The sequence below is a fragment of the Nostoc sp. DedQUE09 genome, assembly GCF_034530915.1.
Classification (GTDB): Bacteria; Cyanobacteriota; Cyanobacteriia; order Cyanobacteriales; family Nostocaceae; genus Nostoc.
The window spans coordinates 1-57,671 of sequence record NZ_JAVRCE010000036.1 but is presented as its reverse complement, the minus strand read 5'-3'; the positions used below and the strand labels follow the sequence as shown (position 1 = coordinate 57,671).

Below are 57,671 nucleotides of genomic sequence, written 5' to 3'. Positions count from 1 at the left end.
TTGAAGGCGATCGCTGCCCTCAATGATTATGAATCAGAAGTTGCAGTTCCTCTCTTAACAAGTAAACTTCGTGACTCAGAATTTCTAGTGCGTTCTTTTGTGGCTAGGGGTTTGGGTAATCAACAATCAGCGGAATCTTTTGCAGCTTTGATGCAAATTATGAAATTTGATGATACTCCCAACGTGCGGGCGGAGGCGGCAAATTCGTTATCGCTATTTGGAAGAGTCGCAGTTTCTCATCTAGTTTTGGCATATTATCAAGATGACCACTGGCTAGTTAGGCGGAGCATTTTAGCTGCGATCGCTGAAATGGATTGCCCTGAAGAACTATTTGATATATGCGTTCAGGGTTTAAAAGATGAAGATTTCACTGTTCAGGAATCTTCTGTTGATGCACTTGGCTTACTGGCTCATTCTAGTCAACATGCTGCGGCATTATCCCAAATACTAACGTTGGTGAATGATGAATCTTGGCGGATGCGCGTGCGAGTTAGCTATGCTCTGAAACGATTTGATGAACCGGAAGCCAAAGCAGCCCTGAATCAACTCAGACAGGATGAAGATCACCGAGTTGTCGGCGCTGCTTTAGAAGACCTGTTGCCACAATAGCAGTGTGGGTTTGTCTGCAATGCAATAATGCAATATTGTGAGAAAACTTATCAGATAAATAGTAAATATTTTATTTTACCTTAAATTTGACCAAAATATCCGGTTAATCTGCCAAAATCTGGAATAAAAGATCAACTTTTTCGAGATGAGGAGGCATTTGTGACTGATATACAAACGGGTCAAATGACTTGGCGATTACCAGGTTCCTCAGAATCTGCCTTACATTTGCGGCATAATGCTTCGGAACCTTGGCGATCATATAAAGAATTTCCCCAATATGTTCTACCCGATCCACCCGGTTTTTCTGAAGGATACGCGACATTTTTAGCACTCCTGAAAAAGAACTGGCAATCATTATGAAGAGTGCAGAGTTAAAAGTGATGAGTGCCTATAAATTACTTTTTAATTCCTACTCACAACTCAGCACTCGTTACTCAGCACTGTATTGGTCAAGCACTTAAACTTTCACGAGTTGTTGTGCGGGTATAGGCATTCCAAACATCGAGTTCTGAATGTGGACGACTGGAAAGCATGGCTTTAGTTGCTTCTGTGAGTCCTTGAGCAAGAGTAAAATCTGCCCCAGCAATACTTTGAAGATGCTCCATCTCTGCATCACTGAGATCGGTTGCTCGCAGGTCTGTATCCCGCAAATCGGCTCCTGTCAATCGAGCATTCCGTAAGCAAGCCCCTGTCAAATAAGCTTTTGTTAGATCGGCACCACTCAAAGAAGCACCTTGCAAATTGGCTCCTGTTAAGTCAGCGCCACTCAGATAGGCTCCACGCAGATTAGTACCTTGTAAATCTGCATTTCGTAAAGAAGCTGTATTCAGAAAAGCACCATTAAGATTAGCGCCCGGCCCTACCGCTCCCGAAGCTTTGTAGTTATATGCCTCGGGCCATTTCGTTTGTGAATCATAACGCGCTACTTGGAGTTTGGCTCCCTCCAAATTTGCACCACTGAGATTTGCTTGTTGGAGGTCAGCACGGTTTAAATAGGCTCCGTGCAAATTAGCCCCACTCAAATCGGCTCCTCGCAGATTAGCGCCTCGCAAATCTGCTCCACTCAAATCGAGGTTACTTAATACCACCTTGCTCAGGTCGGCTCCTAATAGCTTGGCTTTACTCAAGTTAGCTTGTCGGAAATCGACTTCCTTTAGATTGAATTGGTACAAATCTATCGAATCTACAGGGATTCCGGCTTTCAGGGCTGTTAAAATTTCTGGAGTTGGACTAGGGCGTTCGGCAAAGCCGTTGCCGTAGGCATCGCTAGTAATAAGTTGAATTTCACTATTTGTCATCAGCTGATTAAAATATCACTTTTGGAGTTATTCTACACTTTAGCTAAATCGGGACTTCATCTCATCACTCAGTATTAATAACGCCAAAATTTGATAAAACGAGGTTTCAAAACAGATGCATATAATACCACCTTTGACAATGATCGACTTCTTCCGTAAAAGTGAAGGTACATGGTTTACAGAACGTGCCGTTCATCATTTTGACTCGGCGGCCGATGAGTCGGGGGAGTCAAATTTGATTATAAAAGTCATGGAAAAGGACGATCCAAAAGTCCAAGAAGTTTGTAAAGCCCAAGGGATAGATCCTAGTAAAGCAACAAGCGGTGCTAGCTTTGCATGGCAAGCTAACCTAGATACCAGGCTACCAAATACCGATAATGCTGCGATTTTGGTTGATGTTCCCGACGAAACGAGGCGTTCTGGAAAACTGATTCGCAGCCAAGGCTATGTTGAGAGTATTCCAGTTGTGAGCCGATATCGGTTTGCTGATGATGGAGTGCTGACGATTGATACTGACTATGACAACAATCAAGGTCAGGAACGTTGTTGGTTTGTTACGGATGATTTTCGTGTCAGAGTCAGTACAGTGCGAATGATGAACGGAATCAACTTGATGACTTATTGTTCCGAGCGTCGCTGTGTTTCCCAAGAAGTCTTGCAGCAAATGATCAGTCTCAATCATGCTAGGCGTTAGTGCGGAGCAGGGGAGCAGGGGAGCAGGGGAGCAGGGGAGCAGTTGTAGTAAGTTTTTCCCCTCTGCCCCTTTGCCTCTTTCTCATACCCAATTCCCCATTAAGGAATGTTGCTTTGTTTCTCATAAATGAGACGTGCATGATTGCCATAACTTATTTTCATGCAAGGGTTAACAAATCATGCTCCATGTATAAACCTTTCCTGGAATTTTTAGAAAAAGAGCTATTTCAGCGGTTTGATTTACAAAGTAGGGTCATTCCCCCTGGTTTGGAATTCAAAGTTAGCGATCGCGGCAGAAACCCAGCAACTATTCGCAGTTGGTGTTACCAATCTCAAGAGTTGCGGAAAATTCGCTATACCTACATTGATGCTGGGGAAAGCGCTCAAATTTTTAACAGCGTGATTTATCCCAGTCATCACTACGATTTACCTCTGTTAGGGATTGATTTTTTATCCTTTGGGAAAGTCAAAAACCTGATTGTGCTTGATTTCCAGCCTTTGTTTCAGGATGAAGATTATCAAAAAAAATATATATTTCCGCTGAAATCTCTGCATGATCAATACCCGGATTTGGCGCAAAACTTAGAAATGAAGTTTTACGATGCCAACCAGTATTTTTCTAAATACCTATTGTTTGCCAAAACCGACCCTGAAACAGTGGCAACGCGAGTTTTTGAAGCTTTTCAGGATTATTTAAACTTGTATTGGCAAATGTTAGCAGATGTCAAACCGCTCCAAGACCCTGAAGATATCCAACGGATTGTCAAAGCCCAAAAAGACTATGACCAATATAGTGCAGACCGCGATCCAGCATCTGGTTTGTTTAGCAGTTACTTTGGTCATGAATGGGCAGAACGCTTTCTCCATGAATTCTTATTTGAAGATGCTGTTCCCCTAGCAGTCGGTGCCGGCAAAAGATGACCGAAGTGACGCTTTATCAACCATTTCTCGATTATGCGATCGCCTATATGCGATCGCGTTTGGATTTACAGCCCTATCCTATCCCCACTGGGTTTGAGTCCAAGAGTGCTGTTGTGGGCAAGGGAAAGAATCAAGAAGAGGTTGTCACCACGAGTTATGCCTTTCAAACTTCAAAATTACGGCAAATTCGGGCAGCTCACGTGCAAGGTGGCAATTCGCTGCAAGTGCTGAATTTTGTGATTTTCCCGCGTCTCAACTACGATTTACCATTTTTTGGGGCAGATTTAGTGACATTGCCAGGAGGACATCTAATTGCTTTGGATATGCAGCCCCTATTTCGGGATGATTCAGCATACCAGGCAAAATATACTGAACCAATTTTGCCCATTTTCCACGCCCATCAACAACATTTGTCTTGGGGAGGAGATTTTCCCGAAGAAGCACAGCCTTTTTTCTCTCCCGCTTTTTTGTGGACTCGTCCTCAAGAAACGTCTGTAGTAGAGACTCAGGTCTTTGCCGCTTTCAAAGACTATTTGAAAGCTTATCTCGATTTCGTAGAACAGGCAGAACCTGTAACAGATTCACAAAATTTAGTAGCCATTGAGCAAGCCCAACTACGATACCTGCGATATCGGGCTGAAAAAGACCCAGCGCGAGGAATGTTTAAACGCTTCTATGGTGCCGAATGGACTGAGGAGTATATCCACGGCTTTTTATTTGACCTAGAGAGAAAATTAACAACTATATAATTAGAGGCTCTTTGACTGCACTCAGTGCTGAGTACCTCGTTACTGAAGACTCATCCAAGTCACGTTAAACTAGGAAAATAATCTCAGTTATACCAATTCAAAAAATTTTTGCGACATGATCCGCTGACGCGCACCTTTCCCGATGCCTTAGAACGGATTGGGGAGGGATATTATCTATATGTTATGTGTTGCATTCGTTTTCAAATTGGTATTAGCTGTACTTAAACTAGTTTGGCTTCATAATGGTTTCCACCTTTCCCAATCCCTCTTCTGTTGATCTATCTCGCATCCGACTTTCGATCCGCTCATTGCAACCGCAATTAGTAGAGTGGCGGCGACGATTGCATCAACAACCAGAGTTGGGTTTTCAAGAAAAACTGACTGCTGAGTTTGTATCAAAAAAGCTGCAAGAATGGGGAATTGAGCATCAAACTGGCATTGCCCACACTGGCATTGTGGCCACCATCAAAGGTGATAAACTCAGCACTCAGCACTCAGCACTCAGCACTGACAAAGTTTTAGCGATTCGTGCGGATATGGATGCTTTGCCAATCCAAGAACTCAACGAAGTGCCGTATAAATCGCAGCATGATGGAGTGATGCACGCTTGTGGACATGATGGTCATACAGCGATCGCTTTAGGTACAGCTTATTATCTCCAACAGCATCGCCAAGACTTCTCTGGGATCGTAAAAATTATTTTTCAGCCAGCGGAAGAATCACCAGGAGGTGCAAAGCCGATGATTGAAGCTGGAGTTTTGAAAAACCCAGATGTTGAAGCCATTATTGGTTTGCACTTGTGGAATAATTTGCCTTTAGGAACAGTGGGTGTGCGCGCTGGTGCATTGATGGCAGCTGTGGAATGCTTTAACTGCACAATTTTGGGTAAAGGTGGACACGGCGCGCTACCACATCAAACTGTTGACTCCGTTGTTGTTGCTGCCCAAATCGTCAATGCCTTGCAAACCATTGTTGCTCGGAATGTTAATCCCATTGATTCAGCAGTAGTCACAGTAGGCGAACTTCATGCTGGAACCAAACGTAATGTGATTGCTGATACAGCGAGAATGAGTGCTACCGTCAGGTATTTTAATCCTAGTTTGAAAGGCTTTTTTAAGCAGCGTGTCGAGCAGATTATTGCTGGAATTTGTCAGAGTCATGGTGCAAATTATGACTTAGAATATTGGTCACTTTATCCACCAGTAATTAATGATATTAAAATAGCAGAACTAGTGCGATCTGTAGCAGAAGAAGTGGTAGAAACTCCTGTGGGTATTGTGCCAGAATGCCAAACTATGGCTGCTGAAGATATGTCCTTTTTCTTAGAAGAAGTTCCTGGTTGTTATTTCTTTCTCGGTTCTGCTAATCCCGCGAAAGACTTAGCATATCCTCATCATCATCCCCGGTTTGATTTTGACGAAACCGCCTTGGCAATGGGTGTGGAAATATTTGTTAGATGCGTGGAAAAGTACTTTGTTTCATCTCATTAGTCATTAGTCATTTGTCCGTTGTAGTCACAAATGACAAAGGACAAATGACCAACGACGACCATAACAAAAATTTTTACAACCTCATTTAGGATGGCTATATCTCTAATTCGTGACTATCGGTTTCTGTTTATTGCTAACTTCTAAAGGCAGGAAAATCGTCATCACTTCCCCATAGTGTGGACGCTGGCGCACAATTAGTTTGCCACCGATCGCCTGAAACAAGTGCTTGGTTGCAGCGATATTCAAACTAATCGTACCTGTTTCTGGTTGGAACATCAGCAGTTGGCCTAGAGCCTTGCGAATTGGTGGTGTTGCAGGTATGGCGGCTTTATTTGAATCTTTGCATCGGAATTGCGGCGATAATTGTAACTTCAGTTGATCTCCTGCGGGGATAACTTGTACTTGAATATGGCTGCCAGCCGGTAAGCTGCGAGTAAAATTTTCCATCAAACCAGTGAGAACCTGATCCAACATGGTGGGATTGCTCACTACTGTTGGTAATTGCTGGGGTAAAATAACATTTAAAGTTAAGTTCCGCCGATGCGCTGCTTGTTCCCAACGGGGAATGCTCTGCTGCAACACTTGATCTAAAGACATCGGCGTGAGTTGAGTTTTTGACGATTTTGTTGAGGCAGTAGTTTCCAGTTCTGCGGCCTTAAACAGCAATTCCATGCGGTCAATTTGCTCGGTACACTCGTGATCGATAATTTTTAAGCGATTGATCGCGCTAGCATCTAAGTCTCGCCGCTTTAACAGCAGACGAGTCATGGTGCGAATAGTTGTTAAAGGTGTACGGACTTCGTGAGCGAAGGCTTGGAGCAATTCTACATCAGGATTTGGGGATTGGGCACTTGTACTGAGCGACTCGTGCCGACTTGTGCCGAGCGAAGTCGAGGTAGCAGAGCCGAGGTAAGTCGTTGGCGCAGTCTCTCCAAGAGTTGTATTGGGCATTGGGGACTGGGCATTGGAGAAAAGTCTTCTCCCCTGCTCCTCTGCTCCTCTGCTTTTCTGCTTTTCTGCTTCGTCCCCAGTCCCTAATAAAGAGTCTCTATTCTCTTCTGGTTCTGTTAATTCCTGAAGCAATAACTGACTAAAGTGAATCATCATACGGTAGTCTGGTGCTACCGGAGAATACTGTTCTACTAATGCGTCCAAGCGCGCGAAAAATTCTGGATTAGCCAGCATTACCCGTGCCCCTAGCGATCGCCAAGCCTGCTGCACTATCTCTGGCTCAAAAGAAAATGAAAAGGTTTTTTTACCGTCTTTGTGAGTTGCTAAAATTAGTACTAATCTGAATTTATCTGTAAAAACCAAGCAAAACTGTTCTGCTCCGAGCGGATCGGCAGGTAGTAAAGGAAGTACCGATTCATTGGGAGCAACATCTTCATTGACAGACGCAATTGCACCTGGCATCTGAAATGGCATCAGCGCCAAAGGGTTAAATGGTTTTGCTGTAAAAGTTACTGTTTGTAAACTTTGAGTTAATTTTGGTTGACTAAACAAAGGTGCTGGTGCGGATAAAACTAATCCTTGGGTTGTGTCAACTGAAGGGTCTGCTAAAGTATTTAATAGCAAATGTTCTGTCGCTGCGAGGCTGATACGCCACTGCTGCTCTGCTTTAGCAGGTGAACATTCTGCCACACTTGATTGATTTTGGGCCAAGATTTCGCTCAGGCTTGGCAATATCCATTGGTACACAGGCTTTCACCCCTTAATTCAAGAGCGACTAACAGCGTCTAGGTTAGACATTTCACTACTATCTAAGAGGTTATAGCTATTTGTATACTGATGACAGTGGTAGAACCGAACAATTCAGGGGCAATTACCCTCTAACTGCGATGTCTACGATGGGCTACACCTACGCACTTAAGGGTTGAAAAACATTGGCACTGACTTTTACCGATAGGTATTGCGATCGCCAACTGATGAATGTGCTGGTTTCGCTACTCGAATTGGGATTGTAATTACAAACTCTGCACCTTGTCCCGGTGATGAAATACATTGCAAAGATCCACCATGCTTGTCAGTAATTATCTGGTAACTTATTGATAGACCCATACCAGTTCCCTTCCCAACTGGTTTCGTGGTGAAAAAAGGGTCAAATAAACGCGACTGGATTTCTTCTGGAATTCCTACCCCATTATCAACAATCCGAATAATTACATTTTCATTTACCTGAAGAGAAGAAATGCGAATCAAGGGATTTGGACAAAGTTCTTTTTGGAAACAATCTTCTAAAGCATTGATCGCATTTGCTAAGATGTTCATAAATACCTGATTCATTTGCCCTGCAAAACACTGGATTTGAGGTATTTCACCATATTCTTTAATCACTTTAATTTCAGGGCGATTATTTTGTAGTTTCAGACGGTGTTGCAAAATTAATAGAGTACTGTCGATTCCTTCATGGAGATCAGCCGTTTTGAACTCAGCTTCATCCAAACGAGAGAAAATTCGGAGACTGAGAACAATTTCCCGAATGCGTTTAGCCCCCATCTTCATTGAGGTTAACATCTTAGGCAAATCTTCTGTTAGGTACTCAATATCTGCTTCTTCGTGAGCATTTTTAATTTCTGGCTCTGGGTTGGGATAATGATTTTGATAAAGCTTAATTAACAGCAGCAGTTGTTGAGTGTAATCATCAGTGTGTTGCAGATTGCCGTAGATAAAATTAACTGGATTGTTGATTTCATGGGCAACTCCTGCTACTAGTTGACCCAGACTCGACATTTTTTCAGATTGAATTAATTGGATTTGGGTTTTTTGCAGGTCTTTCAGAGCTTGCTGAAGTTCTGCTTCTGTCTGCTGACGCTCAACAATCTCGTCTCGTAATTGTTCGTTGGCATTGACCAATTCATCTCTGGAATGTTGCAGATCGTCCGCCATTTTGTTGAACGAGGTAGCTAACTCGCCAATCTCATCCTGGGAGCAAATATTAACTCTGGTATCCAGCTTACCTTCAGTCAGATTTACCACTGCTTGCTGGAGTTGTTTAATCGGTTTTGAAATGCTTCTAGAGATCAAATAGCCTAGTAATAGTGCCAGGATGCCACATACCAAACTGATAACTGACGTAGCAACAATATTTTTTTTGGCTGTTGCTAGGGCAACTTCATAAAGCGGTGTATATTCTAAAATTACTGCACCAACTGTTTCACCCTTGGCTGTCTTAAAAGGAACAGCAATCAATCGAATCCCATTTGGGTACTCAGGACTGAACTCAATATATGTTCTTGGTATACCATCTTGAATAGTTTTCCCAACTTCATTATTGCGATCGCGATCTAATCGCGTACCAATGTCTTCTGGAACTACATCTGCCAGAATGATTTTATTGCGGTCTACAATCTCCAGAGTGCGCTGACGTTTCTTGTGTAACGAGATAACATGGTCTTGCAATTCCGCTAACATCTTATCTCGCGATCCGATTTCGTAGTATTCATCAAGTTCATGACTTACGAAATATGCCACTAGTCCAGCAACTTCTTCAGCCTTTTGTTGAGCAATATACTTAGCTATTTTCAATTGTTGATGGGCATTAATCGCACCAGTAATTACTGAGAGAGTCGCTATTCCTAGAATTCCCGAAATTAATTTCTGACTAATTTTCATCCCTTGCTCGAAACCTCAAGTACTGGCTACTGCGCTAATTCAGTTCTAGGGAATTTGCGCTTTTCCTAAAATTCCCAGATGTGTGCCTGAAAGCTACAGAGTCAACAGCCATTAGCCAAATCTTTAATCTGGTTCCTTTTTGATGATGTGGATTACCGATAGCGTACCCCTGCGGCGAAACGACGCGTAGCGTCTTTGACAGGAGAAGCGGGAACGCACTAAAGGTAGTCTTATCCAGTACAATCTTGTCACCTTCAGAACTATTGAAGTCAGTAATAGTATCAACACCAACAACAGTAGACATATCCGCAAATTAGCAAATGTATGCTAGGAATAGGTTTTAACCATTATTTGGGGCTGGCGATCGCTGACAATAGTTTGAGGATAGAATCAGGGTTTCAAGGCGAAGAGTCACATTTTTCTCAAAATTTTTATCCCAAATACAATTAAATATATTTTTTAAATAGCTCTTTTTAACTATTAAAACATAATAAAAATACCTAGTTAATTCGTAGGTCTTTCTATAGGCTGTTCTGCGCTATCTACAATTAATTTGTATTCTAATAAACCTCTTGCATAAGTCGAATAAACCCCCTTTATCCCCCCGATATATTGGCGGTAAACTTGAAATCTTGCCCCCTCCCCAATACATACGGGTAGGTTGGGGAGGGGTGATTCAAGGATTTTTGCAAGAGACTCCATAAGCTGCGCTTACAAGGAACAATGAAAATAATCTGGCAATGATTTTGCGTTGTTTCAGCCTCTATTTTTAAGGCAAGTCTAATAATGATTGGCACAGCCTCTCGTAGACATCGTATTTTTTAGGTAGATTAGCAATAGACTATCTCAAGGGCACTTTATGACTTCTTTTGATTCAGCTAAAGATTTGGTACTAGTTGCTGGTGCTACAGGTGGAGTCGGGCAATTAGTAGTAGGCAAGTTACTCGAAAAGGGTTTAAAAGTTCGCATTCTGACACGCAATGCCGCAAAAGCTGAAGAGATGTTTAACCAAAAAGTGGAAATTGCCGTTGGTGATATCCGCCAGCCAGCTACACTGCCAGCTGCAATGCCAGGTGTTACCCACATCATAAATTGTACTGGAACTACTGCCTTTCCCTCTGCACGATGGGAGTTTGACGAAACCCCGAACTTGATTGAATGGGGAATTATTTTCCTTAATCCCAAATCTAGTGAAGCAAAAGCAAAGAATAGTCCAGCAAAAATCGATGCTCAAGGTACCAGAAACCTAGTAGCAGCAGCACCCCAGAATTTGAAGCGATTCGTTTTCGTCTCTTCTTGTGGAATTCTCCGTAAAAATCAGTTTCCTTTTAGTATTCTTAATGGTTTTGGCGTGTTGGATGCCAAACAAAAAGGCGAAGAGTCCATTATTAATTCCGGATTACCTTACACCATTATCCGCCCAGGACGCCTCATTGACGGGCCCTATACCTCATACGACCTCAACACCCTCCTTAAGGCAAAAACTGGGGGTAAATACGGTGTCGTTATAGGTACTGGGGATACACTTTCGGGTGATGCCAGCCGGATTGATGTCGCAAACGCTTGTGTAGAATGCCTTTTTCAACCAAGTAGTTCTAAGAAAATTTTTGAAATAGTCAACCAAGGACAAAGGCCACCTGTGATTAACTGGGAAACTCTTTTTTCTGGGATTGAGTAAGTACTGAGTGCTGAGTTGTGAGTGCTGAGTGCTGAGTTGTGAGTGCTGAGTTGTGAGTGCTGAGTGCTGAGTGTTGAGTGCTGAGTGCTGAGTTATTATTCTCTCCCATACTCTATACTTCTCTACGAGAGGCTGCGCCAACGGCTTTTCTACGAGACGCTGTTCGCGTTCGCGGTTCCTGAGCGTAGTCGAAGGGCAGTACAGGTGTTCAATCCCGAATACTTACTGCTTCTGTAGTTTATTGCCTCAAAAGACGGCAAACACCACTCGGACGTTACGGTTCACCCTAATTACTGAAAGTATTAATTCTTCTACATTAGACAGAGTGAAGACAAATTAATCCATGAACCAACTAAAAACACAATTTAGTTAGTTTAACCGTCCCAAGCAAGGTTCGGGAAACCACCCTTCATGGACTGGCTACCACTAAGCTTCAGTATATATATCAGCATAGTCTGGAGTTTTAACCCCAGGAAAGCCAAATCAAAGGTATTCATGCTGAACTGGCTGATTTATTGACCCTGTTGGTTCAAAATTTAGTGCTTTATATTCTCATTCATTCATTTGTAGTTATACGGAGCCAGCACCTAAAATGGCAAAAGTAGTTGGAATTGACTTAGGAACAACGAACTCCTGCGTGGCAGTGATGGAAGGTGGTAAACCCACAGTAATTGCTAATGCTGAAGGTTTTCGGACAACGCCATCAGTAGTCGCATTTGCGAAAAATGGCGACAACTTGGTTGGCCAAATCGCCAAACGCCAAGCGGTGATGAACCCCGAAAATACGTTTTACTCAGTCAAGCGCTTTATCGGTCGCCGCTACGATGAAGTGGGTAACGAAGCTACGGAAGTTTCTTACAAAGTTCTCAGCAGCAACGGCAATGTCAAATTAGATTGTCCAATCGCTGGTAAACCGTTCGCTCCTGAAGAAATTTCTGCAAAAGTTCTTCGCAAACTAGTTGAAGATGCGAGTAAATACCTGGGTGAAACCGTAACCCAAGCTGTAATCACTGTTCCCGCTTACTTCAACGACTCGCAACGGCAAGCGACAAAAGACGCTGGTAAAATTGCCGGGATTGAAGTTCTGCGGATTATCAACGAGCCTACCGCTGCTTCTCTGGCTTATGGGTTTGACAAGAAGAGTAACGAAACCATCCTAGTATTTGACCTTGGTGGTGGTACTTTCGACGTATCCGTGCTGGAAGTAGGAGACGGAGTTTTTGAAGTACTAGCTACATCTGGTGATACTCACCTTGGTGGTGACGACTTTGACAAAAAAATAGTTGACTTCTTAGCTGAGAAGTTCAAGAAAGCCGAAGGTATTGACCTGCGAAAAGACAAACAAGCTTTACAACGTCTGACGGAAGCCGCAGAAAAAGCCAAAATTGAGCTTTCTAGCGTCACTCAAGCAGAAATTAACCTACCATTTATCACCGCTACCCAGGATGGGCCTAAGCACCTGGATACAACCCTGACTCGCGCTCAGTTTGAAGAACTTTGCTCTGACTTAATCGACCGTTGTCGTATTCCTGTAGAAAACGCCCTCCGCGATGCCAAGTTAACCAAAGGCGATATTGATGAAGTGGTGTTAGTTGGTGGTTCTACCCGGATTCCCGCAGTTCACCAAGTTGTGAAGCAGGTATTGGGTAAAGACCCCAACCAAAGCGTTAACCCTGATGAAGTCGTAGCAGTTGGTGCAGCCATTCAAGCCGGAGTACTGGCTGGTGATGTAACTGGCATCTTGCTGTTAGACGTGACACCTCTATCTTTGGGTGTGGAAACATTGGGCGGCGTGATGACCAAAATTATCCCCCGCAACACCACAATTCCCACCAAGAAATCGGAAGTCTTCTCCACCGCTGTGGATGGACAAACCAACGTAGAAATTCACGTTCTCCAAGGTGAACGCGAATTCTCCAACGATAATAAGAGCTTGGGAACCTTCCGCCTCGATGGTATTCCTCCTGCACCACGTGGCGTACCTCAAATTGAAGTGGTCTTCGACATTGATGCTAACGGTATCCTTAACGTCACTGCTAAGGACAAAGGTACTGGTAAAGAACAGTCCATCAGCATAACTGGCGCTTCCACTCTGGATAAAAATGACGTTGACCGGATGGTGAGAGAAGCTGAACAGAACGCTTCATCTGACAAAGAGCGGCGTGAAAAGATTGAACGCAAGAACCAAGCTGACTCTTTGGCATACCAAGCTGAGAAGCAGTTACAAGAATTGGGCGATAAAGTTCCCGATGCTGACAAGACTAAAGTCGAAGGTTTGGTGAAAGAACTGCGGGAAGCTGTTGCTAAAGAAGACGATGAGCAAATCAAGAAGCTCACCCCAGAATTGCAACAAGCGTTATTCGCTGTTGGTAGCAACATCTATCAACAAGCTGGTGCTAGTGCTAGTGCGGGTGCGGGTGCTACATCTGGCGGTGAACCTCAAGATAGTAGTTCCTCTAGTTCTAGTAATGGCGACGATGTAATTGACGCTGATTTTACAGAGAGCAAATAATTCCTTTACTTCTTTTGGGAAGATTGTTTAGTTCGACCTCATATTACCCACTCAGACAAATGCCTGAGTGGGGATTTTTTTTTAGGAGTTAGAGGTTAGAAGTTAGGAGTTAGGAGTTTGAAGTCTAGAGTTAGAGTAGAACTAATATTAGTAACTCTTGCTCTTAATTCTTACTTTATTCCTAACTCCTCACTCTCAATTCCTAACTCCCTTATGCCATATCCACAAGCGCCTTGGATACTTCAAGGCTATGCTATCCAAACTCTGCATTTGGTAAATATTGACCAAGTGCGTCCTTTGATTCCTTTAGAGTTAGAAATTCTTTCTATATGGCCTGGTAAAACTCTCGCTAGCGTGTATTTATCTCATTATGGGTCAGGCTCAGTACTGGAGTATAGTGAGTTAATTGTTGTTCCAGCTTTGGTGAATTACCAAAGAAAAATCGGTGGTTGGGTTTCGCACATTTATGTAGATAATGCTGATTCGGTGGCTGGTGGTCGAGAAATTTGGGCACTACCAAAGGAACTAGCTAAGTTTACCTGGGAACAGGGGAAGTATGTTACTGTACATCAGGAAAATCGGAAGTTGTGTAGTCTTAGATATGATCGGCAAAGCTTGGCATGGAAACAGTGGTTAAGTGCCTCTGCTTTCAGCGCCAAGGATACTGATTTGCTGATATTCCCTGCTGAAGTTGAGTCTGTATTGGGTTTGATTGGTTCTAAATTAAAAATCCCCGCTGAAAGTCCTTTTTCTGGAATAGGTTTAGGTCAGCCTTGGTTAACTGTGCGTTGTGAGCAGATGAGTTTGCAGGTTGATGCCCCAAAAGTGGTAGGCCAGATGGGTATTAATACTTCCCGGTCAGACATTTTTAATTCGGAATCGGGTTTTGGGAAAAGGGAAAAGGGGAAGGTTTAAAGGTTTTTTCTTTCCTCTTTCTCCTTAACCGAAATGGATTCTTGAGAAATTTATACCAATTCGATTAATGATTGCAATACATGCTTGGGTAAAGACGCGATGAATCGCGTCTCTACAAATGCTCTATTTGTCGCATTCTTTTTTCAAATTGCTATTATTTTATGCGATCGCACTTTCAATAACAGCATCATTTTAGGCAATGTTTGCGGCGAAGGTAGCGATCGCTCTTTTCCACCTTGGATTATAAAATATACTAACTTCCCAACATCTGCAAGTTATGCAAAGTGGCATAAAGCCCTCCTTGTTGCAGTAGTTGCTCGTGACTTCCCTGTTCGATTAATTCGCCGCGCTTGAGAACAAAAATCCGGTCTACATTACGAATTGTAGACAAGCGGTGAGCGATAATAATGGCGGTACGTCTGAGCAAAAGCTGGTTTAATGCCTCTTGAACTGAAGCTTCTGTACCAACATCCAAACTAGCGGTAGCCTCATCTAGTACCAAAATTTGCGGATTGCGAATGGCAGCCCGCGCAAAGGCTAAAAGTTGCTTTTGACCACTAGAAATATTTGTGCCCCGTTCTCGAAGTTGAGTATCATACCCTTGGGGTAATTCTTCTATAAACTGGGCAATATTGGTTTCTTCTGCTGCTTGTTGAATCTGTTCAATGGTATAGCCATCTCCTAAAGAAATGTTGCTTTTAACATCGCCAGCAAACAAAAAGCCTTCTTGTAAAATTACTGCCATGTAGCGCCGCAGTTCTGCTTGTGGTACTTCCCGTATGTCTACGCCATCTATGAGAATGCGTCCTTGGGTGGGTTCGTAAAGGCGGCACAAAAGCCGGATGATCGAAGTTTTACCCGCACCTGTAGGGCCGACTAACGCCACTTTTTCACCAGGATGAATGGTAAAATCTAAGTCTTTAATTACGTAATCATCATTTTTGTAAGCAAACCAGACATGATCGAAGCGAATCTCTCCCAGTTCTGGAGGAGAAGTGAGGTCTGGAGATTCTAGATTAGCCACGATCTCATCTATGTAGCCAAATTTCGCATCAAATATTGAGAAGCGGACATTGGCGCGATCGCGAATTTCTATCGGTTCATCTAATATATCGCCTACCCGTTCTATGGCAGTGAAACCAGCTTGAATTACTGTAAATTTTTCGGCAAAAGCCCTTAAAGGGTCAAATAATCGCTGGGCATACAATACAAATGTCGATAAAGTCCCGAAAGTCAAGCTTTTTTCCAACAGCAACCAACCACCTACGCACAAAACACCTGCGATCGCAATCAGTCCAATCCATTCTAAGGTTGCTGAAACAAATGAATCATAAAAGATGGTTTTATCCATTTGCTGAGTGTAGTTGCTGTTTGTCGCACGAAACAATTCGGCATTAAATTTTTCTCTACGAAACAACTGCACGACGTTAATACCAAGTACATTTTCTTGTAGCTGTGAATTCAGAATAGAGAGTTCTTCTCGCCCTTTGTAATTGGCTTTGCGGTACTGTTTTTGAATGTAAACAATTACCCAGCTAGTTGGTAACAGCATCAATACCAGTAAGCAAGAAAGTTGCCACTGGATGGAAAACATTAAACCCAAAGTCACCAGCATTAAAAACAAATCGGATATAATGCCAACTGCCCCAGTCGAAAAGACATCGCCTAACACTTCCACATCGCTGGTGATTCTGGTAATTAATTTACCTACGGGTGTGCGGTCAAAAAAGCGCACTGCTAGAGATGTTACATGCTGAAATAAGTCTTGGCGAATTGCTGCGGTGATTTGTTGCCCTAGCTTTTGGACTATATAACCTTGAAAACCTGTCAACATCAATTGGATTGCGATCGCAATTACCAATAATCCCTCTAGGATATTTAGCCCTTGCGAGAAGGGACGATTCCGGAAAAGTTCGTAAGTGCTTGGTTCATTACGAATCAGAGAGATTACTTGGCCAATCAAGAAAGGTTGTACGGCATTAGCTAGTGCGATCGGTACGAGTAGGCACATCGACAGCGCCAGTAGCCGTCCGTTACGACGGGCATAAGGCACCAAACGCAAAAATAACCGCCAGTCATTTTCACGCCGACGCTCTGGTGTATAAGATTTTTTGAGAGATTGGTAGATGCTCATAGTAAGAGCATTATATTAATGTTTGGAAAAAAACACGCTTGTTTAAAGTAGTGTTTATTTTCCTACTCTGATACCATGCCTGAGATAGAAACTGCAAGACTACTACTAAGACCTTATATTCCTCAATGTTTGGACGGTTTTCTTTACGTAGGGTAATTATGCTTGAGATAGAAACTGTGCAGTTGCAAGTATAATCATTTTCAATCCGGTGAGGTATAGGTATGCAAATAGACCTAACCCCCTAACCCCCTTCCCGAAGCAGGGTGGTTTCATACGAAAAAAGAAAAATACATAAGTCTTGATTTCTCGTTTTGTGTCCAACCTTTTTCCCTCTCTCCAAACCTCTCCCCCACGGGGGGAGAGGCTTTGAAACCCAGTTTTAATTTATTCTTTGCTTGTATAAAACCACCCTGCCTTCCCGAAGCGGGAAGGGGGGAACAATTCAAAGCCTCTCTCCTTTTAGGAGAGAGGTTTGGAGAGAGGTCAAAATTGTACTTCACGCTTGTCGAGAACCGCTATAAGGCACTGATCTCTAAACGCTGAAAGCCTTTTCAAATCTAGTTTCCAGCCTCTGGGCTGGAAATGCGCTTCAAGGGAGGCTCTGCCTCTAGGACGGCATTCCCAGTCTGAGACTGGGAAACAGACAACGAGACAATATGTAAAAGCTGGTTCTAGGCTGGCTTTGACGTTAAGTTGACACCAATGAATCCTATGCGCCCCTACAGCATTTGTATTAATTGCTTCATAAATATTCCTGTAAGTATGAAAAAATAGCATACTTATCTGTTTAAGTCTTATATCTAAAGATAGAAGATTAAGGTTAAAATTTGGGAAACCTAAGAGGGGTTCATTCCCAAGAGATGTTCTACCTACTTATCGCAGAAAGCAACTGAGGTCAGATGACGCAACCTTTAAATCAAGTCAGAGAATGGGAACTACGTCGTGACGAAGCAAACCGTTATTACCAACGAGGGAAATTCCAAGAGTCTCTCGATCTTGCAACCAAAAATTTATATTTGGCTAGAGCAATTCCAGACCGAGCCAGAGAAGGTTATACATTAAACGACCTCGGTTTAGCTCACCTCAGTTGCTGGCAACCTCAAAAAGCATTAGAGCGCTTTTATCAGGCGCTTTCGGTTGCTGTTGAAATTGGCAACGCGCCAGCAGAGGCAACTGCACTTAGCAATCTGGGTTCTACCTACAGCCGTCTTGGACGCTTTTCGCAAGCGTTGGAATATTTTGACAAAGCACTGCCAATCTTTAGGCGATCGCAAGATACTCAAAGTGAAGTTTCTACTCTTAATGATGTCGCGCTAATTTATACGCGTTTAGGAGAACCAAAACGGGCACTATTGCTACAACACCAAATTTTGAGGATGCGGCGATTGTTAGGTGACTTTTCTGGTGAGGCAACAACGCTCAATGGCATTGGATTTGCCTACAATGTTTTAGGCAAGTTTGAGCAAGCGCTAGAATTTTTTCAAGCAGCACTACCAATTCAACGAGCTGTCAAGAATTTGCTTGGAGAAGCAACCACCTTGAACAATATTGCTTCTATCTATCATGATTTAGGACAACCGAAACAAGCGCTGTTGCTCTACTATCAAGTTCTTTTAACACGTCGAGCAATCAGCGATCGCGCAGGTGAAGCAACAACCCTTCACAACATTGGTTTTACCTACAGCACCCTGGCAGAGCATCGCCAAGCAATGAAGTTCTACAAGCAAGCCATTGGGATTTACCAAGAACTGGGCGATAATCTCGGAGAAATTTCAACCTTGCTAAATATGGGAAGCGTTTACGCCAGCACGAAACGCAAAAAAATGGCGCGATCGTGCTACCAAAATGCCCAAGAGTTAGCAGAGCAAATTGAATATCAGCCACTTTTAGAAAAAGTACAGCAGTTCATAGATTCTCTGTAGCGTCCAGTTCCCCTTCTCCCGTATTGGGCTAAGGTGTACACACAAGTCCTTCTGACCCCCTCTAACTCCCCCTTGCCAAGGGGGAGAACTGGATATTTCCCCCCTTGCCAAGGGGAAGAACCGGATATTTCCCCCCTTGCCAAGGCAGGGCTGTTTCATTCGTTCAGATCGCGATTTTGTCAACAGTATCAGCCAAAAATTTGAGTAAGTTGGTAATCGAAAAATTACGGCTTCAACCGATAAATTTAAGTGCGATCGCCTGGTTTTTGTCTGAATTGGATTGTTAACAACCTGATTTTTTTGACTGATACGCTTGTAAATTAAGGACTTTTAGGGAATGAAACAGCCCTGCTTGCCAAGGGGGAGAACCGGATATTTCCCCCCTTTACAAGGCAGGGCTGATTCATTCCATTTCAAACAGGATTTGTCAAGATGGTTAGCAAGAAAATTGTAAGTAAGCGTGACGAAGAGATGAATATTTAAGCACTGAAATATCAGTAAAATAGTTGGTTTCATCGGCACGCTAGTAACAAAATAACTAATTTTTAATTGCTATAACCCTTGATTTTTAAAGCTCTTTGGGGAATGAAACAGCCCTGCTTTACAAGGGGGGATTAAGGGGGGTAAATCCAGGATTGGGGCTTCATTATCAAGATGTATGTACACTGTAGCCCGTATTGGAAGAAGGGGTTAGGGAATGAGGGCAACTTTACTAGTGAAATTAAATATGTGTTATGCAGAACCCTTGTAGAGACGTAGCACTTGCTATGTCTCTAAATTCTTTTTTGCCCTAGCTACAATACCAAAGTTGTAGCTAGAACAAAGACATCTATGAAAGCTTACGAAATTCAAAGCAATGCCGGGATTGATGCTTTGGCATTAGTCGATCGCCCCCAAGCAAAACCCGCACCTGGACAAGTTCTGATTCAAGTTAAAGCAACATCTTTAAATTATCGCGATCTGCTGGTTATTGAAGGAGCTTACGGTGCTGGACAGAAATATCCGTTAATTCCCATGTCTGACGGTGCGGGAGAAGTGGTGGCGGTGGGGGAAGGTGTGACACGGGTGAAAATAGGCGATCGCGTCGCTGGTATTTTCTTCCAAGACTGGATTTATGGCTCTTTAACCAAAGAGAAAATGAAATCCGATCTCGGAGGCGGTATTGATGGAATGCTAGCTGAGTATGTCGTATTACACCAAGATGGTTTAGTGATATTACCTGACCACTTATCCTATATTGAAGGTGCAACTTTACCTTGTGCAGCAGTCACAGCTTGGCACGGACTTGTAACAAAAGGCAATATTAGTGCAGGCGATAGTGTTTTATTACTCGGTACTGGAGGAGTTTCAATTTTTGCTCTCCAGTTTGCCAAGATACATGGTGCTAGAGCGATTATTACTTCTAGCAGTGATGAAAAGTTAGCACGAGCAAAACAGCTTGGTGCTGATGAGACAATCAACTACAAAACAACACCAGATTGGGAAAAGCAAGTTTATCAATTAACCAATCGCACAGGTGTAGATCATGTGGTTGAGGTAGGCGGTGCAGGTACTCTGCCAAAATCGTTACAAGCAGTCCGCATTGGGGGACGTATTAGTTTGATTGGCGTATTGTCAGGTAGAGGAAATCAAATTGACCCCATGCCAATACTTTTTAAGAGTTTAACAGTTCAGGGGATTTATGTTGGCAGTCGGGAAATGTTTGAGGCGATGAATCAGGCGCTGCAACAGCATCAAATCAAACCAATTATCGATCGAGTTTTCCCCTTCAATGAAGCACGAGAGGCTTATCATCACCTCAAAAGTGCGGCTCATTTCGGTAAAGTTGTAATTCGTAATACTTCGGCTACGCTCAGTACAAGTTCGTAATTTTAAAAAGTTTAATTTTATGTCTCAAGTGGGGTTTAAATTCCCACTTGAGACATAATTATTAATTATGTTTAAACAGCAGCGAGAGTAGGCGCAGCGAATTTAGCATATCGCTCGATGTAGAATTCTTTAGAGTGAGCGATCGCTTTCACAGATTCACGCTCTTTCAAAGCATGTTTCCACTGACGTACACGGGTAAATTGCTCTGGTATTCCAAAACCGCGATATTGCTTCAATGCAGCCCAGCGCTCAAACCAAGGAAAATAGGTAAAATCTACCAAACTGATGGATTCACCAAACCAGTAAGGGCCTTCTTTAGAAAGCTTTGCTAAACCTTCGTTTTCAATGAATTCCAGATGTTTATATAGTTCCTGTTTCGCTTCTTCTTGTTTTTCGGAATCTGAACTCCGCAGCAGGGTAGAAAAAGCAGGAACGAATCTGGTGTTAGCAAAATCGATCCAGATGCGAGCTTGTGCCCTATCAATGGGGTTGCTGGGTAACAATGGTGGATTGGGAAATACCTCATCAAGATATTCGTTAATTACCGCTGACTCCCAAACTCGGTTATCGTCATGAGTTATTGCAGGCACTTTACCATAGGGGGAAACTTTGTTAAATCCTTCAGGCTTATTCTGCAAATCAATCTCAATCAAATCGAAGTCAATGCCTTTCTCTTGGAGTACCAAGCGGGTACGGTGAGCATAAGGACAAACAACTGCACTGTATACTTTAATTTCAGCCATGTTTAAGTTCCTTGGTAAATAGGACTTGTTAATCGCCATTGAGAATTGAATTTTCATCCAAAATCCCAAATCTTAAATGGGCATTGGGCATGGGGAATAGGGGATGAGCCTTTAATAGTCGTGAATGAGTCTTTGAACTCCACTCCCCTGCTCCTCTGCCCCCCTGCCCCCTGCCTCCTGCCCCCTGCCTTCTCCTAAAGCCAGGGCACTTCTTCAGGTGCATAACGGAAGGCGCGGAAGACTGTATTTTGCTCTCCACGAGTTACCGGCGATTTTTCACCTGGGATATTCCGAGTTGCAAAATAGGGATTGATGTATTCCCAAACAATCTCTCCTGCAACTGTCACCTCGAATATCCGGCCGTAAGCACCTTCTGTAATCAAGGTATTGCCATTGGCCAAACGTTGCGCTCCTGATATATATGCACTGAAGAAATTTTGGGGCGGATTGTCGGTGTATTCCCAAACTATTTCTTTGGTTTGACGGTTCACCTCAATCACACGAGAAAAATTGAGAGCAATGTTACGGCGATGTGCGCCATTGTCGAAAATCAAGATATTACCGTTAGCTAGTTCGTTCGGGAAGTGCTGCTGTGCTAGCACGTCATCGCCCAGCGTCCAGATGATTTCTCCAGTTTTGCGATCAACAATGACAACTGTGGAGATATTACGAAAGCTCACTATAATGTTGCCATCAGCGAGTTCACCCACAGTATTCCCATGAGTCCATTCATGTCGATGATCCTGGGGTGTAATCGTAAATATATCTGGATCGAGGTGTTCGTGAGCGTGCCAAGTCCAAACGATTTCACCTGCTGGAGTCACCTCATAAAGCACATCAGCATAGATATCACCATTTGGTTCTGTACCTGGTACGCCACCTTTGATGCGGGGAACCAAAGACTGAGGTATCTTTTCAATGGCGAGTAGAATTGTGTTGCCATTAGCTAGTCTGCGTCCATCATGATGATGATCTGGATGCTTATATTCCCAGATAATATTTCCCTTGGGGTCTGCTTCTAAAACAACGCCACTTTTGAATGCAGCCCATAAAGCAAAACGTAGGGGTTCTTCTGGTGGAGTCTTACCATTATAAAAAAGGTTGCCATTGGGCAATAGATAACCGTATAACCCTGGTGGATAAGGTAGATTCCACTGGTGTACTACTTCTCCTTCCAAGTTCAGAAGGTAGACTTCACCTTGACCTGTCAAAGGTGTGAAAAGAGTGTATCCTTTAAATACTTTTTCAGGATTGTAAGCTCTTAAACCAGTACCCCGACGACGAATAGTATTCTGGTCAACTAATGTTGCTGTAAAAGTCATATCCTACCTGCTAAATATCTAGTTTTGCATCTAAGAACTGGGACAGAGTGTATCGAAGACCTTTACTTGTTTCTGAACAATTCACACTCACTACTCAGCACCCAGCACCCAGCACTCACTACTCAGCACCCAGCACTCAGCACTCACTACTCAGCACTCAGCACTCTTATGGTGCTGGATTTGGCGACTGAGCATGAACTATATCCAACTCTTCCAAAATGTCTTTATCGAGAACTACATTCACACTTTCTAAATTCTCTTTAAGTTGTTCCAATGTGGTAGCACCAATAATTGTGCTAGGCACAAACCAACGACTCCGCACAAATGCTAAGGCCAGATGCGCTGGACTTAGTTGATGGCGCTTGGCAATTTCTACATAAGCTGCTACTGCTTGACTGACTTTTGGTTTGAGATAGCGCTGACCAAAATTTTCAAACAAACTGACTCTTGCTTTCTCTGGTTTGCCGTTTAGATATTTGCCAGTCAAGAAGCCAAATGCTAAAGGACTATAAGCTAGTAAGCCAATTTCTTCGTGATAAACTGCTTCTGCTAAAGCTCCCTCAAATACTCGATTTAACAAGTTGTAAGCATTTTGAATCGAAACAACTTTGGGCAAGCCTAATTGTTTAGCAGTGTTACTAAATTGGGCAACTCCCCAAGGGGTTTCGTTACTCAAACCGATATAGCGAATTTTACCAGCTTTAATTACATCGTCAAAAACTGCTAGCTGTTCAGCAATGGGAACCGTTTCTCCCACCTGAGTCGGATCGAACACTGTTTGCCCAAACCTTGGCACGTAGCGATCTGGCCAGTGGATTTGATACAGATCAATATAGTCTGTCTGTAATCTTTTTAAACTATCATCTACAGCTTGTTTAATATTATCACGATCGATTGCTTTGGCTCCTCCACGTACCCATTTAAAGCCTCGACCAGGGCCAGCAATTTTAGTAGCTATAATAAGTTGATCTCTTTGTTGACGCTTTAACCATTCCCCAATATAAGTTTCAGTTAATCCATAAGTTTCAGGACTTGTTGGGACAGGGTACATCTCTGCTGCATCAATAAAATTGACTCCTTGGGTAATAGAATAATCTAGCTGCTCGTGGGCTTCTTCAATAGTATTTTGCTGTCCATAAGTCATAGTACCCAGGCAAATTTCAGAAACTTTTAAGTCACTCTTGCCAAGTTGGTTATACTTCATGTTTCCGCGTTGTTATTCGGTTGGTTTAACAGTGATATTTTTGTTGAAAGTTCTGCACCTTGTCAAGCATGTTATTGTTTTTAATTAACTTAGCTTTAAACACCAACAGGTTTGTACTAACTCAGTATAAATCTCTCAGCAAATTAATATTTTTTAATTACTAAAAATCGACGTGTAAACCGTATAATGCAAGCGCGATTGTTTATTATTTCATAGTTGAACCATATAAGTAAGCTAGTTGTAAGTAATAAAAATCTAAAGTTGGATAAGAAAATACTTGCTTTTATTGAGTATTTGTGAAATGCGGTGTTTTAGCCTCTATTATATATACTACGATAAATCAACTGATTTACAGTAGTATACCAGAGAATCCTTAGGTTTTTCTAGAATTAAGTTTTAATAAATGTTAATATTGAGCTACTAAGTCTTAAATAGCTCGTCTTCCTGGTAGTCAAATATACCCAATCTATCTGAGAGAGTTTACAACGCCTAGTAGCAATGACAAAAAGTTAGGCTGAGGATTTTTTACTGCGATCGCTTCCACCGATGCTCATATACACATCAATGTAATTGAGATAACAAAATAAGTTAAACTTTATGCTTAAAAGTCATAACCTTTGCTGAGATGATTATGATACTTTTGATGTATTAAAGTTAAAGTTATAAACTAGCATACTAATAGTTGTCAGGAGTCACACAACCAATAGCTAAAACCCTTTTTTTTTAGAAACCGCTAGTAAGTGGGTTGCTCAAAATCTGGTGTTTTTGCTATTAGAAACAACTAGTTGATTTATGTTATGCTGCATATGATATGTTTAGAAAAGTATCAATATTTATTAAAACTTTTTTAGAAAATACATCTTTTGACGTTAGGATTCAGATTATTGATTTTTCTCCTCATGCCGATAGTTGCTTTTTCTATAAATGGCTACATTTAGGAGAATCCTAATGTCATTAAACAAAAATGTTTTTGAGCAACCAGCAAATTATTTGCTGGCAGCTTTACCACCCAGTGATTATGAGCGTCTTGTTTCCCATCTAAAGCTAGTTAAGCTTTCAAATCGGCAAATACTTTACGAACCAGGCGAACTAATCACACAGGTATATTTTCCCAATAAAGCAGTGGTTTCTATAATTACCACTATGGAAGATGGCTCGACTGTAGAAGCCGGTTTAGTCAGCAATGAAGGCATGGTGGGTATCCCAGTAGTTTTAGGAGATAACATCACAACCACAACAGCATCTGTGCAGATTCCAGACAGTGCTATGCAGATGGATGCCGATATACTCAGAAGCGAGTTCAATCGGGGTACAGCCCTTCAAAGCTTGCTGCTGCGCTACGTGCAAAGTATGTATACTCAAATAGCACAAGGATCTGCCTGCAACCGTCTTCATAGCTTAGAGAAGCGGCTGGCTCGCTGGCTGCTAACAGTTTCTGATCGTCTGGAATCAGAAGAATTTCCACTCACCCAAGAATTTATCTCACAGATGCTGGGTGTACGTCGTAGCGGTGTCACCGAAGCAGCTAACATCCTGAGCGAAGCCGGAATCATCATTTACTACCGTGGTCAGATTAAGATCCTGAATCGAGAGGCTTTAGAAAAAACCTCTTGCGAATGTTATCAGATTATAGAAGATGAATATGTCCGTTTATTGGGCAATAAGCCCAATAAACGGCCAAAATAATTTTTTTGGATCTGCTATGTACGAAACCGTACAGACTCTAGCAAGTGTGTTTATTTAATATTGTTGATATTGTCCCCGTGTTTCTTTAGCGAATACACCTTTCGACATTAGGATCAGAACGTTAAATCCTTTCCTTGTGCCCTTAGTTGGCTTTTCTAAAGTCACCTACTTTAAGGAGAGTGACTTTTAATGTTATTAGATAAAAGCCTTTTTCAGCAACCATTAAATAAGCTGCTGGCAAGTTTGCCAGCCAGTGATTATGAACGTCTTGTCCCCCATTTAAAGCTAGTTCCGCTCCCAGTTGGGCAAATCCTTTACGAAGCAGCCGAACCGATCACACAGGTCTATTTTCCTGATAAGGCAGTGGTTTCTATTGTCACCACTATGGAAGATGGCTCAACGGCGGAAGTTGGGATAGTAAGCAATGAAGGTATGGTGGGTATCCCGGTAATTTTAGGAGACAACACCACAACCACAACAGGCTTTGTGCAAATTTCGGGCGCGGCTATGCAAATCAATGCAGATGTACTTAAAGCCGAGTTCAATCGGGGCGGAGCTATTCAAAGCGTGCTGCTGCGCTATGTACAAGCTGTATACTCTGAACTGGCGCAAGGAGCAGCCTGTAACCGTCTCCATACACTGGAAGAACGGCTGGCTCGCTGGCTACTGACAGTTTCTGACCGTTTGGAATCAGAAGATTTTCCACTCACGCAAGAATTTATCTCTCAGATGCTAGGTGTACGTCGTTCCGGCGTGACAGTAGCGGCTAGCACCCTCAGCCGAGCCGGAATGATCAGCTACCAACGTGGTCATATTAGCATCCTGAACCGAGAGGATTTGGAAGCAACTTCTTGTGAGTGTTATCAAGTCATCCAAAAGGAAATTGCTCGGTTACTGGGCAAAAAGCCCAGTAACCGAGCCAGAAAATTTTTTTGAGTTAGGTGTACGAAACCGAACAGACTCGCAAAAGTAACTTAAATTAGAATATTATGATCAAATTTCTCATTTAATATTCAGTGAGCGACAACCCTCTTAAGCCGCAAGTAAATAAGTTACTCGCGGCTTTGCCAACTAGTGATTATGAGCGCCTTATTCCGCACCTGAAGTTAGTTCCGCTTCCCACTCGGCAAGTCCTTTACGAACCAGGAGAACCCATCACACACGTCTATTTTCCCCAACACGCGGTGATTTCTATAGTCACTAGTATGAAAGATGGATCGACAGTGGAAGTTGGGATAGTGAGTAATGAAGGCATGGTGGGTATCCCAGTAATTTTAGGAGGCAAGACAACAACCACAAAAGCGTTTGTCCAAGTTGCGGGTGCTGGAATGCGGATGGATGCAGATGTCTTTAGAGCCGAGTTCAATCGGGGCGGAGCTATTCGAAACCTGCTGCTGCGCTATCTACGAGCTATATATACCGAACTTACACAATCATGTGCTTGTAACCGTCTTCATTCACTAGAAGAACGGCTGGCTCGTTGGCTTCTGACAGTGTCTGACCGTTTGGAATCAGAAGAATTTCCATTGACCCAGGAATTTATTGCCCAGATGCTGGGTGTACGGCGCTCCGGTGTGACAGTAGCGGCTAGCAGTCTCAGCCGAGCCGGAATGATTCGCTATCAACGTGGTCAAATTAACATCCTGAATCGGGAAGATTTAGAAGCAACTTCCTGTGAGTGTTATCGAGTCATCCAAAAAGAATATGCTCGGTTGCTGGGGAATTAGCCAAGGCACGTAGGCGTAACCCGCACTTCGGCTACGCTCAGTGACCGTCGTAGACATCGCCAATAAACAATATTAAGTTACTATGTGTGAAACCGGACAGACGCTTGCTAATCACTTCCTTTAAGATTTAGTAAAGTATGCATCATATAGCGTTAACAAACGCCTGCCTTTTGATGTAATTACTACATCAAATCTTTAAGCTACGGAGCGGTGAGAATAATGCCTGATCAATCAATGTCTTTCCAAAGTCTGCGATTACTGGTTGTTGATGACGACGCCGATACGAGAATATTACTTACTTTTCTGTTTGAATTAGAGGGAGCAGAGGTGATTGCAGCTGCTTCAGCAAACGAGGCTCTAAAAATAATGTCATCTTTTAAACCAGACATCCTAATTAGTGACATTTGCTTACCTGATGAAGATGGCTACTCACTGCTCTTAAAAGTCAAAAATTTGGAAGCAAATCGAGGTAGAAAAATTCCAGCGATCGCTCTGACTGCATCTATTTTGGAGAACGATCGTAAACGTGCATTATTAGCAGGTTATGATATATACCAATGTAAGCCGATAGACTTAGACGAGTTAACTTCTATGGTTGCTACTTTAACTGGAACCGAACAATACGTTTGACATATTTAGATGCAATAAGGGACAAGCCATTAAGCAAGAAAGCTTTAACTAAATTTTATTTATTTTAAAAATGCGATGTCAACGACGGGTTAGCTCGTTGTTGACATCGCATTTTTATCAGGAATATTTGGACTCAATACGTTTCGGTTAAAGGGTAAAGGGGAAAGGGGAAAGGTTTTGAATACATCCTTTCCCCTTTACCCCTTACCCTTTCCCCAGATCATAAGGAAAGTGAAAAATGCTTATCCGAACCGTATTGTATTTGGACTAATTTTATTTTTTCTTAATTTAGCTATTAATAAAAAACTTTGAAAGTACAGTGATATAAAATATACTAAGAATAAATACAGAGAACGACCAAGTAATTCTCTGCGAGTACTCATTTTTTCATATCAAGGAGTGCATTATGGAATATCTTGCTTATTCTCAGATGTTTATTGCTCAAGAAGAGGCATCTGGAAACACTAAGTATCATCTTCCTCAACCTCAATTCAATTGGAAAAAACTGCTTAAATCTTCGGCTTGGTTAGCTTTAGCTGGTGTTGGTGTATTATTTGCTGCTGTAACCCAAATTCAAGTGAGTTCGGCTGCCTATGTAAAGACTAACGGCAGTTGTTTACGTGTCCGTACCGGTCCAAGCAGCAACTACTCGTATGTGGACTGTGTACCAAATGGCGCAACACTTCCAGCCATTGAACGATATGAAAACGGTTTTGCCAGACTTTCTACAGGTAGATACGTTTTTGCCCGATGGATTGGTGATAGACCTAACAATCGTCCTGTGACTAGACCCGGTGGTGTTGGCGGTTCGGTGATTCTTACCCCTGGTTCAAAAGGTCAGCTCGTCAGAGACCTGCAAACAGCTTTAGGTAATCTTAGAGTTGATGGAATTTACGGTCAAGAAACTGTTAGCCGAGTCCGAAGCTTTCAGCAAAGTAAAGGTCTACTTGTAGATGGTGTTGTCGGCCCCGAAACTCGAGCAGCTCTGGGTATTTAACCAGAAGCCACCCTTAAAAAATCTCGTGATTTGGTAAATATTGTCAAACTAGTTTTGAGGGTTTGTAGTAAGCACTTTAGTGCTTGATAAATAAGGACTAAAGTCCTTACTACGAACTTTTTTACCCATAAATGTAATTTTGGACAATCTGCAAAATGCGCTCTGCTGCATGACCATCCCCAAAGGGATTGATTGCGTTTGCCATCGCTTCATAAGCATCTGAGTCACTGAGTAACTCAGCAGCAGCTGCAAAAATGTTCTCAGTTGTAGTGCCGACAAGTTTGGCTGTACCAGCTACAACAGCCTCTGGTCTTTCGGTAGTATCTCTCAAAACTAGTACTGGTTTTCCCAAGCTGGGGGCTTCTTCTTGCAAGCCACCAGAGTCAGTGAGCAAAAGATGCGATCGCCCAATTGCTGCTACCAATTCCCCATAATCTAGAGGATCTGTCAAGAAAATTCGGGGATGATTCCCTAAAAGTTTCTGCAACGGGACTCGCACTGTCGGATTGCGGTGCAATGGTAAGAGCAAAGCTGTATCAGGAAACTTGTCTAAAATTTGTAAAAAGCCCTGAGCGATCGCTAACAGAGGTTCTCCCCAATTCTCCCGACGATGCACTGTTGCTAACAAAACCCGATATGAATCCCAGTCTAGGCCTGGGACATCGCAAACTACTTGGGTTGCAGCGACATTTAACAATGCATCAATTACCGTGTTACCCGTCATGTGAATTTCACCCAAAACACCAGAACGATGCAAGTTTTCCACAGCCCAAGGAGTCGGCGCAAAGTGCAACTGAGTAATTTGAGAAATCAACCGCCGATTAGCTTCTTCTGGGTAAGGATTGAAGATATCATCAGTTCTTAACCCTGCTTCTACATGACCAACAGGGATTTTTTGATAAAAAGCTGCCAAAGCTGCGGCGAAAGCAGTGGTAGTGTCTCCCTGCACGATTACAAAATCTGGCTTTTCCGCCTTAAACAATGCTTCTAACCCTTGTAAACTACGGCAAGTAATATCATTTAGAGATTGTTGAACCTGCATAATTTCCAAGTTATAATCTGCCTTGATATTAAACAGTTGCATAACTTGCTCAACCATCTCCCGATGTTGTCCAGTTAGAATTACTTGCAACTGAAATTTTGAAGACTTCTGGAAAATCTGAATCACTGGAGCGAGTTTAATCGCTTCCGGGCGAGTACCTAAGATAATGCAAACGCGTTTTTGATTAGTCATTAGTCATCTGTAATTTGCCATGTATAGTTAATCGTCTATAGTCAATGCTCTATGGTCAATAGTCGGCAGTTAATCCTTACATAATCCATAAATATTAATAGATAAATCACACAAGATATAAAAAAACCCGCTTAACCGGGCAAATGTATTGTTTATCTAAAAGGATGTTTGAAAAGTGGTATGTTGTGATTTTAATCGAATTATTACCCCCCTTAATCCCTCCTTATAAAGGGGGAAACAAGAAAATCCGGTTCCCTCACGCCACATGCTTCAAGTCGGCGAAGCCGCCCAACGCAGTGGCTCCCCTTTATAAGGGGAGGGTTAGGGTGGGGTAAAAATATTTGATACATCAATCATGATTTTTCAAATATCCTCTAATTAACTGTAATGACTATTTAAAAGTTCAAATTATAAAAACCATGAAAAAACCCGGCTTAACCGGGCAGACGCACTGTTTGTCTTATTAACCTGTAATAACTATTTAATTTCACAAGTTAGAGGGCAAGCAGCGTAAACAGTAGCCTGCATTTGGTCTGCCTCTCCATGCAGCCAGCTTAACCATTTAACTTCACTAGGATGAACTCCCTTAACAGTTAGCACACCCGCAGCCAATACAACTGCCATGACATTAAACATTATTAGAGCGCCTGCTACAAGCAAAACTGCACTAACAGGCATCACAGATTGCAAGATAATCGACAACAGACATCCGACCGTAGCCATTAAGACAACTAGTGGAAAACCCACAACCAACAAACATACTGCTAATGTAAAAGTCCATATTAAAAAGCTTTTAATCATCAACAAGGAGTAGGTCTTTCCTTGATTAGAGCTTTGAGCAGAAACCATGACTTTTCCTCCCAAAAATACACAACAAATTTTAATTTCAGTAATTTCTCGCTTTTCACGAGCAAACTGAATTGTTTCAGTGAAATCCAGTATATAAAAACTAATTGGAAAAATGAGCATTTGTTTACTAAAGTTCACAGTTAGTTTTTTGTAATTATGGATATAAAGTCAAGTTTATATCTATTAAAAAAACTTGTTTACTGCATCTACCTTCAGGTATAGAACCTAAAAGGTATCACCTTTCAACCTCGATCCCCAGCATCTTGCTCCTACTCAACTTAACATTTCTTATAAAAATTAGTAGTCTTTCTCATAATTCTTAGACGGGCTGAATAAATGAACTGCCCAGTATTTGTACTGTTAATTGCTGGCAATTCATGCCCAGACCTGAGATAAATTTCTCATCTAAGTCATGAGAATATTTACTTTAAAATCAAAGCATTAAAAAATACTTTTTAATCAGTGTGTATTTACTGAGGTCTTTTAAGTCCTTACGTGTGTTAAACCAGTTTAGATAGGTTAAATAATCTATCTAAATATTCTGAGTAATGAAATTTTAGGGAATAAAAGATACCAATTGAGGTGGATGAAATAGATTGACCGTGGTTCTAGAGTTTCAATCGCCTTCTATCACTGCTAAGGCTTGTAGACAAGCATTCTCCAAAAGTCATCAAAGCAAGTGACTTTACTTCTCGTTAATTCAACTTTATTAACTGCCAAATGTGAAGATATATGACAGAATCACAGTCTCCCTTAAATTCTAACTCTGCTGCCGCACGTAATTTGCCACCAATGCCGCCACCACCACCGCCAACGCCAACCTTTAGTACGCAGCGGCAGATGACACAAACACTCGATATGTCAATGGATAGGGGCACTAATCCGCCTGTTTCAGGTCATCGTCCGGGTAGTCCACCGCCAATACCTAACTCAGTTCGCCCTCAAAACAGCACTCCAGAACTCACTTTGGAGAAGTTAATCAGAGAAGCTTACGATCAAGGATATTCTGACTTGCACTTGGGTGTAGGTGAACCACCCCGCTTCCGCAGCCGAGGAGAAATTCAATCAGGAGATTATCCAGAAACAGATAAAGAAACTTTTATGAGTTGGTTGCGGGAGGTGATGAGTGAGGGAGAAATTCAGCGCTTTGAAGAATCCTTAGAATTTGACGGAGCAACTCAATACGAATTTGCTCGCGTGCGGATAAATGTTTTTGGCTCCCTCAAAGGGCCTGCAATGGTGTTGCGGTTGATTCCGCTAAAAATCTTAACTATGGAACAGTTGAGATTACCTCCAGTTTTTCGGGATATATGTCATCACCATAAAGGTTTAATTCTAGTGACAGGGCCCACTGGTTCTGGTAAGTCCACCACAATGGCAGCGATGATTGACTACATCAATAAGGAGATGGCCAAGCATATCATCACCATTGAAGACCCGATAGAATTTGTCCATCAAAGCCGCAAGTCTTTAGTCAAACAGCGGGAAGTGGGAATGCATACCCGGAAATTTGACAACGCTTTGAAAGCAGCTTTGCGGGAAGACCCAGATTTGATTCTGGTAGGGGAAATGCGGGACAAGGAAACAGTTAACACCGCCCTAAAAGCCGCTCAGACAGGTCACTTAGTCATGGGAACCCTGCACACCAATAGTGCGGTTAAAACCATTGAGCGGATTCTCAACCTCTATTCTGGTGATGAGCAGGATGCAATGCGGGTGGCAATTTCTGAGTCTTTAGTGGCAGTAATTGCTCAAGGTTTGTGTCGCACAACTGACGGTAAGCGGGCTGCTTTCCACGATGTGCTGATCAATACTGAGGCGATTAAAGAATGGATCAAAGATGGTAAGTATGATGAAATTGGCGAACTGATGAAACAAGCCGGCTTTGACGGCATGATTACTATGAATCAGTCATTACTCAATCTCTATCAAGACGGACGAATCACCGAAGAAACTGCTTTGGAAATGTCACCAACTCCTAACGAAATGGCGCAGTTTCTCCGAGGTCGAGTTTAGGATTAGGCATTGGGCATGGAGAAGAGACAAGGTAGACAAGGAAGAGGGGGGAGACAAGAGAGACTTGTTCCCCTTGTCTCCTCTGCTCCCCTGCTCCTCTGCTCCCCCCGTTCCCTCATCTCCCAGTACCCAAATCCCAAATATCTTTGCAATCCTGGTTGAGGTTATAGCTAAGGTAAAAGGTAAAAGAGAGAATTTTTACTTTTAGTTCCCTAACCTCTGTGAATAACTTGACGACAAATAAACTATTTACACCCCAGCTATTTAAAGGCATTGCGCTATTTACACCTGGAGGAGATTTAATTTACTGCATCGACCCTAGCAAGCAAGGTCGATGGCATTTGCATTTGTGCTCGGCTTTGCAAGAAATCCTAGATTTACCAGAGCCACCACACTTTCTAGTGCCTTGTTATACTGCAACTATTGACAATTGGTTAGATCCGCGCACTCAACAAGTGCGAACTTTTGCTGAAGCTTATCCGGCTGTAATTAGACACCAAACTTTGCTTAATGCTGTTTTTGGCACAGGGGAATTAGTATGGCAAGCAGCTCCTTGGCAAGAGGGATTGTGCGATCGCATGGTATTAACAACCTATCGTTCGTCATTTGGGCAGCTTTGGGAGGATCACGATTTAATTGTCCGTCTAGACCTTTCTGAACCTGTACCAAAATATCACCAACCAGTAATAGTACAAAAAAAAGAAGCCATCACACAAGGCTATGTTCTCCGCTTATTTGTTGCCGGACATAGCAGTTCTACTGAACGCATTCTGCAAAATTTACACGAATTGTTAGAGCGATCGCTCGGACATCCTTATACTCTGAAAGTAATTGATGTTTTAAGTCATCCAGAACAAGCAGAACTAAATCAGGTTTCTGCAACTCCTACCCTTGTCAAGGTTTGGCCTCATCCAATTCGGCGCATCGTTGGAGAGTTGGATCATGTAGAAAAGATTTTACAGATGTTAGCTGCTAAGGAAAACTTTTAAGTAATTAGACTAGTTTTTTTGCTAAATGCGCGAATGGGTAGGTATTGGTAAAGGGGTTAGGACAAAAATGGCTAGATTGCCGTATCTGCAAAACTTTGAAAGTTGTAGCATCTTAAAACCATCCGCGCACCTTATATAAACTGACTTTTACCTATTTATGGTTAGCACAATTCCGAGTCCTTATGTTATGATTTTCGCATTCGCGCTATTGAACCTTGAAAACCAAATCAGACAGGGCTTTCAGACGCCTGCGATCGCAATCAACTAAAATCCCTATTAGGGATTGAAACAGCATAGAAGTATCAACATCTAATGAGGGAGAATAATCGCAATCAACTAAAATCCCTATTAGGGATTGAAACTCAACAATTACAGGATTCTTTGGAGGCGATTAATAATCGCAATCAACTAAAATCCCTATTAGGGATTGAAACTGCTAAATCTTTCAGTAACTTAGAAGCTAGTTTCCACTGGATCGCAATCAACTAAAATCCCTATTAGGGATTGAAACGAATCTTTTTATGGGGCATACGACGAGATAGTAATATCGCAATCAACTAAAATCCCTATTAGGGATTGAAACTTATTTGAGCCATTTTTATTAATACTATCAACCGCAAAAATCGCAATCAACTAAAATCCCTATTAGGGATTGAAACCCCGATAAAATAATCTGCTCACTCATAGCATATATATCGCAATCAACTAAAATCCCTATTAGGGATTGAAACCAAAGAGCATTGTATTTATTACTTTGATATGGAGATCGCAATCAACTAAAATCCCTATTAGGGATTGAAACATGAACCTTGCGAAGACGATTCTTCATAGCATTAAGAATCGCAATCAACTAAAATCCCTATTAGGGATTGAAACTAATTGCCGTGTTCCATCGAGGTGTGCCCCAATTATCGCAATCAACTAAAATCCCTATTAGGGATTGAAACATTCTGATTTACTTGCTAGAATGTCTAAAGAGATCGCAATCAACTAAAATCCCTATTAGGGATTGAAACATTAGTAAATTCAACAAATATCGAACCATCAAGCAATCGCAATCAACTAAAATCCTTATTAGGGATTGAAACTTCATGATGTCGGTCAAACTACAGTTTCTAGTTTATCGCAATCAACTAAAATCCCTATTAGGGATTGAAACTGAGATTCAGCCCATTCTTGGAATTCCAACTCAGATCGCAATCAACTAAAATCCCTATTAGGGATTGAAACTGTTGTAGCCTGCTTGAGTCATTGCCCAGTCTATCATCGCAATCAACTAAAATCCCTATTAGGGATTGAAACACTACTGGAAGTTAGAGGGGAAACTTATGTGATTGAGCAAGTATCGCAATCAACTAAAATCCCTATTAGGGATTGAAACCTTTAAGTACACGACTTCGGGCAGTACTGCTTAAACTCAAAGAAAGTCAGCTATATTTAAGTTCATAGGAGAACATTTGACAAATAATTTGTCGCTCTACAACATAAATCGGGATGACTGGATTCGAACCAGCGGCCCCTTCGTCCCGAACGAAGTGCGCTACCAAGCTGCGCCACATCCCGCCATAAAAATGGCATTGTAAATCAAGAATATCATAATCTGTGCCAAATAGCAGAATTACATCTATATACGATCGCTTCACTAAAGGCTTTGCTTGCTAGGATTAAATTTGTATAACTCTAGTGGTAAAAGCGGATTGTGACTGTAAAACCAGACTGGTTGCGGGTGAAAGCACCTCAGCGTGAACGCATCGGTAACGTTAAAGAAATTTTGCGGGATTTAGCCCTCAATACAGTTTGCGAGGAAGCGTCCTGTCCGAATATTGGTGAATGCTTCAACGTTGGGACTGCCACGTTTTTGATTATGGGCCCCGCTTGTACACGCGCTTGTCCCTATTGCGATATTGATTTTGAGAAAAAACCCAAACCACTAGACCCCACAGAACCTACACGACTGGCGGAAGCTGTTCGCCGCCTGAACCTTAATCATGTAGTAATCACTTCTGTAAATCGAGATGACTTGCTTGATGGTGGTGCATCTCAGTTTATGGCGTGTATTGATGCAGTTAACTCTGTTTCACCCAACACCACAATTGAGGTGCTAATTCCTGACTTATGCGGTAATTGGAATGCTCTAGAGTTAATTCTAGAGGCTGCACCAGAAGTATTAAACCACAATACCGAAACTGTTCCACGCCTATATCGCCGGGTGCGTCCCCAAGGAAACTACGATCGCACATTAGAATTATTGCAACGCACTCGTCAACTTTCTCCTAGCACATACACCAAATCTGGCATCATGGTTGGACTCGGTGAAACTGACGCAGAAATTCGCCAAGTTATGCAAGACTTGCGAACTGTCGATTGCGACATTTTGACCATTGGGCAATATCTCCAACCCAGTCAAAAACACTTGCAGGTAAAGGAATTTGTCAATCCAGAACAATTTGCTGACTGGAAGGCATTCGGTGAAGAAATCGGATTTTTACAAGTTGTTTCTTCACCATTGACAAGAAGCTCATATCATGCAGAACAAGTTAAGGAATTGATGGAACGTTACCCACGCTCAAAAGTTAGGAGTTAGAAATTAGGAGTTATGAGTGAGCAGATGTACTCCAACACAAAACTTTCCGTTGCAATTCTGGGTGCAGGTGCTTGGGGTGCATCTCTAGCAAATCTCGCCACAGCGAATGCTCATCAGGTGCGTGTGTGGTCGCGTCAAGGTTCCCAAAGTCTTCAAGTAGTTTTAAAAGATGTCCAAATAGTCCTGTCTGCTATCTCGATGATTGGTGTGAGAGATGTTGCTTCCCAAGTCCAGTCTTTCCCCCTTTCTCCAGAGACAATTTTTGTGACGGCAACGAAAGGCTTAGATCCTCAAACTACCTGCACGCCGTCACAAATTTGGCAGACAACATTCCCTAACCATCCAGTAGTTGTTTTGTCTGGGCCTAATTTATCAAAAGAAATTCAAATGGAATTACCAGCAGCCAGCGTGGTAGCCAGTAATATTCCCACGGCTGCGGAAGTAGTGCAGTTAGTATTTTCTTCTCATCGTTTCCGGGTATATACGAATCCCGATCCCTTGGGCGTGGAACTGGGGGGAACACTGAAAAATGTGATTGCGATCGCAGCTGGTGTGTGCGATGGTTTACAGCTGGGAACCAATGCCAAAGCTGCTTTAGTTACCCGTGGACTTACAGAAATGGTTCGCATCGGCAACAACTGGGGTGCAAAGACGGAAACATTTTATGGTTTATCGGGTCTAGGAGATTTGTTAGCAACGTGCAATAGTCCCTTAAGTCGCAATTACCAAGTCGGCTATCAGCTAGCTGGCGGTAAGTCACTTACAGAAACTCTCGCAAATTTACAAGGAACTGCTGAAGGAGTGAATACTTGCCGAGTTTTGATGCAACGAGCCAAGCAACAAAACATTGCAGTCCCAATTACCGAACAAGTTTATCGGTTACTTCAAGGCGAAATCACACCCGGACAAGCACTTGATGAACTGATGTTGCGAGATATCAAGCCAGAGTACAACTACTAGTTAGTAGTTGATCAAGTCAACTATGCTGCGTAAATAAGTTTGTAGTAAGGACTAAAGTCCTTATATTAAGCACTGAAGTGCTTACTACATACTAGGCTTTCCTTAGCTTGATGGGCTACTAGTTAGTAGTCTGTCAAGTTGAAATTGGCACGTTAAGACTGACATACAAGACGACGCAGGAATACGGAGAAAGTATTTGATAATTTATCCGCATCTTCTATCTCCGTGTCGAGAGAATTTTTGCTGCTAATGCTAATCACTTCCCCAATATCTATTAGTTCTACTTATACCTGAATAATCCTGAGAAAAAATTGCTAAATCGTCAGGATATTACTTTTGCAGCCATGTAAATGTGACTATGCCAATTATAAAGATGACATTCACTGAAGGATGTTTATACTGTGTTACAAAAGTTACTATCAAAAAACCATCAAGGTTGAAATATTAACTAAGTAGTTGAAATATTGCAAACCTAGCTGTGGATTTAAATAGCTATTGGTTTAATCAAAAGTTTAGCAGCCGATTAAGTTCAGTAATCCTGTATCCAATAAAACCCTTACAGTTAATTTCTAAAAAAATTGTAAGGGAACGTTCAACCATGTTAGTTCATCGTTAATCGCGGGAACAATAGCAACAGTTGAATAGCTGACCGTAATCTAAGCTGACCGAAATCTATTGTTACCTGGAGCCATTGAGACGATCTTATGCCAGCAACATCTTTTTATGCAGACGCCCCCTACAACACCAAAAAGTCTAGCCAGGCTTTGGACTCGGATCTCACGGTTGATGACAGTGAGTTATCGGTAGATGATTTACAGGAGCTAGAGCTAGCTTCTGTTGACAATGCTAACTTTGCTGCTGCTAGTACCAACCGTCGGAGTACAGACCTAGTACGTCTATATCTTCAAGAAATTGGTCGGGTTCGCTTGTTGGGGCGCGATGAAGAGGTTTCAGAAGCTCAAAAAGTCCAACGCTACTTGCGGATGCGGATAGTACTTGCTAAGGCCGCCAAGGAAGGGGATGAAGTGATTACGCCCTATCTAAGGTTAGTTGAAGTTCAAGAACGTCTTACTTCGGAACTGGGACATCGGCCGTCTTTGGAAAGATGGGCTGCTACTGCTGATATAGTTTTATCCGATCTTAGGCCGACTTTGGCAAATGGCAAACGTCGCTGGGCTGAAATCGCCAAGTTGACTGTAGAAGAGTTGGAGCAAGTTCAGTCCCAAGGACTCCAAGCAAAAGAACACATGATTAAGGCGAATCTTCGCTTAGTTGTGTCTGTTGCTAAGAAGTATCAAAATCGTGGTTTGGAATTATTGGATTTAGTCCAAGAAGGTACATTAGGTTTGGAGCGGGCTGTAGAAAAATTTGATCCAACTAAGGGTTATCGCTTCAGTACCTATGCTTACTGGTGGATTCGTCAGGGTATTACACGGGCGATCGCTACTTCTAGTCGCACGATTCGCCTACCGGTTCACATCACCGAAAAGTTAAACAAAATCAAAAAGGCTCAACGCAAAATTGCTCAAGAAAAAGGTCGCACCCCAACTCTAGAAGATTTAGCAACAGAGTTAGAGATGACACCAACTCAAGTGCGAGAAGTTTTGTTGCGGGTTCCTCGCTCCGTTTCTTTGGAAACCAAGGTAGGAAAAGATAAAGACACTGAGTTAGGCGAATTACTCGAAACTGACAGTGTAACTCCAGAAGAGATGTTAATGCGAGAATCTTTACAAAGAGATTTGCATCATCTGCTGTCAGATTTGACTAGCCGGGAGCGCGATGTAATTCTGATGCGGTTTGGTTTGGCAGATGGTCATCCTTATTCTTTAGCAGAAATTGGTCGCGCTCTTGACTTATCGCGCGAACGAGTCCGCCAAATTGAATCTAAGGCTTTGCAAAAGCTACGTCAACCCAAGCGCCGCAACCTCATCCGCGACTATTTGGAGTCTCTAAGTTAGTCATTTGTCACTTGTACTGAGCGTTCGCGTAGCGTCTCGTAGAGAAGCCGAAGTATTAGTCATTTGTCATTAGAAAACTACACTTGACAAATGACTAGGAACAAAAGAGTGATTTTATTCACAGGTCAAAAGCCTCTTATCGGCTTACAGCAAATAATTAGCATTAAGCTGTATAAAAGTTTTCCCCAATCTTTGCTCAGATATCTTGAAGGTGGGGAGCAACTAAGAATTCAAATTTAACTTATGCAAAATCCAAAGTCAAGGGATGCAATCGTTACAAGTATCCTAAATATTAGCTGTATGCAAATTAAATGCACTACAGCTGATTACTTGAATTTTGCTCAAGATTTAATGAATTGTTCTTAAATATTTAGTAAGAATTCTCAATAGGCAATGATTGTTGCAAATTGCTCCCAAGATTTGTTATATTCTCAACTAACAAGCTTTGTTGAGAACTATTAGTATGACTGTCTACACAACTACTTCACTCAAGGCAGAACTGAACGAACGAGGCTGGCGATTAACTCCCCAGCGCGAAACAATTTTACACATTTTTCAAGAACTTCCGCAAGGTGAACATCTGAGTGCGGAGGATCTTTATCATCGGCTCGAAACTGATGGTGAAGGGATCAGTCTGTCAACTATTTATCGGACTTTGAAGTTGATGGCAAGGATGGGAATTTTACGGGAATTAGAACTGGGCGAGGGACATAAGCATTATGAGATCAACCAGCCCTATCCTCATCACCACCATCACTTAATTTGTGTTCGATGCAACTCAACTATTGAGTTTAAAAATGACTCAATTTTAAAAATTGGGTCAAAAACCGCTCAAAAAGAAGGTTTTCACCTCTTAGATTGTCAAATGACCATCCATGCAGTGTGTCCCAAGTGCCAACGAGCGCTGATGCCGCTTTAGCACTTGGGTGGATAAATAAGACGAAACTACTCAAATTTACCAAATAAATGGAATCTGAGCAGTTCGTAATTTGCTGTTACTGGAGGCAAGCAACCAGTTGGGAACTGATACTAACGACACCAAAGCGGATGTTAAAAGCGTCCGCTCTTAAGATCCTTGAGGCTAATGCCGTAGAATTCTTGGGCTTGTTTAATCGCTTTTTTGGTGTCATCTGCCATCACACCATTGAGCTTGCCTTTATAAAAACCCCGCTCCCGTAGTCGGGTTTGAATTTCTAAGGTATTAAATTCGCTTTTGCTAGCAGTATTAACTGAGCTATATAACTTAGCTCGTGTAGTTGGGCCAGCAACACCACTTGCTGCTAAGAAATTAGCTGCCTGAAATCTCTTCACAGCATCAGCAGTATAGGGACCATAGTAGCCATTTGGCTCTCCCTCTAAATATCCAGCCTGGATCAATTGTTCTTGAACAATTCTAACTAACTCACCGCGATCGCCTACACGAAGTTTGTCTCGATTGACTACCTTTTTGGGAGCCTCTTCTCCATCACCGATGCCTACTCCCGGCAATTTACCTAATGTTGCTGGGCCAACAACACCGTCAACGCTTAATTTGTAAGAATCTTGGAACCGTTTGACAGCTTCTTCGGTAATTGGGCCAAATATGCCTGTGGCGTTTCCGTAATAAAAGCCTGCGACTCTTAACCGTTCTTGCAAAGCTCTGACATCTTCACCTTCATCCCCTTTAGCAAGGTAGTTAGGATTGCGGCGTTTGCTGGTGGCTGAACTATCAGTGCTGGACTTTTTGGCTTGTGCGCCTACAGCAGCGGTTCTTTGAGCTTGTGTAGTCCTAGTTGTGGCCTTTTTGGCCTGCCAACTTTCTAATTTTTGCAGAGTGCTTGCTCCAACAATGCCGTCCACTGGTAAACCAGCGGCCTTTTGGAAGCGCCGCACAGCTTCTTGTGTGGGTGTGTCATATACTTGGGTAACAGAAGATTGGTAAAAACCTGCTGTTCTCAACTTTTGTTGTAGATTTCTGACAGAAGGGCCTTGATCGCCTTTTTCTAGTGCCATGACGCTGCTGACGGCGCCAAGAATAGATAAAGACAGAGCAAGGGGCAACATATACTTCCAAGCCCTACCTGAAAGCCTTTTCCAGTCTGGTGCAGCTGCGTCCTTAAACAAGGAACTGAGGGAGACCAATTCACTGGGTGTGCTGTCTTCGTAGGCGAAAGCTAGGTGCAAATACGCAAGATTTTCCATATTTGTTTCCTACACCATTGATTTTTCTTCGATAACTGCTTCAGCTTGATGTACTAGGTTCCTCAAAGCTTCTAATGTTCCTATATTTACATCCTCCCACAAATTGCGCTTGTGTGCTTCTAATAATTTTTCAGCAATATCACGCAGTGCGTAAGGGTTTTTTTGCTGAATAAATTCTACAACAACTGGATCAAGTAAATAAGCATCTACTATACCTTGATACATATAATCTTCAGCACATTTTGCGGTTGCATCGTAGGCAAATAGATAATCTACTGTCGCCGCCATTTCAAAGGCTCCCTTGTATCCGTGGCGCATTACTCCTGCAATCCACTTGGGATTAACTACGCGAGAACGATACACTCGTGCAATTTCTTCTTTCAGTTGACGAACACGTGGTTGTGCGGGTATAGAATTATCTCCAAAATAGGTTTGGGGATTTTTTCCCTGTAGAGAACGCACCGCCGCTGTTAAGCCACCCTGAAATTGGTAATAATCATCAGAATCGAGTAGATCGTGTTCGCGGTTATCTTGATTGTGCAGGACAATTTGCATTTGAGACAAACGTTGCTCGAAGGCTTCGGGAGAGGGGAGTGGGGAGTTAGGAGTTAGGAGTGAGGAGTTAGGAGTAGGGATTGGGCCTTGGGAGTTAGGAAGAATTTCTGCTCCTCTGCTCCCCTGCCCCTCTGCTCCCCTGCTCCCCTGCTCCCCTGCCCCTCTGCTCCCCTGCTCCCCTGCTAAGTTTCCCGAAGAATAGGCGTAAGAACTCCAGTTAATGTAGGCGCGAGCTAAATCTTCGTCATCTGTCCAGTTTTGCGATTCGATTAAACCTTGGAGTCCCGCGCCGTAAGCACCTGGGCGAGAACCGAAGATGCGATAGCGCGATCGCACCACGGCTGCTTCTAAAGTTAATCCTTGGCTTGTCCACAAATCAGTCTCTTGGCGAACTGCATCCGCTAGAGGATTTTGTTCTGGCGGTTCATCTAAATCTGCTACTGCTGATACTGCTTGATCGAATAAGTCAATTAAGTTGGGAAAAGCATCGCGGAAGAATCCCGAAATTCGCAAGGTGACATCTACACGGGGACGCCCCAAAATTGCTAAGGGCAAAATTTCAAAATCCACTACTCGCCGCGCTGCACCATCCCACACAGGTTGAACTCCAAGTAGAGCTAAGGCTTCGGCTATATCATCACCGCCTGTTCTCATGGTGGCTGTTCCCCACATTGATAAGCCTAGTGTTCTGGGATACTCGCCATGCTCTTGAGTGTAATATTCAACGAGAGTTTCAGCAGCTTTTCTACCGATATCCCAAGCGGTTTCTGTGGGAATGGCGCGAATATCGACAGAATAAAAGTTTCTCCCTGTTGGTAGAACTTCTGGGCGGCCGCGCGTGGGTGCGCCAGATGGGGCACTTGGGACGTAACCGCCATCGAGTCCGTGTAATAAATGGGTGATTTCTTCGTGGGTTTTTTGTAAAGCTGGAAGCAGGCGATCGCGTATCCAGTTAAGGGTAGTGCTGAGTGGGGAGTTAGGAGTTAGGAGTGAGGAGTTAGGAGTTATGAGTTGTTCTACTAGGAGGGCGGCGTGTTCTTCTAGGACTTCGACGATATCACCGAGGGTACGGCATTCTGTGCCATTGACTATTGAATATTCACCGCTAGGCATTGACAAATCGGCTGTGAGGGGGTCGAAGTCTAGTCCCCAATCTTGAGCGATCGCACGGGTAATACCTGAAGAATGGCGATTGGGGATGCGAGCGATCGCTACTATTAAATCTCGCAACTGCCTTCCTTGGGGACATTGCCCGAAAATGTGTAACCCGTCGCGGATTTGGGCTTCTTTCAATTCACACAGATAGCCACCAATAGAATTCAAAATTAAAGATTCAGACTTAAAAATTTCTGTTTCATTTTGGATTCCTAAATCTAGATGGAGATTTTCTTTGATTACCAGTTCGTGGATGCGATCGCGAATCACTGGTAAACGCGAAGGATCTAAACTGTCGGCTTCATAATACTCATCAATTAAATTTTCTAACTGTTGCAAAGAACCGTAGAGTTCCGCACGAGTCATTGGCGGTGTTAGGTGATCTATAATCACCGCTTGAGCGCGACGTTTGGCTTGGGAACCTTCGCCAGGATCGTTGACAATAAACGGGTACAGGTGGGGAAGTGCGCCAAAAGCCACTTCTGGATAACAATTACTCGATAAAGCCACACTTTTACCTGGTAGCCATTCTAAATTTCCGTGTTTCCCTACATGAACTACAGCATCAGCACCAAAAGTTTCTCTAACCCAATAGTAGAAAGCTAAATAAGCATGAGTTGGTTCTAAATCCGGCGCATGATAATTCAAACTGGGGTCATTATCATAACCCCTTGCTGGCTGAATTCCCACAAAGACGTTGCCGAGTTGAATTCCGGGAACGGGGAAAGAAGCAGGGGGGCAGGGGGGCAGCACTTCTCTACGAGAGGCTGCGCCAACGGCTACGCTCAGTGACCGGGGGGCAGGGGGGAAGAATTCTTGATTGCTCCTCTGCTCCTCTGCTCCCCTGCTCCCCTGCTCAAAATTACCCCACCGTTCGCTGATACCTTGCTGCACTGCTGGCGGTAATGAAGCGAAATATTCTTGGTATTCTTCCCAAGAAACACTTTGGTGTACCGGAAGCGATTCTCTACCTTCTGGATCGTTAGTTACACCATCTGTCAGCCGTTGAATCAACTCATCTCCTTGAGCAGGTGGATTTTCTACTTCATACCCAGCTTGATGTAAAGCTTGCAGGATTTGTACACAACTAGCTGGGGTGTCGAGTCCTACACCATTGGCGAGGCGGCCATTGCGGTTGGGGTAGTTTGCCAGAATCAGGGCAATTCGACGTTCTTGGGATGGTTTGGAACGGAGACGCGCCCAGTTTGCTGCTAGTTTAGCAACGAACTCGATGCGATCGCTCACTGGTTCATAAATTACCACATCTGTCTCTAAATGGGGATTACGAGTTTGCAATGCTTTAAAAGACACAGCACGAGTAATAATCCGCCCATCTACTTCTGGTAGCGCCACATTCATCCCAATATCGCGGGGAGAAAGCCCTTGAAACTGTGACTCCCACTGCTCAATCGAGCCGCCACTGAGGATTACCTGCAACACAGGCACATCTAATTTTTGCCAAAGTTCGGTTTGGGGTGTTTCGCTTTCCAAGCGTGCTAGAGAAAAACTAGTGGTATTTAGCAGCACAGCGATTGATTCGGCTTCTTTAGGTTGGAAAAATTCACTCAACTCAACTTGCACATCTGGTTCACGCAATGAAGAAACAAATACTGGCACTGGTTGTAAATTTTTCTCTACCAAAGCTTCGCATAAAGCATCAATTACTTTAGTATTCCCCGCTAAATAATGAGCGCGGTAGAAAAGGATGCCGATTTTGGAGATTGGGGATTGGGAAATTTGAGGTTCAAAGGTAGATGAACGAGTATCTGAGGTGGATTCATCCGGTTCAAAGGTGGATGAACGAGTATCTGAGGTGGATTCATCCAGTTCAAAGGTGGATGAACGGAGTTCTGAGGTGGATTCATCCAGTTCAGAGGTGGATGAACGGAGTTCTGAGGTGGATTCATCCGGTTCAGAGGTGGATGAACGAGTATCTGAGGTGGATTCATCCGGTTCAAAGGTGGATGAACGAAGTTCTAACTCTCCCCTGCTCCCCTGCTCCCCTGCCCCCCTGCTCCCCTGCCTCTCCACTCCCCACTCATACAATCCCACGCGCGGAATCGGCTGAGGTGGTGCAGGATTATATGCAGTTAATAAGCAACTATCGGAGATAAATTGCAGAGCATTAACGAAATTTTCCACGCCGCCTTCGCTAAAATACTGCCATACCTGGTTAACAATACCCAAAGGCACGGTAGACTGGGAAATTAAATCGGGATCGAAAGCGTCATCCCCTGGCATTACAATGAGGGTTCTACCATTCCGTTGCACAATTTCTTGCACTACTTCTAAGCCATAGCCCCAGTAAGAGCGTCCTCCTAACAGGCGCAGAATAATTACTTGGGCATGTTCTAAAACTTGCTCTCCATAAGTATCTATGCTTAATTGTTGCTGTAACTGTAACAGGTTGGCGACTCTTAATGCAGGAAAGCTTGCGGGTAATTTTGTTACCGCAGCTGCCAAGGTTTGAATGTCAGTATCAGCAGCCGTAATCAAGACAAAAGGCGCGGGAGTTTGTTCTAAAAAAATTATACCTTCTGACTGATTCCATCCACCCGACGTGCTACTTATACGATGCATAATCCTGTGTTACCGTTTTAAGTTGTTGGTTAGTACATAATCAAAACAAACTTTTTCCTTGGATTCAGCCCCCTCTTACCAAAACGACTAAAAATGCTTAGTTATGCTGATTTGAGCTTTTCTCGAACCTTGCCTATTGTTGTATTTAATCAGCTTGGGGAATTGTTAGAACAGATGGCTCAAACGGTGGGAAGTGCCACTCTGGTGTTGACAGAAGCTGCGTTAGTACGAATTTGCATACCTGTAGAGTGGCAAAGGCAAAGGTTTACACTAGTGGTTTCTGAGCAGTTTAGCGTCCTTTTGGTAGGAACCTTTGAGGAGGAGCAAGGGAGCAGAGGGGCAGAGGGGCAGAGGGGCAGAGGGGCAGGGGAGCAAGGAATTTACTCGGCACTCAATGCTCAGTTGACGTTTAATTTGGAGGCGATCGCTTCTTTTGTCTACGAATTGAAAGACTTGTTTGAGTGCGATTCTTATACTCACCAAAATCTCGAACGCTATCAGCAAATTATTAAACCCAATGACGCCACACTCCAAAGTCAATTCACGCTGTTGTTATTAGAATATCTCCTAACTCAGCCAAACCAAGAAATAATAGCACCTCCAAGCCCAATTGGGCCAGCAGTTTATATCTGTCAGCCAGTGGAAGATGCTTTAAAAAAACAGATTTCCCAAGAGCGGTTGTTAAATCAGGTAACAACACAGATCCGCAAAAGCCTAGATTTGCCGGTCATTATGGCAACGGCAATTACACAGGTGCGTGAGTTTCTAGAATTAGACAGATTAGTAATTTATAAATTTGCAGGTTCCCAAGTCAATACTCAACAATACCAGTCTGATAGTATTCCCCTCAATGAAACGGCACTGACACCAGGTATAGAAGTATCAGTTTGTGAACCTGCCGAAATCTATTTTTCTATACATGATAACCAAGGTGAATACTCGCCTTCTGTATCAGTTAATAATCAAACATTATTAGAAGATTACCAACAGTATGGAGGTTATATTGTCTATGAAGCTCGTGCTAGAGATGCTATTACATCGGTGTTGAATTACACGGAAAAAAATTGCTTTGTCCGAACCTCTCAGTGTTGGGAGAAATATCGGCAAGGTTTTACCTTAGCTGTGGATGATGTCGAAAAAACTTATGCTCTAGAAGAGTGTTTGTTGAATTTTTTAAGGGAATGCCAAGTTAGGGCTAAGTTGGCTGCACCGATTATGTTTGAGGATAAACTGTGGGGATTGCTGATTGCTCATCAGTGCGATCGCCCACACCAGTGGAATGATAGTGAAAAAACTTTGCTGGTTGCGATCGCAGAACAATTAGCGATCGCGATTCACCAGGCTGAGTTAATGCAAACCCTTACCCAAGAAAAACAAACTCTCGAACAACGAGTTATTGAACGGACAATGGCCCTGCGTGATGCTCTCCTTGCCGCCGAAGTTGCTAACCGTCTCAGAAGTGAGTTTCTCGCTACTATCAGTCATGAATTGCTCACGCCTTTAACTTATGTAATTGGGATGTCTTCGACATTATTACGCTGGCCTTTGGGTGAATTGAGTCAACGACAACGGGGTTATCTGCAAACAATCCACGACAGTGGAGAACATTTATTAGAAATGATTAATGACATCCTCGATTTATCGCAAATCGAGGCTGGGAAGACAGCTTTAAATATTTTGGAATTTTCTTTAGTCAATGTTGCCGAAAATGCTCTGAAGTCGCTGCAAAAAAAAGCAGCGAGCGAACAAATTAATCTCATACTTGATTTGCAAATCGATCCCAGGCGCGATCGCTTTACTGCCGATGCCGAACGAGTAGAACAAATTCTTTGGAATCTGTTAACTAACGCAATTAAATTTACCCCTGAAAGTGGCAGTGTTACTTTACGTCTTTGGGTAGAAGATGATACTGCTATTTTTCAAGTGGAAGATACCGGAATCGGCATTCCTGAGGAACAATTACCATTACTGTTTGAAAAATTTCAGCAACTCGATACACCCTATCGCCGCCGCTACGAAGGCACTGGACTTGGATTGGCTTTAACTAAACAACTTGTGGAACTCCATCGAGGTCGAATTGAAGTAGAATCAACTGTAAGTATCGGCTCTATTTTTACTGTATGGATACCAACTCAGACAATGAGAGTGGTAAGTTAGGAGTCAAGCAAGAGACGCGATGATTTATGAAGAAGGGGAAGGGGTAAAGGGTAAGGGGGAAGGGTAAAAAGCGAGTGGAATTGTGGGCGAAATAATCCTTATGAAGAAAGTTTGGTAAAAATCTTGTCCTTTGTGAGCAACCTAATTCATACCTTTACCCTTTACCCTTTAACCTTTACCCCTCTTTTTTATTTCTTCAATTTGAGGCTAGGCTAACGAGCATTTTTTCAAAAATTTTCAACACATGCTCCTCTCCATTATCTCTAATAAAAATGCCAAAATTTGGATGAGAGTTAATTTCAATTAACCAATATTGATTATCTCGATCTAATACAATATCAAAACCACCATAATCAAGGTCTAATTCTTCAAAAACTGGTTGAGCAAAATTAGCAATCTCTGACAGTATTTGTGGATCGTTAATATACTTGGCTTTCGCACCATCCCAATGTAGAGGACTGAGATTACCGACAAATTTGGCATCAGTTATATCTTTTTCATAGAGCAAAACTAACTCTTTATTTAAGAAAACTGCTCTATACTCAGATTTGATATGAATAAATTCTTGAGCAAGAGCGACGTAATCATATTTATTATTGATATTAAAAATTTCTTTTAAAGCAGTTTCAATTTTATCTAAATTCTTACACAAAAAGACATTATGTCCGCTTGCACCAGAGTTTCTTTTAATAATTACTGGTATTTTAAAGTTTTCTTTTATTTCTAATACGATATCTTGAATAGTTGGAAATTTTAAATAAATCTTATATTTGGTGTCACATAAAGGTGAAAGAAAACCCATTGTCCGAGGGAGTTTAACTTTTTTATTTAAAACATGATATGTATATTCTTTGTCTTTCAGCAGGTGTGCTACTGCTTGGTTAAGTAAGGGAGTGCTATAGTTACAAAAATAATGCTGTTTACTATTCAGTTTTATTTTGACTAAGTTTTCCGAAGGATGAAGAATTTCATAGCTGATGTTTAAGTTCTCACAAGCTTTCAGCAATAGCGAAACATTGTCTAACATAAATACTTAAAGTTAAACTCAAAATTACGAATTACGAATTACGAACTTGTACTGAGCGAAGTCGAAGTATTACGAATTATTTTAACTTGCTGTTTGCCGTTTAAAAATTACTATCTCAGTCCCAACAACCGGGTTACGAGCTATCAGCGTATTTTGGGAATCGATAATTTCTAAATGAGTAAAATCAAGTTCTTGAGAGCGTTGTAATATCTCCGCAGCTAGTTTGTCTTGCTGAGATTCATTGAGAGTGTACCAATCATTACTAATTTTGACAGTCAAGTTACTTGTACGGAAGTTGGCTTGAATTGACTTTATCAGACCAGAGGCAACGCGATCGCTAATTTCGGCTACCTGATTTTCAATAGCCGCAATCAAAGCTTGTTCAGGTGTCAATTCTATGATTGGTGTCGGCGTTGGTGTTGGGATTGGCGTTGGTATTGGGATTGGCGTTGGCGTAGGAATTGGTTCTGGTTCTGGTTCCGGCGTTGGTGTAATTTGTACTTCTGGCGGTGGCGTAATTTCCTCTGGTGGCTGTGGTGGCTGTGGTTCTGGTGCGACTGACTCCGGTGGAGTAGTTATCGTTGGTGTTGGTATGGGAACCTCTTCAACCGGAGGAACGGTTGCTATTTCCGTAGGCTTACCAGTAAATATAGTTGTAGTCGTCCAAACGAGAATTACAGCAATTCCAGTCACAATTCCCGTCAAAGCTGTATCTGATAACTTTGTTGACAAATTTGATGGTAAAAACAAGCGGATTGTCCTTAATAGTCCACCCCACCGCAACTGAAGCTGCTGAAAAAAACCAGGTTTTTCCTCAGTACCAGGTGGGGGTGCTGTCTCCAGTTTTTCCACCGTTACTTCTAAAACCCCAATCGTTCCTTGGAGAAGTTGGATAATTTTAGCCTTCCAAAATGGCTGAACTCTCTGGTAAGGTTTTTGGGGAGGTTGAGTTACTTGCTTATCCGTCGGTTTTGACTGATTGTCTTGTGACATGGAACTTTCACCAAAAGCAGCGAATCAAAGACAAACAACGTACATTATTACTGGTGCTGCCTTCTTTTGCATTAATGTATCACTTCATTGCTCATTGTTTCCGCTAAACTGAGTATTTATTAAATTTGGTGACTTATGAAACTGAAACGCCGTCAATTTATATTTTTAAGTAGCGTCAGCGCCATTAGTACAGGATTTTTGAGTTGGATGTTTGCTCATGAAAATCATCAAAGTGCTGATATTAGCGATTCAACAACAGCTATAGCCGCAAACCCAGCTAAAAAAGACTTGTTATTACGTTTTGTGTCTGTAGCAGATACAGGAACTGGGGCGAAAGGACAGTATGCTGTGGCTGGAGCGATGAATGCGTATCATAAGAAAAATCCTTACGATTTAGTCGTTTTAGCTGGAGATAACATTTACAATAATGGCGAAATTGAGAAAATTAATGCAGTTTTCGAGCGTCCCTATCAAGCTTTGCTAAAGCAAGGTGTGAAATTTCAGGCTTGTTTAGGTAATCACGATATTCGTACTGCCAATGGCGATCCACAAGTCAAGTATGCTGGTTTTAATATGAAGGGACGTTACTATACATTTAAACGTAATCAAGTACAGTTTTTCGCTTTAGATACTAACGGTAATGCTGATTGGAAAAACCAGCTACCTTGGTTAGAAAAAGAATTAAGTCTTAGTAATGCTCCTTGGAAAGTAGTGTTTGGTCATCATCCGATTTATTCATCGGGTCACTATGGGAGTAATCCAGATTTTATTAAAACTTTTACTCCCCTATTTAAAAAATATGGCGTTCAACTTTATATCAATGGTCACGAACATAATTATGAACGCACTCGTGCTATTGATGGTACAACTTATTTAATTTGTGGTGCGGGTGCTGGGAATCGTCCTGTAGGGCGTTCTGAGTGGACAGGATATTCTACTAGTGACTTAAGTTTTGCCTCTTATGAGGTGTATAAAGATAGAATAAAAATAAGTGCGATCGCTACTGATAATCGCATTTTTGATAAAGGGATTATTCAATTAAAATCAGCTTAGTTGTATGACTCAGCCAGAACTTCCTTCTGCACTCAACAATATTGTAGAATCATCTCAACCACCAGATGCTATATTTTCTGCACTATTACCAGCTGTAGGTGATTTTTTGCAGTCTGATAGATGTTTTCTATACTTACATAATCCACAAAATAACCTTGGTAGAGTTGCCTTTTGTTGGATTCGTACTCCAGATGTACCTACTGTTTATAATGAAGAATGGGCAGCACAACCGCCATCTGTAACAGATGAAGATCCGATGTTTGCTGCTGCGCTACGTGCTGAACCTTCAATCTTTGTAGAAGATGTAGAAACAGCTGATTCTCAGGTTTTAAATCGGGAATTTGAACAGAATAATTTTGGACATCGCGCCCTGATTCATGCCCATATCCGCCAGGATGGGCAACTCTGGGGAATTTTACAACCATGTATTTTTGGTCATCCCAGAATTTGGACTGAATATGAACGAGGGGTGATTAATAATCTTGTCGAGAAAATTACACCTATTGCGGTTGATTATGTCAAATCTGTTTTTGATTAGCTGAGTCTAGCTGACAATACAAATTATTTGTATAGCTTATTAAATCGCAGAAAAAATCTAAAAAGTTTGATTCTAATTGTTGATAATTAGATAATAAATCTTCTATTCAAAATTTTATATCATTTTTTCTCTTAACTCTAGCTGATATTCTCTTTAGAGCATTTTCAACTGCGGTAACTTCCCTATATGATGTAAGCCAATCCTGGTGTGTATTGAGAAAGAAATAGATGTGCTAAATAGTTCATCTTAATTACAATTTTGCACTAACTCAAAAATTTGTTGTTTATGTAATAACGCGATTGCTTGACACGAGTTGTAACTAAAAAACTGGGTAATATAACCTAAGATGCTGGTGGCAATATCATTGTAGACATGGCATTCAGACTATACTTAATAACATCAACTTAATTCTCACCAAATAGTATATGATTCTTGAAGCTGTGATGCTTCCTGTTAAACCTGGTCTAGAATCAGATTTTGAAGCTGCGTTCAAAAAAGCTTCTAAAATTATTTCCTCAATGGACGGATATTTATCGCATGAATTGCATAAATGTATAGAAGTTCAAGGTAAATACTTATTACTTGTCAAATGGGAAACTTTAGAATCTCATACTGTTGGATTTAGAAATTCTGCTGAGTATCAAGAGTGGAAAAAACTTCTGCATCATTTTTATGAACCATTTCCTACTGTTGAACACTTTGAAGAAATTGAAATATGAAAAACAACAAGTTACAAAAACTCATCCTTTGATAAGTTCAGAAGAAGCTGGAGTTAATACAACTTAAGCTCAACTTATAGATGTTGATGTTTTAGTTACAAATACTCGTTTTTAGATAAGTAAAACTAAAGCTGGATTTAATCAATTTCATTATTAATTATAAAAAGTCCAAAAATAATAAGTAAAATAGGAGTTTTAGTTAATAAAACTTCTTCCTAACTTATTCATCAACAAGTTTTAGTTAGTCCAGCACGTTCTGGAGTTACAAATGAACAAGTTTTAGTTAATCCAGTACGTTCTGGAGTTACAAATGAACAAGTTTTAGTTACTACAGCATGTTCTGGAGCTATAAATGCTTCTTCTGTAGTTGACACAGCTTGTCCTGTAGCAACGCACCATCAAAATATAGTCTATCTGGTAGTTTATATACCTCTTACTCTACTCGTTGCAACTGTGCTACTCTTGGGTCAACAATTTTTTGTCCTAAGCTGGCAAATTTAATTGCCACAGACATCTTATTACCCGTTCCAAATACATGCGTAATTTCACCAAGACCGAAAGTTTTGTGTAATACTCTATCGCCTACTTGCCAATTTTGCGTTCCGTCTTGTTTTCCATTAGAAGTAGAGGCAGCTTTGGTATAACTTTGGCGACTCAGGCGTTGAGTAGTTAGTAATTCTTCTGGCAATTCGTCGAGAAATTGCGATCGCACAGCAGGTTCACGAGAACCATACAAACGACGTTCCCGCGCGTGTGATATATACAACCTTTCTTGGGCGCGAGTAATCCCCACATAACACAAGCGGCGTTCTTCTTCCAAAGATGCAGGATCGCTGAGGGAACGGTAGCCGGGAAATAGCCCTTGTTCTAATCCCACCAAAAATACTACGGGAAACTCCAAACCTTTGGAAGCGTGCAAAGTCATTAAAGAAACGGCTGTCTGTCCTTCTTTTAAGTTATCCAAATCTGAACTGAGGGCAGCACTACTTAAAAAATCTCGCAGGGAAATTTCTTCGTTTTCTTCTTGAAATTGCAATGCGGCGTTATAAAGTTCCTGAACGTTTTGTACCCGATCTGTAGCTTCATCTGTGCCTTGATTCATCAAGTCTTGTACGTAACCAGAATCTTCTAATATTCCTTGCAAAACCTCAGTTACCGGAAGCGTGGCGACTTGTCCTTGCCAACGGCTAATCATTGCGGCAAAGTTATTTACAGCTTTTGTCGCCCGTCCAGCTAATGTATTAACTGATGTCTCATCGCTGAGTATTTCCCACAAAGTCGTCCCTAATTGCTGAGATGCGTTCATCAAAGCATCAATAGTGGTTTTACCAATTCCCCGCCGAGGAGTATTAATAACTCGTAATAAACTGACTGTATCAGCTGGATTATTTATCGCTCTTAAATAAGCTACTACATCTTTAATTTCTTTGCGATCGTAAAACCTCATTCCCCCCACAACTGTGTAAGGAATTTGATATTTCACCAACAATTCTTCAAAGGGACGAGATTGGGCATTCGTCCGATAAAGTATGGCAAAACTACCCCAGTTCAACTCTGGATTTTGCTGTTCTAAAGTGCTAATTTGATTAATTACAAATGCCGCTTCTGCAAGTTCTTCATCAGCTTTGTGATAAGTAATCTGCTCACCCGTCCCCCGCGTCGCTTTCAGAACTTTATCAATCCGTTGGGTGTTGTTTTCAATCAGTTCATTAGCTGCTTGCAGAATGTTTTCACAAGAACGATAGTTTTCTTCCAGCTTAACCATCGTTCGGGTATCATCATCTACCAAACCATCGCCAAAGTCTTCCTGAAATCCCAGCAAGATGGTGAAATCTGCCATCCGAAAGCTGTAAATTGATTGGTCTGCATCACCGACAACAAAAACCGAGCGATTTTCCCATTCCCATTCGCTCTTTTTGGTTTCGCCATTAGTAACTAATAAATTAATAAGTTGATACTGAGTGCGGTTAGTATCCTGATATTCATCTACAAGGATATGACGAAACTTGCGATGCCAGTAGCCCAATACCTGCTCGTTTTGTTGAAATAATCTCGTAGGTACAAGAATAAGATCGTCAAAGTCGAGAGCGTTGTTTTGTGCTAACTTATCTTGATATAAACTGTAGACTTGGGCAATTACTCGTCCGCGATAATTTGGTTGGTCTTGCTCAAATTCTTGGGGTGATAAACCTTGGTTTTTAGCGTTACTAATAGCATAGCGAACAGAGCGAGCGTCAAACTTTTTATCGTCTAAATTTAGCTCTTTATTAACGATTTCTTTGATCAGACTTATTACATCTGATTCATCAAAAATAGAGAAATTACGATTCCACTTACGTCCTTTTTCGTCTACGTATTTTTCAATATCAAAGCGGAGAATGCGAGAAAATAGACTGTGGAAAGTGCCACACCACAAATCTTTGATCGTGTTTTTGTAAACTTGCGATCGCAATTGCGTTTGTTGGTATTCTGTCAACAAATCCAATCGCTGACCGTGTTGTTTCATTGCCAGTTGTTCAGCAAACAGCCGTTGAATCCGTTCTTTCATCTCCCGCGCGGCTTTATTGGTAAAAGTAACCGCCAGGATATTTTCTGGATCGACACGGTGTTTCAGAATTAGATTTGCAATGCGATAAGTCAGCGCTCGTGTTTTACCGGAACCTGCGCCAGCAACAACTAGCAACGGCCCACAGTAATGTTCGACAGCTTGACGTTGGCTAGGGTTAAGGTGACTGAGAAAGTCGATGGTTGTTGTCATGGATGTGAAAAAGCGATGTCTCCGACGGTCACTGAGCGTAGCCGAAGTGCGGGCTATGCCTACGCCTGGCATCACATCAATAGAGAGTTGCTATTGCCCAGGTTACAATATCTTAACGAAACTTGGTCAACAAAGAGTAAGATTTGTGTAAGAGCAATTCATGAATTGCCTCTACAATACGTTAATTTTTTCTACGCTAAATACGTTGATCGCGAGTTCTCCCTACACTTTCTGTCGTAAGATCAGCGACGGGGAATCTAACATTAAAAAATGCTGGACAAGCTCTAACTTTTTTATTCTCAGCCCTAATTAACACCTAACCAATAAGTATTGTCACTAAAAGGACGATCTCGCTCCTTGAGTACCCAATTGATATTGGGTAGCGATACACAATACATCATGATTCAACCGTTAAGTTTTTAAAGATGAAAAATTTCTTTAATTTCAGGTTTAACCAATACAAGGAGGGGTGGATATGGATCTCAGCTTAATTGTATCCAACATTTTGAATCCGCCAATCCTATTTTTCTTTTTAGGCATGACTGCTGTTTTTGTCAAGTCCGATCTAGAAATTCCTGCACCAGTACCAAAACTATTTTCGTTGTATCTGTTGATGGCGATTGGTTTTAAAGGGGGAGTAGAACTAATTAAAAGCGGTGTAACTCAAGATGTAATTCTAACACTCGCGGCAGCAATGATGATGGCTTGCGTTGTTCCAATTTACACCTTTTTTATCCTAAAGTGGAAATTGGATACTTACGATGCGGCTGCGATCGCAGCAACCTACGGTTCTATCAGTGCTGTCACCTTCATCACAGCTAGCGCTTTTTTAACTGAGCTTGGCATTACTTTTGATGGTTACATGGTGGCAGCTCTTGCTTTGATGGAATCCCCTGCGATTATAGTTGGTCTAATTTTGGTGAATATATTCACCGCCGATGGAAAGCGGGACTTTTCGTGGCCGGAAGTTTTGCAAGAAGCATTTCTTAATAGTTCAGTTTTTCTATTAGTCGGTAGTCTATTAATAGGTATCTTGACAGGAGAACGCGGTTGGCACGCATTAGAACCCTTTACTCAAGGGTTGTTTTATGGCGTTCTCACCTTCTTTTTACTGGACATGGGATTAGTGGCTGCTAGAAGAATTAAAGACTTGCAAAAAACCGGAGTTTTCCTGATTTTATTTGCCATACTAATTCCTATACTCAATGCAGGTATTGGGTTGGTAATTGCCAAATTGATCGGTATGCCTCGCGGAGATTCGCTGTTGTTCGCTGTATTGTGTGCTAGTGCTTCTTACATCGCTGTCCCGGCGGCTATGCGGATGACTGTTCCCGAAGCAAATCCCAGCCTGTATGTTTCTACCGCTATAGCAGTGACATTCCCGTTCAATATTATTGTCGGAATTCCGTTATATCTCTACGGAATTAACCTATTTTGGAGGTAATAATATGCACGTAGTTAAAAAGATAGAAATTATCGCTAACTCCTTTGAACTTGCCAAAATTCTAGATAATTTAGACAAGTCGGGTGTACATAACCATGCCATAATCCGAAATGTTGCTGGCAAAGGATTACGAGGAACGACAGAAGATTTAGACATGACCATGCTTGATAATGTTTACATCCTCGCGTTTTGTATGCCAGAACAACTCAAGCCTGTTGTCGAAAATATCAAACCACTCCTGAATAAGTTCGGAGGTACTTGTTACGTTTCCGATGTAATGGAGATTCGCTCTGTTAGATGTGTAGCGTCGATGTAAGAGAGTTATAAATTCAATGAAGCATTTCATGGAACGTCGTGACTTTTTGAAGTTAGGAATGACCGGGGCGTTTGGGATGATGCTATCTGCCAGCGATTTACTCTGGCGGGTAGAACAGGCAAAAGCTGCCGAAATCCCCTCAACTTCCCCTGAATCTCTCAGTCCCGATGCAGCATTGCAAAAGCTGATCGAGGGAAATCAGCGATTTATTCAGCATCATCCCCAATACCCCGATCAATCTGAACTGCGGCTGCACGAAGTTGCTCAAGCTCAACATCCATTTGCAACTATTCTTAGTTGTGCGGATTCACGAGTACCCGCAGAAATTGTTTTCGATCAAGGCATTGGGGACATTTTTGATGTTCGGATTGCCGGAAATATTGCCACACATGAAGCGATCGGTAGTATTGAATATGCAGTTGTCTTATTAGGTTCTCCACTGCTAATGGTGATGGGCCATGAGCGCTGTGGGGCTGTAACCGCAGCTGTACAAAACGAATCGTTACTTGGTGATATTAGTACTTTTGTTAAGGCAATTAAGCCAGCAGTGGAAAAGGTCAAAGATCAGCCCGGTGATGCAGTTGAAAACGCTGTGGTAGCAAATGTGCAATATCAAATTGAACGGTTGCAAAAATCAAAGCTTTTAACTGAGCAGGTGGAGTCCGGCAAATTGAAAATTGTCGGGGGTCGTTACGATTTAGATACAGGTAGGGTGACTATTATTACTTAATTCACGGGATGAGGGAGCAGAGGGGCAGAGGGGCAGGGGAGCAGAGGGGCAGGGGAGCAGGGGAGCAGAGGGGCAGAGGGGCAGAGGGGCAGAGGGGCAGAGGGGCAGGGGAGCAGGGGAGCAGGGGAGCAGGGGAGCAGGGGAGCAGGGGAGCAGGGGAGCAG

At 42.2% G+C, this 57,671-nt stretch carries 47 protein-coding genes, 1 tRNA gene and 1 CRISPR repeat array (1 of these 49 running past the window's edge); of the genes, 30 read left to right on the top strand and 18 right to left on the bottom strand.

The features are described from left to right. Positions 1-609 carry the 3' portion of a HEAT repeat domain-containing protein gene (locus RMY27_RS21645; protein WP_322666646.1) on the top strand. Its footprint begins 54 nt before the window's first position, so only the last 609 of its 663 coding nucleotides appear in the window; its start codon lies off the left edge, out of view; the stop codon is at positions 607-609. Positions 610-768: 159 nt separating this feature from the next. Continuing rightward, complete coding sequence (locus RMY27_RS21640) at positions 769-969, top strand: hypothetical protein (RefSeq protein ID WP_322666644.1); 201 nt, start codon at positions 769-771, stop codon at positions 967-969. Positions 970-1,058: 89 nt separating this feature from the next. On the opposite strand, the gene RMY27_RS21635 is transcribed toward RMY27_RS21640, so the two are convergent. Next, on the bottom strand, positions 1,059-1,907 hold the full coding sequence (locus RMY27_RS21635; RefSeq protein WP_322666642.1) for a pentapeptide repeat-containing protein: 849 nt from the start codon (positions 1,905-1,907) through the stop codon (positions 1,059-1,061). A gap of 115 nt (positions 1,908-2,022) precedes the next feature. On the opposite strand from RMY27_RS21635, the gene RMY27_RS21630 reads away from it, so the two are divergent. From RMY27_RS21630 to RMY27_RS21615, 4 genes are all read left to right on the top strand, one after another. After that, a complete protein-coding gene (locus RMY27_RS21630) occupies positions 2,023-2,601 on the top strand; it encodes a phycobiliprotein lyase (protein WP_322666640.1) in 579 nt (192 codons plus the stop codon). Positions 2,602-2,786: 185 nt separating this feature from the next. Then, positions 2,787-3,521 (top strand): 15,16-dihydrobiliverdin:ferredoxin oxidoreductase, encoded by a 735-nt coding sequence (locus tag RMY27_RS21625; RefSeq protein ID WP_322666638.1) that lies wholly within the window; start codon positions 2,787-2,789, stop codon positions 3,519-3,521. Between the two features lie 5 nt (positions 3,522-3,526). Next, complete coding sequence (locus tag RMY27_RS21620) at positions 3,527-4,270, top strand: phycoerythrobilin:ferredoxin oxidoreductase (RefSeq protein WP_322666679.1); 744 nt, start codon at positions 3,527-3,529, stop codon at positions 4,268-4,270. 242 nt (positions 4,271-4,512) lie between these two features. Beyond that, positions 4,513-5,760, top strand: a complete 1,248-nt coding sequence (locus RMY27_RS21615) for a M20 family metallopeptidase (RefSeq protein WP_322666636.1) — start codon at positions 4,513-4,515, stop codon at positions 5,758-5,760. 102 nt (positions 5,761-5,862) lie between these two features. Here RMY27_RS21615 and RMY27_RS21610 read toward each other — a convergent pair whose 3' ends face one another. Both RMY27_RS21610 and RMY27_RS21605 read right to left on the bottom strand, forming a co-directional pair. Then, the gene (locus tag RMY27_RS21610; RefSeq protein ID WP_322666634.1) at positions 5,863-7,458 is read right to left on the bottom strand and encodes a HAMP domain-containing sensor histidine kinase; all 1,596 of its coding nucleotides are present in this window, start codon (positions 7,456-7,458) and stop codon (positions 5,863-5,865) included. A gap of 198 nt (positions 7,459-7,656) precedes the next feature. After that, positions 7,657-9,372, bottom strand: a complete 1,716-nt coding sequence (locus tag RMY27_RS21605) for an ATP-binding protein (protein WP_322666632.1) — start codon at positions 9,370-9,372, stop codon at positions 7,657-7,659. An 859-nt stretch (positions 9,373-10,231) separates the two neighbouring features. Here RMY27_RS21605 and RMY27_RS21600 point away from each other — a divergent pair. Continuing rightward, on the top strand, positions 10,232-11,050 hold the full coding sequence (locus tag RMY27_RS21600; protein ID WP_322666630.1) for an SDR family oxidoreductase: 819 nt from the start codon (positions 10,232-10,234) through the stop codon (positions 11,048-11,050). Here the strand turns inward: RMY27_RS21600 and RMY27_RS21595 are convergent. After that, positions 11,016-11,159 carry a hypothetical protein gene (locus RMY27_RS21595; RefSeq protein ID WP_322666628.1) on the bottom strand — a complete coding sequence of 48 codons (144 nt, stop codon included), beginning with the start codon at positions 11,157-11,159 and terminating at the stop codon, positions 11,016-11,018. The genes RMY27_RS21600 and RMY27_RS21595 overlap by 35 nt on opposite strands. A 483-nt stretch (positions 11,160-11,642) precedes the next feature. On the opposite strand from RMY27_RS21595, the gene dnaK reads away from it, so the two are divergent. Both dnaK and RMY27_RS21585 read left to right on the top strand, forming a co-directional pair. Continuing rightward, entirely contained in the window at positions 11,643-13,562 is a 1,920-nt protein-coding gene (gene dnaK / locus RMY27_RS21590; protein WP_322666626.1) for a molecular chaperone DnaK, read from the top strand. A gap of 213 nt (positions 13,563-13,775) precedes the next feature. Continuing rightward, positions 13,776-14,477 (top strand): acetoacetate decarboxylase family protein, encoded by a 702-nt coding sequence (locus tag RMY27_RS21585; protein ID WP_322666624.1) that lies wholly within the window; start codon positions 13,776-13,778, stop codon positions 14,475-14,477. A 253-nt stretch (positions 14,478-14,730) separates the two neighbouring features. On the opposite strand, the gene RMY27_RS21580 is transcribed toward RMY27_RS21585, so the two are convergent. Beyond that, entirely contained in the window at positions 14,731-16,611 is a 1,881-nt protein-coding gene (locus RMY27_RS21580) for an ABC transporter ATP-binding protein (RefSeq protein ID WP_322666622.1), read from the bottom strand. 899 nt (positions 16,612-17,510) lie between these two features. On the opposite strand from RMY27_RS21580, the gene RMY27_RS21575 reads away from it, so the two are divergent. Both RMY27_RS21575 and RMY27_RS21570 read left to right on the top strand, forming a co-directional pair. After that, positions 17,511-18,533 carry a tetratricopeptide repeat protein gene (locus RMY27_RS21575; RefSeq protein ID WP_322666620.1) on the top strand — a complete coding sequence of 341 codons (1,023 nt, stop codon included), beginning with the start codon at positions 17,511-17,513 and terminating at the stop codon, positions 18,531-18,533. Between the two features lie 831 nt (positions 18,534-19,364). After that, the gene (locus RMY27_RS21570) at positions 19,365-20,402 is read left to right on the top strand and encodes an NAD(P)-dependent alcohol dehydrogenase (RefSeq protein ID WP_322666618.1); all 1,038 of its coding nucleotides are present in this window, start codon (positions 19,365-19,367) and stop codon (positions 20,400-20,402) included. Between the two features lie 71 nt (positions 20,403-20,473). On the opposite strand, the gene RMY27_RS21565 is transcribed toward RMY27_RS21570, so the two are convergent. Beyond that, positions 20,474-21,145: a glutathione S-transferase family protein gene (locus RMY27_RS21565; RefSeq protein WP_322666617.1), complete on the bottom strand. Its 672-nt coding sequence runs from the start codon at positions 21,143-21,145 to the stop codon at positions 20,474-20,476. 194 nt (positions 21,146-21,339) lie between these two features. After that, positions 21,340-22,467 carry an aryl-sulfate sulfotransferase gene (locus tag RMY27_RS21560; protein WP_322666615.1) on the bottom strand — a complete coding sequence of 376 codons (1,128 nt, stop codon included), beginning with the start codon at positions 22,465-22,467 and terminating at the stop codon, positions 21,340-21,342. A 47-nt stretch (positions 22,468-22,514) separates the two neighbouring features. On the opposite strand from RMY27_RS21560, the gene RMY27_RS21555 reads away from it, so the two are divergent. Beyond that, entirely contained in the window at positions 22,515-22,658 is a 144-nt protein-coding gene (locus RMY27_RS21555; protein WP_322666613.1) for a hypothetical protein, read from the top strand. Here the strand turns inward: RMY27_RS21555 and RMY27_RS21550 are convergent. Beyond that, positions 22,634-23,671 (bottom strand): NADP(H)-dependent aldo-keto reductase, encoded by a 1,038-nt coding sequence (locus tag RMY27_RS21550; protein WP_322666611.1) that lies wholly within the window; start codon positions 23,669-23,671, stop codon positions 22,634-22,636. The genes RMY27_RS21555 and RMY27_RS21550 overlap by 25 nt on opposite strands. Positions 23,672-24,619: 948 nt before the next feature. On the opposite strand from RMY27_RS21550, the gene RMY27_RS21545 reads away from it, so the two are divergent. The 5 genes from RMY27_RS21545 (at position 24,620) to RMY27_RS21525 (ending at position 28,711) form a co-directional block, all read left to right on the top strand. Next, complete coding sequence (locus RMY27_RS21545; RefSeq protein ID WP_322666609.1) at positions 24,620-25,357, top strand: Crp/Fnr family transcriptional regulator; 738 nt, start codon at positions 24,620-24,622, stop codon at positions 25,355-25,357. A 189-nt stretch (positions 25,358-25,546) separates the two neighbouring features. Continuing rightward, on the top strand, positions 25,547-26,293 hold the full coding sequence (locus tag RMY27_RS21540) for a Crp/Fnr family transcriptional regulator (protein WP_322666607.1): 747 nt from the start codon (positions 25,547-25,549) through the stop codon (positions 26,291-26,293). A gap of 80 nt (positions 26,294-26,373) precedes the next feature. Continuing rightward, on the top strand, positions 26,374-27,084 hold the full coding sequence (locus tag RMY27_RS21535; RefSeq protein ID WP_322666605.1) for a Crp/Fnr family transcriptional regulator: 711 nt from the start codon (positions 26,374-26,376) through the stop codon (positions 27,082-27,084). Between the two features lie 219 nt (positions 27,085-27,303). Beyond that, a complete protein-coding gene (locus tag RMY27_RS21530; RefSeq protein ID WP_322666603.1) occupies positions 27,304-27,714 on the top strand; it encodes a response regulator in 411 nt (136 codons plus the stop codon). A gap of 406 nt (positions 27,715-28,120) precedes the next feature. Beyond that, positions 28,121-28,711, top strand: a complete 591-nt coding sequence (locus tag RMY27_RS21525) for a peptidoglycan-binding protein (protein WP_322666601.1) — start codon at positions 28,121-28,123, stop codon at positions 28,709-28,711. A 121-nt stretch (positions 28,712-28,832) separates the two neighbouring features. Here the strand turns inward: RMY27_RS21525 and wecB are convergent, their stop codons facing one another. Together wecB and RMY27_RS21515 are read right to left on the bottom strand one after the other, a co-directional pair. Then, positions 28,833-29,945: a non-hydrolyzing UDP-N-acetylglucosamine 2-epimerase gene (gene wecB / locus RMY27_RS21520; protein ID WP_322666599.1), complete on the bottom strand. Its 1,113-nt coding sequence runs from the start codon at positions 29,943-29,945 to the stop codon at positions 28,833-28,835. Between the two features lie 477 nt (positions 29,946-30,422). Continuing rightward, complete coding sequence (locus RMY27_RS21515) at positions 30,423-30,794, bottom strand: hypothetical protein (protein ID WP_094349008.1); 372 nt, start codon at positions 30,792-30,794, stop codon at positions 30,423-30,425. A gap of 732 nt (positions 30,795-31,526) precedes the next feature. On the opposite strand from RMY27_RS21515, the gene RMY27_RS21510 reads away from it, so the two are divergent. Both RMY27_RS21510 and RMY27_RS21505 read left to right on the top strand, forming a co-directional pair. Continuing rightward, positions 31,527-32,810: a type IV pilus twitching motility protein PilT gene (locus RMY27_RS21510; protein ID WP_322666597.1), complete on the top strand. Its 1,284-nt coding sequence runs from the start codon at positions 31,527-31,529 to the stop codon at positions 32,808-32,810. Between the two features lie 221 nt (positions 32,811-33,031). Next, complete coding sequence (locus RMY27_RS21505; protein ID WP_322666595.1) at positions 33,032-33,799, top strand: circadian clock KaiB family protein; 768 nt, start codon at positions 33,032-33,034, stop codon at positions 33,797-33,799. Positions 33,800-34,052: 253 nt separating this feature from the next. After that, positions 34,053-35,180: direct repeats of the CRISPR family, unit length 37 nt; unit sequence ATCGCAATCAACTAAAATCCCTATTAGGGATTGAAAC. A gap of 108 nt (positions 35,181-35,288) precedes the next feature. Here the strand turns inward: RMY27_RS21505 and RMY27_RS21500 are convergent. Then, positions 35,289-35,362: transfer RNA gene (locus RMY27_RS21500), tRNA-Pro, on the bottom strand. 136 nt (positions 35,363-35,498) lie between these two features. On the opposite strand from RMY27_RS21500, the gene lipA reads away from it, so the two are divergent. The 4 genes from lipA (at position 35,499) to RMY27_RS21480 (ending at position 40,220) form a co-directional block, all read left to right on the top strand. After that, positions 35,499-36,383, top strand: a complete 885-nt coding sequence (gene lipA / locus RMY27_RS21495; RefSeq protein ID WP_322666593.1) for a lipoyl synthase — start codon at positions 35,499-35,501, stop codon at positions 36,381-36,383. Between the two features lie 24 nt (positions 36,384-36,407). Further along, positions 36,408-37,343 carry an NAD(P)H-dependent glycerol-3-phosphate dehydrogenase gene (locus RMY27_RS21490; RefSeq protein WP_322666677.1) on the top strand — a complete coding sequence of 312 codons (936 nt, stop codon included), beginning with the start codon at positions 36,408-36,410 and terminating at the stop codon, positions 37,341-37,343. A gap of 704 nt (positions 37,344-38,047) precedes the next feature. Next, a complete protein-coding gene (gene sigC, locus RMY27_RS21485; RefSeq protein WP_289799195.1) occupies positions 38,048-39,301 on the top strand; it encodes an RNA polymerase sigma factor SigC in 1,254 nt (417 codons plus the stop codon). A gap of 463 nt (positions 39,302-39,764) precedes the next feature. Continuing rightward, entirely contained in the window at positions 39,765-40,220 is a 456-nt protein-coding gene (locus tag RMY27_RS21480) for a Fur family transcriptional regulator (protein ID WP_012407750.1), read from the top strand. 131 nt (positions 40,221-40,351) lie between these two features. Here RMY27_RS21480 and RMY27_RS21475 read toward each other — a convergent pair whose 3' ends face one another. Together RMY27_RS21475 and cobN are read right to left on the bottom strand one after the other, a co-directional pair. Then, positions 40,352-41,482 (bottom strand): peptidoglycan-binding protein, encoded by a 1,131-nt coding sequence (locus tag RMY27_RS21475; protein WP_322666591.1) that lies wholly within the window; start codon positions 41,480-41,482, stop codon positions 40,352-40,354. 9 nt (positions 41,483-41,491) lie between these two features. Beyond that, positions 41,492-45,772 carry a cobaltochelatase subunit CobN gene (cobN, locus tag RMY27_RS21470; protein ID WP_322666588.1) on the bottom strand — a complete coding sequence of 1,427 codons (4,281 nt, stop codon included), beginning with the start codon at positions 45,770-45,772 and terminating at the stop codon, positions 41,492-41,494. A 93-nt stretch (positions 45,773-45,865) separates the two neighbouring features. Here cobN and RMY27_RS21465 point away from each other — a divergent pair, with 93 nt between their 5' ends. Next, positions 45,866-47,929 carry a GAF domain-containing sensor histidine kinase gene (locus RMY27_RS21465; RefSeq protein ID WP_322666586.1) on the top strand — a complete coding sequence of 688 codons (2,064 nt, stop codon included), beginning with the start codon at positions 45,866-45,868 and terminating at the stop codon, positions 47,927-47,929. 196 nt (positions 47,930-48,125) lie between these two features. Here the strand turns inward: RMY27_RS21465 and RMY27_RS21460 are convergent, their stop codons facing one another. Both RMY27_RS21460 and RMY27_RS21455 read right to left on the bottom strand, forming a co-directional pair. Beyond that, on the bottom strand, positions 48,126-48,956 hold the full coding sequence (locus RMY27_RS21460; protein ID WP_322666584.1) for an ATP-grasp domain-containing protein: 831 nt from the start codon (positions 48,954-48,956) through the stop codon (positions 48,126-48,128). A gap of 81 nt (positions 48,957-49,037) precedes the next feature. Next, positions 49,038-49,949 (bottom strand): hypothetical protein, encoded by a 912-nt coding sequence (locus tag RMY27_RS21455; RefSeq protein WP_322666582.1) that lies wholly within the window; start codon positions 49,947-49,949, stop codon positions 49,038-49,040. Positions 49,950-50,084: 135 nt separating this feature from the next. Between RMY27_RS21455 and RMY27_RS21450 the strand changes: the two genes are divergently transcribed. Further along, positions 50,085-51,002 (top strand): metallophosphoesterase family protein, encoded by a 918-nt coding sequence (locus tag RMY27_RS21450; protein ID WP_322666580.1) that lies wholly within the window; start codon positions 50,085-50,087, stop codon positions 51,000-51,002. A 4-nt stretch (positions 51,003-51,006) separates the two neighbouring features. Next, positions 51,007-51,540 (top strand): GAF domain-containing protein, encoded by a 534-nt coding sequence (locus tag RMY27_RS21445; protein ID WP_322666578.1) that lies wholly within the window; start codon positions 51,007-51,009, stop codon positions 51,538-51,540. 106 nt (positions 51,541-51,646) lie between these two features. Here the strand turns inward: RMY27_RS21445 and RMY27_RS35590 are convergent, their stop codons facing one another. Then, complete coding sequence (locus tag RMY27_RS35590) at positions 51,647-51,769, bottom strand: ACP phosphodiesterase (protein ID WP_416212361.1); 123 nt, start codon at positions 51,767-51,769, stop codon at positions 51,647-51,649. A gap of 196 nt (positions 51,770-51,965) precedes the next feature. On the opposite strand from RMY27_RS35590, the gene RMY27_RS21440 reads away from it, so the two are divergent. Beyond that, positions 51,966-52,259, top strand: a complete 294-nt coding sequence (locus tag RMY27_RS21440) for an antibiotic biosynthesis monooxygenase (protein ID WP_322666576.1) — start codon at positions 51,966-51,968, stop codon at positions 52,257-52,259. A gap of 227 nt (positions 52,260-52,486) precedes the next feature. Here the strand turns inward: RMY27_RS21440 and RMY27_RS21435 are convergent, their stop codons facing one another. Further along, complete coding sequence (locus RMY27_RS21435) at positions 52,487-52,633, bottom strand: hypothetical protein (protein ID WP_322666574.1); 147 nt, start codon at positions 52,631-52,633, stop codon at positions 52,487-52,489. Positions 52,634-52,692: 59 nt separating this feature from the next. Further along, a complete protein-coding gene (gene pcrA / locus RMY27_RS21430; RefSeq protein ID WP_322666675.1) occupies positions 52,693-55,017 on the bottom strand; it encodes a DNA helicase PcrA in 2,325 nt (774 codons plus the stop codon). Positions 55,018-55,492: 475 nt separating this feature from the next. Here pcrA and RMY27_RS21425 point away from each other — a divergent pair, with 475 nt between their 5' ends. From RMY27_RS21425 to RMY27_RS21415, 3 genes are read left to right on the top strand one after another with little or no spacing between them, the layout of a single operon-like run. After that, a complete protein-coding gene (locus RMY27_RS21425; protein WP_322666572.1) occupies positions 55,493-56,461 on the top strand; it encodes a sodium-dependent bicarbonate transport family permease in 969 nt (322 codons plus the stop codon). A gap of 4 nt (positions 56,462-56,465) precedes the next feature. Next, a complete protein-coding gene (locus RMY27_RS21420; RefSeq protein WP_322666570.1) occupies positions 56,466-56,777 on the top strand; it encodes a P-II family nitrogen regulator in 312 nt (103 codons plus the stop codon). 28 nt (positions 56,778-56,805) lie between these two features. Next, entirely contained in the window at positions 56,806-57,507 is a 702-nt protein-coding gene (locus RMY27_RS21415; protein WP_322666673.1) for a carbonic anhydrase, read from the top strand. Positions 57,508-57,671 lie beyond the last annotated feature (164 nt).

What these genes read in the sequence shown, in the direction of transcription:
- RMY27_RS21580 (WP_322666622.1), bottom strand. Translation starts at nt 16,611, where the DNA reads ATGAGCATCTACCAATCTCTCAAAAAATCTTATACACCAGAGCGTCGG.
- RMY27_RS21415 (WP_322666673.1), top strand. Translation starts at nt 56,806, where the DNA reads ATGGAACGTCGTGACTTTTTGAAGTTAGGAATGACCGGGGCGTTTGGG.
- RMY27_RS21595 (WP_322666628.1), bottom strand. Translation starts at nt 11,159, where the DNA reads ATGGGAGAGAATAATAACTCAGCACTCAGCACTCAACACTCAGCACTC.
- RMY27_RS21465 (WP_322666586.1), top strand. Translation starts at nt 45,866, where the DNA reads ATGCTTAGTTATGCTGATTTGAGCTTTTCTCGAACCTTGCCTATTGTT.
- RMY27_RS21570 (WP_322666618.1), top strand. Translation starts at nt 19,365, where the DNA reads ATGAAAGCTTACGAAATTCAAAGCAATGCCGGGATTGATGCTTTGGCA.
- RMY27_RS21550 (WP_322666611.1), bottom strand. Translation starts at nt 23,671, where the DNA reads ATGAAGTATAACCAACTTGGCAAGAGTGACTTAAAAGTTTCTGAAATT.
- RMY27_RS21545 (WP_322666609.1), top strand. Translation starts at nt 24,620, where the DNA reads ATGTCATTAAACAAAAATGTTTTTGAGCAACCAGCAAATTATTTGCTG.
- RMY27_RS21455 (WP_322666582.1), bottom strand. Translation starts at nt 49,949, where the DNA reads ATGTCACAAGACAATCAGTCAAAACCGACGGATAAGCAAGTAACTCAA.
- RMY27_RS21630 (WP_322666640.1), top strand. Translation starts at nt 2,023, where the DNA reads ATGCATATAATACCACCTTTGACAATGATCGACTTCTTCCGTAAAAGT.
- sigC (WP_289799195.1), top strand. Translation starts at nt 38,048, where the DNA reads ATGCCAGCAACATCTTTTTATGCAGACGCCCCCTACAACACCAAAAAG.
- wecB (WP_322666599.1), bottom strand. Translation starts at nt 29,945, where the DNA reads ATGACTAATCAAAAACGCGTTTGCATTATCTTAGGTACTCGCCCGGAA.
- RMY27_RS21525 (WP_322666601.1), top strand. Translation starts at nt 28,121, where the DNA reads ATGGAATATCTTGCTTATTCTCAGATGTTTATTGCTCAAGAAGAGGCA.
- RMY27_RS21560 (WP_322666615.1), bottom strand. Translation starts at nt 22,467, where the DNA reads ATGACTTTTACAGCAACATTAGTTGACCAGAATACTATTCGTCGTCGG.
- RMY27_RS21615 (WP_322666636.1), top strand. Translation starts at nt 4,513, where the DNA reads ATGGTTTCCACCTTTCCCAATCCCTCTTCTGTTGATCTATCTCGCATC.
- RMY27_RS21460 (WP_322666584.1), bottom strand. Translation starts at nt 48,956, where the DNA reads ATGTTAGACAATGTTTCGCTATTGCTGAAAGCTTGTGAGAACTTAAAC.
- RMY27_RS21585 (WP_322666624.1), top strand. Translation starts at nt 13,776, where the DNA reads ATGCCATATCCACAAGCGCCTTGGATACTTCAAGGCTATGCTATCCAA.
- RMY27_RS21440 (WP_322666576.1), top strand. Translation starts at nt 51,966, where the DNA reads ATGATTCTTGAAGCTGTGATGCTTCCTGTTAAACCTGGTCTAGAATCA.
- RMY27_RS21515 (WP_094349008.1), bottom strand. Translation starts at nt 30,794, where the DNA reads ATGGTTTCTGCTCAAAGCTCTAATCAAGGAAAGACCTACTCCTTGTTG.
- RMY27_RS21625 (WP_322666638.1), top strand. Translation starts at nt 2,787, where the DNA reads ATGTATAAACCTTTCCTGGAATTTTTAGAAAAAGAGCTATTTCAGCGG.
- RMY27_RS21425 (WP_322666572.1), top strand. Translation starts at nt 55,493, where the DNA reads ATGGATCTCAGCTTAATTGTATCCAACATTTTGAATCCGCCAATCCTA.
- dnaK (WP_322666626.1), top strand. Translation starts at nt 11,643, where the DNA reads ATGGCAAAAGTAGTTGGAATTGACTTAGGAACAACGAACTCCTGCGTG.
- RMY27_RS21420 (WP_322666570.1), top strand. Translation starts at nt 56,466, where the DNA reads ATGCACGTAGTTAAAAAGATAGAAATTATCGCTAACTCCTTTGAACTT.
- RMY27_RS21510 (WP_322666597.1), top strand. Translation starts at nt 31,527, where the DNA reads ATGACAGAATCACAGTCTCCCTTAAATTCTAACTCTGCTGCCGCACGT.
- pcrA (WP_322666675.1), bottom strand. Translation starts at nt 55,017, where the DNA reads ATGACAACAACCATCGACTTTCTCAGTCACCTTAACCCTAGCCAACGT.
- RMY27_RS21540 (WP_322666607.1), top strand. Translation starts at nt 25,547, where the DNA reads ATGTTATTAGATAAAAGCCTTTTTCAGCAACCATTAAATAAGCTGCTG.
- RMY27_RS21450 (WP_322666580.1), top strand. Translation starts at nt 50,085, where the DNA reads ATGAAACTGAAACGCCGTCAATTTATATTTTTAAGTAGCGTCAGCGCC.
- RMY27_RS21600 (WP_322666630.1), top strand. Translation starts at nt 10,232, where the DNA reads ATGACTTCTTTTGATTCAGCTAAAGATTTGGTACTAGTTGCTGGTGCT.
- RMY27_RS21575 (WP_322666620.1), top strand. Translation starts at nt 17,511, where the DNA reads ATGACGCAACCTTTAAATCAAGTCAGAGAATGGGAACTACGTCGTGAC.
- RMY27_RS21530 (WP_322666603.1), top strand. Translation starts at nt 27,304, where the DNA reads ATGCCTGATCAATCAATGTCTTTCCAAAGTCTGCGATTACTGGTTGTT.
- RMY27_RS21475 (WP_322666591.1), bottom strand. Translation starts at nt 41,482, where the DNA reads ATGGAAAATCTTGCGTATTTGCACCTAGCTTTCGCCTACGAAGACAGC.
- RMY27_RS21480 (WP_012407750.1), top strand. Translation starts at nt 39,765, where the DNA reads ATGACTGTCTACACAACTACTTCACTCAAGGCAGAACTGAACGAACGA.
- cobN (WP_322666588.1), bottom strand. Translation starts at nt 45,772, where the DNA reads ATGCATCGTATAAGTAGCACGTCGGGTGGATGGAATCAGTCAGAAGGT.
- RMY27_RS21635 (WP_322666642.1), bottom strand. Translation starts at nt 1,907, where the DNA reads ATGACAAATAGTGAAATTCAACTTATTACTAGCGATGCCTACGGCAAC.
- RMY27_RS21490 (WP_322666677.1), top strand. Translation starts at nt 36,408, where the DNA reads ATGTACTCCAACACAAAACTTTCCGTTGCAATTCTGGGTGCAGGTGCT.
- RMY27_RS21565 (WP_322666617.1), bottom strand. Translation starts at nt 21,145, where the DNA reads ATGGCTGAAATTAAAGTATACAGTGCAGTTGTTTGTCCTTATGCTCAC.
- RMY27_RS21605 (WP_322666632.1), bottom strand. Translation starts at nt 9,372, where the DNA reads ATGAAAATTAGTCAGAAATTAATTTCGGGAATTCTAGGAATAGCGACT.
- RMY27_RS21445 (WP_322666578.1), top strand. Translation starts at nt 51,007, where the DNA reads ATGACTCAGCCAGAACTTCCTTCTGCACTCAACAATATTGTAGAATCA.